The following is a 57,671-nucleotide window of genomic DNA, read 5'->3' as shown; positions in this document are numbered from 1 at the left end:
ATTTCCATAGGTTCGTCAAGTCCTTCGGCCAATACAACTTTGGTGAAGCGGTTCCAATCTGGTGGAGTGGGTTTATCGGCTAAAAAGCCAAACCATGCCAAAACACTTAAAAATAAAGTAGAGAAAATCTTAATCATAAGAAAAAGGTTGATTGAGTTTGAAAAAACCAAAAATAACAACATTTTCTCAAAATGAGACAATTATTAGATATATACCCCTATTTCTTAGATGATTGGTGAATTTTGTGGGATTTGGGCAGGAGGGAAATAAGATGTACGACCTTTTAAAAAATATCCAATCCCCTAATTTTCAAAGCCAAATGACACGCACAGTTTCCTTTTTATCAGCCTTTAAGACTTCCAAAATATGAGTACCGGGTTTTCCAATAAGTTGTACTGGAATTTCCGTCTGACCGCTTCCCATTTGAATATTTTGAAAAACAGCGTATTTTCTTCCCAAAGAATCAACCTGATTTACAGTAAGTGTTTCTCGTGGTTCTAAATGTGTCTTTAATAAAATTCTTCCATCAACAGTCGGATTGGGGTAAATCAAAGATTGGATTGGTTTCTCGTTTGACAATAAAATGGAAGACCGTTTTACTAAAATACCTCCCTCAATGCTTTCAAACCTCTTCCCCAAAATCTGATTGGTAGTATTTCCATCGCTTCCAAGCCATTTTGAGAGAACTTCATCATAAACAGATCGGTAGTCATATTGATAAACGAAATCCTTGTTTTTGTCTAAATTATTGAAATCAAGTGCTTTGCCATAAACCTTTCCGTTTACGTCTTCGCCAAACATAAACATCACTCCAGCCGCTCCGTGGTCGGTGCCGTTGCTGTCATTTTGATTGGGCCTTCTTCCAAACTCTGAGACCGTCATACCTAAAACGTTTTTTGAAAGGTTTTGGGTTTTCAAATCTGCCATAAAGTACGAAACTGCATTACTGATTTCTGACAGCAAACCAGCGTGTTTTCCGTCGGTAGTGCCCTGACCAGCGTGGGTATCAAATCCATCAATGCTCAATAAATAAACTTTGGTTTTCAAGCCGCCTGAAATAAGCCTTGAAACCAATTTCAGTTCATCGGATAGCTTACCTTTTGCATATTCGGTGGTGTTTTTGCCAGAATCAAAAGCATTTTTTACGACTTTCGAGTATTTGTTGGATTGGATACTTAGATCCAAAAGAAAGTTTCGTTCATCCACATAAGCCCCACTTCCCGTTAAAAAGCCCTCACCAGACAGCAAGTCTTTCCCTCGTTCGTAAAAATCATTGGGATTTTCAACAGAAATACCTACATCTGCGGTGCCAGTAGAAAAAAGTAACGACGAAGAACTTCCGATGTTCATGCAGTCTGGATGTTCCGAAACCTCATTTACCTTGTCAAAATATCTTCCGAGCCAACCCGATTCCAGTCTCTCAGAGTCATTGGCAGGAGTAATTCCGCTCAACCAAATATCCGTAGATCGGAAATGTGAAAGGTTAGGATTTGGATATCCAACACCCTGAATTACAGCTAAATTTCCATTTTTAAACAAACCAAACATCCCATCATTCTTACCATTTTTTAAAGCTGGATTGAGGTACGAATTTGTATTACTCAGCTTTAATGCTTTTGATTTTGGAATATTAAGTGTTTTTCGAAATTTTGAATAGTACAAGTCGTTGTCGGCCGGAATCACGGTATTCAAAGCATCATTTCCACCAAACATTTGTATAATAACCAACACATTATCGTCAGGATGGTCAAGGTCTAATGTTTTTGCCCAAACCGGTATTTTACCCAGATTGAAACCTGCAGAAAATGCCGCTGTTGCCGACGAATATTTTATGAATTTTCTTCTGTTCATGGTTATTAACACAAGTGAAAGTCTGGAGATTTGACCAAGGAAATCATTAAAAGTTTTAACCTAAATCCACCAACTTCGCTATTTTTAAACATGTTTGGCCATTCATAGTCTGGGTTACCACCTAGTAGCTCCTTTTTGTATTTTTCTTTTTGAGCAACCGTAGGACTTTTTGCGAAAAACAGCTGAAGAATCTGTTCAATTAGCCTACCAGAGTTTTCTTTTTCGTCAAACTGGCCTGCCCAAGTTATCATTTGGGGATTGGACTGATTCCAGATAAAATAACCCATTTGTTGAACTGCAAAAGGGAACGTTCGGGTATCGGCCCATTTTCGATAGCCTGGCCAGCCAGCTACATTTGGAGGATTCAGCAACTCTTGGCCCATGGTCACCATTACCCATTCTTTCCAGTCGCCTTTGACGTCAAAATGCTTGGTGATACCTACAATGGTTTCAGCGGGAGTTTTGATTTGGACACCTCTGACGGCATCGCTAAAAAACAAATCTGATTTAAGTAATTGACTGACAACGGGTTTTATTTCCCAATTATTATCTCTAAAAGTTTTGGCCAAAATTTTTATTAATGCCTCGTCTTCAGCTTGAGGTTTGCTGTATACAAAAAACCTAAATAGTTTTTCACAAATAAATTCAGATACCACCACTGACTTTTTTAGAAGTATGGTATTTATGAGTGTCTTGATTTCTTGAAGAGCTAGAGTCTCTGTTTTGCTCGAAGCGTCGCCTGATATTATTTGCCCTAGATAGGCTTTAGAATTAAAATCATGTTCATCAGAATTTAGGAAAGGCTGAAAAATAGGATATTGCTTCCATTCATCTGTAAAAATATTGACTTTCCAGCCTGTGAAAACTCGAGCACCCTCTTTCACATCGTCTTCGGTATAATGTCCGATTCCAGTTGTATAAAGCTCTAGCAATTCTCTGGAGAAATTCTCGTTTGGTGCATTTTTAGTGCTGTCTTTTCCGTTCAAAAAGAAGAGCATAGCCCCATCAATACAAATTTTTTCTAACAATTCTCTGAAATTTCCGAGGCATAGATTTCTAAAAAGGGTATTTTGGCGGTACATCAAAGCGGCGTGCATGGGGTCGTCAATGGCAAATTTGGTGGTGAAGTGTCCATGCCAAAAAAGTGTCATTTTTTCTCTGATACTTAAATTGTCTTTGGTCATTTCTTCCATCCACCAGCGTTTGAGCTCATAGTTTTCTTCATAAACTCTTTTATAAACCTCGTCTACCACTTTTTGCTGATCGGCTGCTGGGAGTTTCCACCAAGTTTTGAAGCCTGCATTTACCCAAGTCGGAGGTACTGGTTTGGGATTGGCCGTTGCATTCATCAACAATATATCCACTACCGTATCCGAGTTTTTTCCAACAAAAGCTTTGGTATGGGTCCACGAAAAGGCATGGGTAGTTCTTCTTAGAAGATGTATGGCATCTGCCAAACCGAGCGTACGGGCAATAGGTCTTAGCATATTTCTAAAGAACAGGGAAATTTTATACTAAGAAACGAAAAAAAGCTTTCAAAATTGAAAGTTTCACGCTTAGGTCTCAAAACTTACATAGTCTTATTCAGTTTAGATTTTTTCCAAGCCGCATCTGTCGCAAAAAGTGGATATTCTGTAAAAATATTTGCCACAATATTTTTAAAATAGCTCTTTTTGTGTGAGTTGTCGTTGAATATTCCATTAGCATAGCCTCTCCACACTATTTCTGAAGTCGTTCCTTCAATGAGTGAAATCATTAAAGTACCCTGTTTAAGATTATACCTTATGGCCTTGTATGAGTCGTTATCGCTGTTATTATTAAGCCAAAAATTAATATTGGGCTGGTCGTAACCCGTATATTTTATAGCATCATAATAAACGAAAAAGTTGACGAATAAGTCAGGTTTTTCATAAGAAAATACGTAACCTCTGGCAGCCATTTGCTGTTTTATAGCCTGCTGAACATCCTCACAGATATAATTGGTATCTCTTTGGCACTCAACAAAGCTGTAAGTTTTGTAGTCTGTAAAACCCAATGAATATTTATAGTCATGTTCTATAAACACTCTATTCCTGAGGCAACTTGTAGAAATCGCCGAAATAAGCAATAATAAAAATAACTTGTTCATGATTACATCTCAGTAATCTTTCGAGGCTTTTCTCCTGCGGCAAACAGTGGATATTGGTCAAAAATACTTCTAACCACAGAGCGGTAGTAATTTACCGGCTTATTGACTTGTTTATTGAAAACCCCAGAAGCATAACCCCTCCAAATCAAACGACTGCTTTCAGCATCGAGAAGAGATACCAAAATCATTCCGCCACCGAAGTTATAGGTTTGCACCTTGTAAGTTTCATCGTTTTCATAACGGTTTACCCAACGCTCCATGGAAGGCTGAAAATATCCTTTGTAACCCACTCGGTCTTTGATTATGCTGTAGCTCACCAAAAGCCCTGGTTTTTCGTCCGTCATTTTATAGCCTCGGGCTTTCATCTGTCGGCGAATAGCGTCTTGGATTTCTGAACAAATGTCTGAGGTGTCAATTTCGCAATTAAGGAAATTGTAACTGGTGTATGTAGTAAAGTCGGTGTCGTAACTGTAGTCATTGTCAACCATCAGCTTTAAAGAATTGCAACCAGTAAGACCTACAAACACAAAAAAAGTCAGAATAAAGATTTTTTTCATTCGGGTAATATGTTTAGAATTCCAATACATACGTAAAACCAACAATATCAGTTGTTTGTTTAAACAAATTTTGCTAAAAGAATTCCAAAATGCAAGTCAAAGCCCGAAAAGGTTTTTAATACCCTGAATAATAATTTAAGGCTTTTAGCATTTCTGACTTATTAATAGCCACATCATATTTACATGAACCAATGCCATCGAGAAGAGAAGCTTTAACAACCTTGCCAATATTCTTTTTGTCTTGGAGCGTAAGTTTTACTATAGCCTCCATATCTTCTTTCCTGATTTTTACGCTCCCGTAAACTGCAAAAATAAACTCTTCAATCTGCATCAGAGTGGACTCATCGATAAGTTTTTTGGTGAAAGAAATATATGCCTCAGCTATCATTCCTGCTGCTATAGCCTCACCATGGAGTAGTCTTTCATTGCCTTTGTCGAGGAAAAAAGTCTCTATGGCATGCCCAAGTGTATGACCAAAATTTAATATTTTTCGCAGACCTTTTTCTGTAGGATCTTCCTCAACTACCTGTTGTTTTATTTCCACCGAATGTTGAATCAATTCCGCTAAATTCTGATTTTCGAGGTCAATTGTTTTTATTTCATTCCACTTGCTCTTATCTCTTATCAAGCAGTGTTTTACGATTTCTGCAAAACCTGATCGAATTTCATTTTGTGGAAGGGTTTTCAAGAAGACATCGTCTATCAGTACTGTTTTGGGAAGTGTAAATACGCCAATGTGATTTTTAAAACCCTGGAAATCAATGCCTAATTTGCCACCAACGCTGGCATCAACCTGGGAGAGTAGAGTGGTAGGTATCTGTATGAAATCAATGCCTCTTTTGTAGGTAGAGGCACAAAAACCGCCCATGTCGCCTATCACTCCGCCACCAAGGTTAATCAAAAGTGCATGTCTGTCCAATTCATTCTTGGTCATTTCTTCCCATATTTGCTGGCAGGTGTCTAGGTTTTTAAAGTGTTCTCCAGCTTTGATAGTTATGACTTTGTGGGCTGGGAGGAAATTTTTCACAAGAGGATAACAGTGTTTTTTTGTATGAATATCCACCAAAACCATCACTTTAGAATAGTTTTTTTGTGCAAAAAACTGAGTGAGACTGTCGGATATTGGGCTTATTGTTACTGACATGTTGTTATATTTTGATGCAAAATTAAAGCTATTTTTGTTATTAAAAACGCCTTTTTCTAAATCCTGAACTAGCGAAATAGTTTTTTATGAATTGGTGATATTTGGTTGTTAAAATATTAATTGGAAAAAGCTTCAAAAAAACCTTCTCTAATTTTCAAAATCTAGGTTATTACTTTTATTTATCTTTGTAAAAAAAATACACTTTTGGATAGCTTAGATATTATTTTAAAATATTTCCCGAACCTCACAAACGCTCAAAAGGAGCAATTTGGACGCTTGGGTGAACTTTACGAGCTTTGGAATGGCCAGATCAACGTCATTTCGAGGAAGGACATGGAGCATCTTTACGAAAAGCACGTTTTGCACTCTTTGGGCATAGCCAAAGTTTGCAGTTTTGTTGACGACACAGATATTTTGGATGTGGGCACAGGAGGCGGTTTTCCGGGTATTCCGCTGGCCATTATGTTTCCAAACTGCAACTTTCATTTGGTAGATTCCATAGGCAAAAAGATAAAAGTGGTGACCGAAGTGGCCAACGCCTTGGGTTTGAAAAACGTAAAAGCAGAACACCAAAGGGCTGAAAATATCCAAGGAACCTATGATTTCGTTGTGAGTCGAGCGGTTACAAGAATGGCTCCGTTTGTAGATTGGATAAAACACAAAATTAATAAAAACCACTTCAATCCGCTTGATAATGGCATACTTTATCTGAAAGGTGGAGATTTGGCGGAAGAATTGGCCGAGGCAAAACGAAAATATACAATGTATGATTTGCCAAGTTTTTATGAGGAAGAGTTTTTCGAAACCAAAAAAGTAGTTTATCTACCTTTCTGATTATGTCGGCCTTAGCTATAATAAATTCTGAAAGTGAACAAATAAGTATTGAGGCCGAATTGGTCTTTTACGGTAAATATGCGACAGCCGATTTAGCTCAAAAAATTGTTTTGGAAATTAATCAAATGTGGAATGAGCCAAATGCAAAACTACAGCTTGGCTCGAGACTTTTTGATATAGTTTTTGATATAAAATACTCATTTTTAGATAATTACGAAGCCTTATTAAAGATTTCGAATAACACGAATTATTCAGTCAATTTTGTCAGAATAGAAGATAAGAATATCGCTGAACGCTCTATGATGGGTTTTGGACTCGGAGAAAACTCCGGACACTGGCTCATTACCGACCAACTTGGCGAAAGTACCACAGCCGCTCACGAATTTGGCCATGCTTTGGGCTTGCCTCATCCAGATCTACTCGATTTTAGATTTTCTGGAAATCCACCCATTATGGCTCCGAGAGGTACGATAGTAGATGCTGATTTTCAATGGAATCCATTAGCTGAACCAGGTGCATTGGGTGGCACCATGCGGCCAATTTTTAGACGTGTTAGAGCCAGTGAAGTTTTGCAAGTTTTAAAGAATTTAAACCCCGAAAACCTAGAAGCTCTTGAAATTGGTAAACTTACCAATCAGATTTTTGATGAAATGGGTAGGCCTGTTGCTCTAAACCAAGACTTAACATTTGAATAACAAACCTTTGGTATTTACCATTGTCTAAAAACAAAAACTTAGCCCATGAAAAATATACTATTCTTGCTTCTCTTCTTACTTACTAGCTCATGCATAAGTACAGCCCCAAGTAGCAGTACCAGTACGCAAAGCAGTGTAAGCCCAGAGACACAAGCTCGTAAAAGAACTGCCGAAATGAAAAGCGTCCTTGGCTTAGACACCACTCAAGAAGAGAGGGTGTTGATAATAAACGTGGTAAATTTCAGCCTTTTAAAGAAATTAAGAGAAAGCAATCAAACAAGCCAAATACCTCAGACCAAAGAAAAATATAGAGCTGAAATAAAAGAAGTTCTAAATTCAGACCAATACGCTACTTTTCTTCAACAATTCGGAGATTTATAAATCGGTTTTTGTATTATTGATAAAAAATAAATTTACATGAAAAATCTTATTGCTTTTATACTGATAAACTTAACGCTCCTTTCGTGTGCTCCAGGAACAACACCGACTAACAGTACGCCAAAAGTAGCTGAAACTAGCCCCGAAGCCGAGGCTAGAACGCTCACTACCAAAATGAAGACCAAGCTAGAATTAGATGCCACTCAGGAAGATAAAATACTGATTATAAATGTAGTAAATAACAAAATATTAAAGAGGCTTAGAGAAAATAACGAAACTGATAAGCTATCAAGCACCAAAGAGAAATTTCATACTGAATTGAAAGCTGTACTTACTGAAAGTCAGTTTAGTAAGTTTTTGGTCGAATTTCCTGATTTATAATTTTTCAAAACAAGAATCCAAGATTTATGGAATATGAAAAAATTGTAAAAACATGTAGTAAAAGACTCCTTAACGGAGAAACTTATCGAGAAATTCGAGAGGAATTGTTTGATAGGTATTACCCTGGGGATGCCTTAGAAATAGCAACAGAAAGTTATAGAGTATTCAGAAAGGAAAGGATGAAGTCATCTATCAAAAGTCTCTCCATTGGTATTTTACTTTTAAGCACAACCTACATTATTGCACCCCCAAACCATGCCTACAAACCAAAAATCACAATAGCCTTGTGGTCATTTTTAATTATAAAAACAGCTTACGACTGGTATCAAATCAGAAAATCTGAAAAGGAGTATATGGAAACTGAGCCTCAGAAATGAATTAAAGCCTACTTTTTTCCACCAGTGCACCGTAAATCTGTTTTTTATTAGAAATCATGGGCGTTTGAACAAACGCAACTTTCTCTAAGTCTTTGGTTTCTGACTTTTGTGTTAAAGTAGGATATTTTACCACCAGTCTAACATTTTGGCTTTTTTGTGTAGAAGAATATGTAATTTTTTGGGCTTGAGAAAGATTTGCTAGACAAGCTATAAAAATTAAAGTGAATGATACGTATTTCATCATGGTGTTTGATTTATGTTCACAGTTCATAACGAGACAGTTTGAACTTTATTTTACAGTCTGATACCTCTATCAATGGTTTTCAAACATAGCTTAATCGTATCGATAATTCAATTGCTAATATATTCAGCAATATTTTGGTGAATTAATTAGCATATTTGTTTCCGAATTTAATGAAAGATATTAAAGTTCAAAATGTCATTATTTGAACCAAAAAAGGTACTTTTGTTAAATTTTGCCAAAAAAATTAGCAAAAGTGGTAAATCTCATAAAAATAATCGGTTTCATTCCCAAGGAAAACACAGCTGGAATCTTCAGTAAGGTTTATTCCAATCACAACAATTATGAAATTTTGGTCGATTTTTCGAAAGAAAAAATCAACTATGGTTCTCTTATAAAATCTGATAATTCTTCAACTCAAAATTTCTCTCAACCTGAGAATTGGGTTGTGTTTGAATGCGTAAATCGCTTGTTAGAAAAAGGTTACAAGCCCGAAAATATCGTTTTAGAAAAAACTTGGGGTGCTGGTCATGGAAGCTCTGGTAGATTAGACATTTGTGTAACTCGCGAGGATGGTTCCGAATATTTGTTAATCGAATGCAAAACTTACGGAAAAGAATTCGAGAAAGAATTTACTCGAATGAAAAAAGACGGTGGGCAGTTATTTACTTACTTTAAGTTTAGCAACAAAGCCGACCTCGTAATGCTTTACGCTTCCGAACTTAAAGGAAATGAACCGACAGTAAGAAATGAAATAGTAAAAATAGAAGATGATTATCGTTTAGGTGATGTCAAAGATTTTTATGAAAAATGGAATAAACTCACCAAAGATAATGGCGTTTTTGACTCTTGGGTAAAACCTTATAACTTTGAAAGCAAAGCACTTACTATTAAGGACTTAGAAGAAATTAAACAAGACGATAGTAGTTTTATATTCAACCGTTTTCTTGAAATCCTTCGCCATAATGTGGTTTCTGACAAAGGAAATGCCTTTAACAGAATTTTTACATTGTTTTTATGCAAGATTTATGACGAAAAAGTAAATGAAGGAACCGACAATGAACTCGGTTTTCAGTGGTTAGAAGGAATTGACGACCACAGAAGTTTTCAGATAAGGCTTACTGACCTTTATAAAAACGGTATGCATGAGTTCCTAGAAAAAGTGGTTACTGACTTTTCAGAAACGGAATTTAATAACAAGTTTAAGCATTTAGAAGAAAACCTTAGAAATGACATTCTCGCTCAGTTTCATAAAATTAGGCTGGAAAAGAATAATGAGTTTGCCATAAAAGATGTTTATGATGAACAGTCTTTTAATGAAAATGCGGTTGTAGTAAAAGAAATTGTAGAGCTTCTTCAAGGTTTTAAGCTGAGATATACCAAAAAACAACAATATCTTTCTGATTTCTTCGAGTTGTTACTTACTACTGGCCTTAAACAAGAGTCTGGGCAATTTTTTACGCCCGTTCCAGTAGCTCAGTTCGTCATAAAATCGCTTCCAATTGATACCATTCTTGAAGAAAAATTATCAGGGGCAAAGATAGACAACGATACACTTTTGCCTTATGTGATGGATTATGCGGCAGGAAGTGGTCACTTCGTGACTGAAACCATGCATGAAATCCAACGCTTGATAAAAAACAAGATCGACAAAAATTATCATCCAAGCGTGGCCAAGAAAATCAGAAATTGGCAAGACGACCATTTTGCTTGGGCTATTCAATACATTTATGGCATCGAAAAAGATTACCGCCTTGTAAAAGTTGGCAAAGTGGGTTGTTATCTACATGGCGACGGCTTGGCCAATGTAATTCATTCTGATGGACTGGCGAATTTTTCGCATCCAGATTACAAAGGTAAACTACTGATTCGTGACAAGGATTTTCCGCAGGAAAACAAACAGTTTGATATCATTACATCGAATCCGCCGTATTCGGTTTCGGCTTTTAAAAATTCTGCGAGGCCATTTTATAAAGAAAACGATTTTGAACTCTACAACAGACTTACCGACAATAGTTCAGAGATTGAATGTTTGTTTATAGAACGTACCAAACAATTACTTAAAGATGGAGGTGTAGCTGGAATAATTCTCCCAAGTTCTATTCTAAGCAATACGGGTATTTACACCAAAAGCCGAGAGATTATCTTACAATATTTTGACATTGTGGGTATAGCCGAACTTGGCTCTAACACCTTTATGGCCACTGGAACCAACACCGTCACGCTGTTTTTAAGACGGAAAAACAACTACATCAGTATAAACACCCGAAAAGCTGTTGAGATATTTTTTAATACCCAGCTTGATGTTACCATCAATGGTATAGAAAAGCCAGTTGACAAATATCTGAATCATGTTTGGGAAGGAGTTGGGTTTGATGATTACCTCAGTTTAATAAGAAAACAACCCAACGAAAAGGTTGTTCAACACGAGATATACACTGAATACCAAAAAAAATTAAAAGCCAAAAACGAGGCCGAATTTTGGAAAATGGTTTTGGAAAAGGAAGCTGAAAAGCTCCTTTATTTTGTTTTGGCTTATCCGCAAAAGGTGATATTGATAAAAAGCGGTGAGAAAGATGCCGAAAAACGCTTCTTAGGTTATGAATTCTCTAATAGAAGAGGAAGTGAAGGTATTCATGCTATACAAAGGGATAAAAACATAGAAGAATGCACCCAAATGTTTGACCCTGAAGTATTTGATAACCCTACCAAAGCAAGCACTTATATTTACAAGGCTTTTGGTGGAGATTATGATTTTCCTATTGACGAAACCATGCAAAACAATGTTTCTCGACACCACTTGATAGATATGCTGACTTTTGACCGAGTGGAATTTGAAAAGAATATCTCGCTTTCTGTTAAAAAAAAAGTAAAAATTGAGAGTAAGTGGACAAAATTTGAGCTAAAATCTATTTGCACGATTAACCCCTCAAAATCTGAAATTCAAAAATTTTCCGATAGTATTTATGTTTCATTTATCGAGATGGCTTCAGTAAGTAATTATGGAAAAATCGAAACCAAAATTGATAGAAAACTAGGTGAGTTGAAGAAGGGGAGTTATAAGTTTTTTAAAAATAGTGACATCTTAATTGCCAAAATCACCCCTTGCATGGAGAATGGTAAGTGTGCAATTGCTGAAAATTTGACTAACGGTATTGGTATGGGTAGTTCTGAATTTCATGTATTGAGAACCCACGAAAATTTATTACCTAATTATGTGTTTGAACTATTAAATAGAAAAGAAATTAGGGAGGTAGCTGAATCGCAAATGACAGGTGCAAGCGGACACAGACGAGTACCTCAAGAATTTTACGAATCATTATCAATACCCGTCCCACCACTCAACATTCAACAAAAAATTGTTTCTGAAATAGAAGTTTTAGAAGAAAAAGAAGAGGAGACGAAAGAGGAAGTGGAGATTTTGAAAAAAAGTATTAATACGATTTTTAATAGCAATAAAGGTAATAGTTTAAAAAGATTTGATGAAGTCTGTGAGTTGAAAGCGGGAGATTTTGTTAAAGTTGGTGACATAAGCAAAACTAAAATGGAAAACTTATATCCATGCTTCGGAGGAAATGGTTTAAGAGGTTATGTTAAAACTTTTACTCATGATGGTAAATTCTCTTTAGTCGGTAGGCAAGGAGCATTGTGCGGAAATGTTCATCTGGTTGAAGGTAAATTTCACGCCACAGAACACGCATTAGTGGCAAATCTAAATTCAGACATTGATACGGATTGGTTTTATTACAAATTAGTTTCAATGGAACTTAATCAATATGCTACTGGTACAGCTCAACCCGGACTCTCTGTAATGAATTTAAAACCCATTGAGATATTTATCCCTTCAATTACAGAGCAACAAAAAATAGTCGCCGAAATCAAAAAAATAGAAGCACAAATAGCTGATTTAGAGGAAATTACTGCTCGAATTCCAGAAGAAAAGGAGGTTATTTTAAAGAGATATCTCTGATTTCCTAAAACGGCAAACCGACTGCAAAATTCCAGATGACATTGTCTTTTCTCCAAGTTTTATCAAAAGGCTTGATGTCTTTTAGCACCCATTTGTCACCAACGGGTAACCAAGGCTTTACTACTGGCGTAGCCACATCAATCCGGAAAATGATAAACGAAAAGTCAAATCTGAAACCAACACCAGTACCTACGGCCAATTCCTTGTAGAAATTTTTGCTAAAAAGCGAGCCTTCGTCATAAATGTATTCGTCTTTGTACATCCATACATTACCAGCATCTACAAACAGTGCAGTGTTTAGAAAACTATTGAATTTAAACCTAAGCTCGGTATTGAGTTCCAATTTCACCTCGCCTGTATTGTTGCCCAAGAATTCTTCCGCTGCATTGCCCTTTTTCTCGTAAGTACCTGGTCCAACTCCTCTCGCTCTAAAGGCTCGTAAAGAGTTATTGCCACCCACAAAAAATTGACTTACAAATGGTAATTGAAGTGAGTTACCGTAAGGAACACCCAAGCCTACAATTGCACGATTGGCCCACGAAATGGTAGGATTCAGGTCATACTTGTAACGTATGTCGTTTTCTAAGCGGACAAATTGAGAAAAATATTCACCGAAAACTCTTCCAGTTTTCTCCGGATTATTTCTGATTTTATCGTACAAACCAAAAACATTTCCGGCAAAATCAAATTTACCTCGGTATGAAAAATTCGATTTGTTATATTGTTTTGGATTTACCGAAATCTCATACGAGCCGCCCACTATAAATTGATTTTCGAGAATTATCAAAAGTCTTGGATCAGCAAAAATTTCCTCAATAAACACCGTACTAATGTTGGAAGATTTTACTAGATTAATACCGATTGGGCTGAGTGTGTGCTCAATTCCTCGGCCACGTGTCCATACGTAGTTTATCGATCCACCAGCGGAATTAAGATTATATAAACCCGTTTTTATAAAACTCTCATAGCTGAGTTTTATTTGGGTTTTTGGCAAAACTTTGCTTTGCTCGGGGTCTATTTTGATAAAAGGAGCCACAAAACGTGGAATATTAAACTGAGCATCGGCACCCAAACGGTAGTTGTCGCGGTATTCACTGGCTTTGTTGCCACCTACTTGTACCTCAAAGTTGCCATTGACGGATAGTTTGAAAAACTCACCTCTTTTAAATGCATTAATATTTTTCCAGTTAATACTCAGCTGCGAACCCGCCAAGCCGCTGGAACGAGTGATCGCATTGGCCTCAACTCTCAGCGACTTTTTCTTGTTGGTTTGGAGGTTGTAATATACATCCAACAAGGTGGAATCTAGGCGATTAACGACCTCAAAATGACTTTGGATAAATTTAAAATTCGACAAACCTATCAAGCGATTGTTGGTAATGGACTGCAGGTCAGAGTTAAAAAACGTACCTGGACGGAAGGCAATGGCATCCGAAAAAATATCCTCTTTATACTTTTTGGCTGGGTCATCGAGTATTACACCTCTAAAAAAATCTAAGGAGTTGGGGTCGATATTCGAAAGAATTTCTGTTTTGGTATCTATGTTTACAAAAATATCATTGATCTGATACTGCCTTTTGGCTTGATCAGAAATGTCGGGTTTAGGGCCAACCTTGAGTACTACCATTTGGGGTTTTATGGTTGTATCAGCCTCAATACCAATAAAATCGGGTTTGAAATAAAAATAGCCCTCGTTTCTTAAAGCTTTGTCTATGTCTATTCGTGACTGTTTCAGTGCACCTAAATCAAAGTATTCGCCAGGTTTAAACGTTGCCGACGCTTTTTCAAAATCTTTTTCAAATTGGCTCTCACCGCTAACAAAAAGAATAGTATCAATTCTAAACCGTCGATTGAGCGTCGCAGTATATTCTGCGGCTCCCAAGGTTTTTTTCTCCACTAGCTTCCAATCTACTTTGGCATCAAAATACCCCTTCGATTTAAGAATAGATTGGAGATTTTCGGCATTTTTTTCAACCAAAACCCGATTGATAAATACAGGTTCTTCGGTTAACTTTTTCTCCAGCCATTCCTTAAAATTGTACCAAAGTTTTACTTTCTTTTTGCTTTCTGTAGTACCAAAAAAATAGTAAAAACCTACTTTATAGGGATATTTGCTCAAAAAAGGTAATGGGAGAGTGGTATTGGCCAATGGACGTGTATACGACAGCAACTGTTCTTTTAGCTCAGGTAGTTTCTCTGAATCTAGGCTATCGTTTTTAATAATCTTTACAGTGGCACCCGCATATAATTTCTCACCCACAGGCAGTTTTGAGGCCACTTTGCAAGAACTCCCTACAATGCCCAATAGACCGAAAAGCGATATGTATCTTAAAAATCTCATTTTCGTTTCATTAATTCCTTCCAAGTGTCGTAATCTATGGCGAAAATAAAACCGACCCCTGTTTCTACCACTGAGCCTTCTATGACCATCTGGGTTAGGTTTTTACGGAATACCTTCACTCGATATCGGCCGTCTTTAGTCACCTGCCAGTTGGCTTCAATATTATCAAAAATCTCATCGGATTTAAGGTCTTTGTTCTCGAGTTCAAAGTTTTTACCTACCGAAATAGAGATACGGTCGTTTGCAAGTTTCTTACTTACACCGAGGTTGAGATTGGTATTTCGTTCTTCGTTAGTGGCATCATAGCCCGACTCCAAGCCCAAGTCGAGATCGATGCCCTTTATAAGTCCAGAAGCATATCTGTCTAACTGGCTAGAAATCATGTCGCTGACTTTTTGCCTGGCGATGTTTTCTATGTTGGTTAAATTCTCTCCAATTTGGCTGGCATTAAAACCATTACCCACCAAAAGCATGATGGCATTGGCGTTTATGTTTTCCTGGTATTTTTTAAAATCAGCATCGTTTGTGGACTTTACCCCATTGCTTTCAACTGTCCTAATACCTTGGTTTTGCAAAGGCATTTTTAGGTCCCCAACATCGTTTGTCTGGGTAACAATTTCAAACTTAATATCCGGAGCTGATAAAAAACCGGCAACTCTTAAATCCACACGAAACGGCACCAACAACCTTGAATTTGTAAGTCGTTCATGTCCTTCAGCGGTGGGAGCGGTTGGATAGGAAGAAATGGCTCTTTTTCCGGCATTATATTCTGCTGTAATGTCCAACTTGGCGGACATTGGGTCTCCAGAAAATTCAATGTAACTTTTGCTCGATGGTTTAATGGCAAAAGACTTTCGCAAGGCTTGATAAGTGATATCGTACTGACCTTTTTCTATCTCATATCTTCCTACAATAAACAAATCTCCGCTGTTATCAAAACCTACGTTGAGGTTTCCTTGTCCATTAACACGCATTAAATCTCCAGTTATGGGGTCCATCAGAATTTTTAATGTTGCTTTGGCGGGTACATCGATTTTGATATTGACGGCGTTGGCAAAGTTTAGCCCGCTTTTCTGAACCACCGTTTTTAAGGTGTCTATTTTACTAAAATCCACAAATTTTACCACGTTTTCGAGTTCTGTATTGGCATTTGTTTCGTCAGTGAGCAATAGCGTAATGTCGGTTTTATCTTTCACATCCACATCGCCTGTTAGTCTAAAATCCAGATTTCGACCTTTCAGAAGCATATTTCCGCCCAAATATCCCACTCCATAGAAGAGCTCGTTTTGCCCTTTTTTTGCGTTAATAAGTTTAAAATCTTCCGTTTTTATGGCTAAATCATAGCTATAGTCAGGTAAGTAAGCAAGGTTAATCTTACCATCCACATCCATTTTTTGGTCATTTTCGTCTTCTAAGCTTATATGATTTAAAACGGCTTTTTCGTTTTCAAATAATATTTTTTGCTTGTTGAGCTTGAGTTTTGCTCCTGTTTCCACCAGTACAAAATCAAACTTACCAAAAGTAACATCTCCGACAATTTTTGGTTTGCTGGTGGAGCCTTTAACCGTAAAATTCCCCATGAGGTTACCATTTACATTGCTTATTATGTCTTTGACAAACACCTGAATAGCCACTAAGTCTATATTCCGAATATCTGCTGTAAAATCCAACGATTCTTCGCGTTTAGGATAATAATAACCTTTTATCGACATGTCTGTTACCTCGCCTTTTAAGGTAGCTGTAAGCCTAATCTGCTCCAGAGAATTACTCTCAGCCTTGCCTTCTAGTGTGCCGAGTTTTGTTTTATTCATTTCGAATTCTGTCACCAGCACATCGCCCGTAAATGACGGCGTACCTTCCATGTAGTTCAGTATTTCGAGATCTAAGTCGGCGTAACCGGCCACAAAAGTGGAGTCTTGTAAAAATGCTTGAGCAAGAAAATTGAGGTCGATATTCTGCGAAAAAACATGCAAGGGGCCATTAGGTTGATCGTTAAGGCTACTTAACCTCAAAATCTGATTTTTTGAAGTAAATATAACGTCATTGATAAGCACACCCGCCGATGAATAAGTTATGCTACCGAATGGATTTCCCGCCCAGGGCTCGTAATAAAGCATACTTCCGTCTTCGTCAAAACTGATTTGTAGTTGGTTGTTTACGCTCTGAACCAAACCCGTAAGGGAGTGTATATCTTGGTCTAAAGAGTCTTTGACAGACAAATCAAAACTACCTATGTTGTTTTCGAGTTTTCCAACCAAACTGGCGTTTCTAACTCTGAGATTATTGTTGGTTATCTGCTTTGTAAGTATTTGATATTTAAGTGTTTTTCGGTCTCCAGTGTAATCAAAAGTTGTGTTGTAAACTTTTACAGAGTCGTATTGAAGATATGGAATTTGCACACTTCCTTCTATCGGTGTATCGCCTTCGCTTTGTAAAGTGGCATGAACCACCACATCTGAGAAAGATTTTAGATTAGGTAAAAATGCACTGAAAACAGGATTGTAGCTAACTTTTCCATCTAAACGGAAATTGTAAGAATCCTGCACCAATGCAGGTTTAAAATTCAGTAATTTGAAATAATTATTAACCTCATTCAGCATAATATTTTGTAGCTGATTATAATCGAAATCACCTGATAGTGAAACATTTATAAATGAGGTGGTGGCTTCAAGTTTGTTATTACCATCGCTGGTGGAAGTAATCACTTTTACATCGCCAATCGGAAAAAGCATATCGTCTTTATAAACATTTATGTTTTTGCCTTGGAAATCAATAGCGGGAGATTTGGCATCCAAAACAATGTTGTTCAGCTCAATGTCCCCTTTTATAATGATGTTTTCTTTGCTTATTCCGAGTTTCTGAAGATTCACAAAGTCAAGTTTGGTTTTACCTTCCAGTTCTATGATAGGTTTTGAAATATCCACTTTTCCTTCCCAAGTAAAACTCGCACTGGGGTCGTTTACCGCCAATTTTGTGTCAAATATTTGGTTTTTTAAATCTCCAGAGAAAACAATATTTTGATATTTTTTGCCTTCATAAAAAGCCTCCGAAACATTACCTGAAAGCACCAAGTTGGCAGTTTTAAGACTTGTGCCCATGCCTTTAAATTCTATGTTGGAGCTTATCGAACCAATGGTTGGATTGTTTATTAAATCTCCAACTTTATAGGCTTGCGTATTGAGCTTTCCAGAGTAAGCCAGTCCGGCTTTATTATTTATGATGCGGCTGTTTAACTGAGCTACACCTTGTTCGGAGCTTATGGTCAAATCAGAGTTAAAGTCCAAAATTTTACCCTTAACAGTGCCCTTAAGTACAAAATCCTTGGGAATATTGATATTTTCTGGCAATACATCCGTTGGTACTATTCGCAAAATATCTGCCTTGGAGGAGGTCAGATTTGCAATATTTAGATCAAAAACGGGGTCATTTAGATTTTTTAAAGTTCCTGAAAAGTTTAGACTTGAATTTTGGATGCCTTTCAAATTCACTTTCTCGAATTTCAAACTTGATAATTCGCCATAGACGATTCCATTTAATGAAATTTCATCTTTCGAAAGGTTCTTGAAATAAGTATTGTTCGAAAGGTCAGGGTTGAAAAACAAGGCGTCTGATGCCGATAAACTACTCGATATCAAATGATAAGAAAATACACTTTTTGATATATCGGTTGGATTCAATACTATTTCCGCAGTAGATTTTAACTCCGAAGCGTTGGTTTTTAGATTTAAGTTGGTCAGGACTAATTTTTTGTCTTTTAATACAGACTTGGTGGTTAGTTCTTTGATTTCAAATCCAGACTTTTCTTTTACGGATAATTTCAAAATTTCCCCCTCGATTTTTTCTTTATCATAAGCTAGTTTTTGTGTTTTTAGTACAAAATCACTCAGGCCCAAATCTTGAAAATTGAGCTGACCTCCCAAGTTTTTTGCCGCTTTTGCTCCAGAATAAGTGATATTGTCAGCATTTGCGACAAGTTTATTGAGGGAAATTGTTTCTTTGGGTAAATCGATTTTTTCAATTTCGAAATCCAGATTTATTCCTTTTCCGGTGGTTTTGGTATCTCCAAGTGCTAGGTTCCAGTTAAAATTCTTCGCCGCAAATTCCTGAATCTGAATATCTGGTAGGTTAGAATTGCTTTTTGCCCCTGAACTATCCGCGACAGTTTTACCAAAGGTAGCCGTCAGATAGCTGTTATTTAGCGAAGTGTTTTTAAGGAAAAACTTATTTTTTCCAACATCAATTTTAGAAAAACCAGTTTGTAAATCTCCAAACTTGGCTTGAAGTTTTTGTTTTGACGATGGGTCTGAGTACCTCACTGTAAGGTCTTTGGCCAAAATACTTTGCAGCTCATAACTCAGAGGAACGGTGATGGCATCCTTGGGTTTTGTTGATGAAAATGCAGCTATTGCATAAGAATAATTAAAAACAGCATCCTTTTTGTAAATATTGAGTAACGAACCTTCTAGTTCTAATTTATTGATTTTAAGTATATTATCAAGATAAGCCAACATGTCTATATCGATGTAGGCTCGTTTCGCCGAAATCAAGGTGTCAGATTGTTGGTCTCGAATGAGGAGCTTTTCAATTTTTACCCAGTCAGGAAAACCGTACGAAATATTGCCTGTAACTGGTGTTTTGAGCTTTTCGGAGAGTGTTTTTAGCACAAAATCACTCAGGCGTTTTTGCCCATTGGGAGATTTCAAATACAGTATTGAGCCCATAGCAGCCACCAACAATAAAATAATAATTATTGCTAGTGTTTTTAAAATACGTCTAAAAACCACTTGAGCCATATATGGATTAACGATACCAAATACAAAAATAAGCTTTAATACCTACTTGTTAACGTAAAAGGCTGTGATTTAAGTAAATTTAAAAACATAGATTCTTTCAAATTTCTCTCAAAAATTGACAGTAATAAAATCTGAATAAATTTCAGAATTATTTTGAAGTTTAAAAACGTAAAATAATGTACCTTTTGAGAGCGTGTTTAAGTTCTTGAAATAAATATTTATTGTGCCTTTTTCTGGGTTTTGTTCCCATTCTATTGCTTTTTCAACTCCATTTTTATCAAATACCTGAAACTTCTCCAAACGGTCATTTGGGTTATAAAATTGCAAACCTAAGTGTTCATTTATTCCATCATTGTTTGGAGATAACCCCTTGGTTATTGCGTATTTTTCATGATTAAACGTTTCCTTTACTTCATCCAAATCTTCATCCTTAGTTTCGAAAATAGCCACAATTATGGTGTCCGAAACGATTTTGATTTCCATTTCGGTTTCAAAATACGGTTTCCCGCCAATTATCCAATGCGAAAATATTTTATTCTCAGCCTTAAGTGGCCTAATCTTCAGTACATTGTCAGTTTCTATGTATTTACTGTGTGTTTTTTTCTCAACTTTATTATTCAGTACTATTTCAGCAGACATCGGATTTATTATTTGTATCTTGTTCAGATCTAATCCAAGCTGTTCGCCAAGCTGCTTTTTTACTACTTCGGGTCTTAATTTCAGATAGTTCAGCACTTCTTCACAATTTCGCTCCCATTGGGCTTTTGATGGTATGATATTCCATCTTTTTACATGGGTTTCTATCTCGGGTTCGTATATTTTTTTTATTTCAAGGTACAATTTCGAGCTATTTTCAAACTTAAAATTACTGTCGAGTAGCTCTCTGAATCTGGCCACAAATTGAGTTTTAAAAGTTTGATTTTGAAGCAATTTGTTGAAAATGAAGTTTTCTGGCCTGTTTATGGCATCTGACAAATTGTTATGCGAAACATTCACAGTTTCTCCCAAAGATCTATCGGCATCAAAAAACACCCAACGCCATTTCCCGTCTTTGGGAGCTTGGTTACTTTCAGTAGTTTTTACTCGCCAAAGTCTTACATTATTTTGAGGCCAATCGATGTTTCCGACGAAAATATGGGCTATCTGATAGTCGATAAAGTTAACGATGTCCATCAAAGACTTGGCTTTTTCAAAAGTTTCGTCAGAAGAAAAGCTATTGCTTTTAAAAAAAGTTTTGAGCTCATTGTATGCTTTATCATCACCATATTCTATCTCCTCTGGGCCATCAAAAACTATTTTTATCATGTCAACATTGTTTTTGTCAACATCATAAACTTTGCCCAAATAATCGTTATCTACTCTATCACGCAGGTTGTGAATTCCCCAATATTCGCCATTGATATACACTATACTTGGCCTAAATTCTTGAATCGGTATATTCAGAGGTTTCATCAACTGATGAATAAATACATCCTTAAAAAGTGTCATGTTGTAATCATTGCCGCTGTTGCGGAGCACTACACTGGCTTGAGTTCTTGTTTTTTCTTTCCTGATAAGATCATATCTGTCAAAATTGTCTTCAGAGAAAAGCTTGAAGGATTTGTATGGAAACGAACGACTGCAACCACCATGAATACGGGCCGTTATAGCTTGGCAAATCTTTTGACTTGAGTTTTCAAAAAACTCAAAACTCGCATCTTTTTCCCAAAAGGAGCTTCGATTAGAATAGTTTCCTACAGTACAAAGTCCTGTGGTTTCAAAGGAGCTTCTTCTAAACGCATCGAATGTGTTTCCTGCCACATACATTCCCTTTTCATAATCAAAAAGGTCTCCAGGATTAAACGCCAATGACACTATCGGAAACGTGTAGGGGCTTTTTTTGTTGGTCTCAAGAAAGTACGTATTGCTTACTATTTCACTTGGTAGTTTTCCTTTTTTTACCGCTATTGCCCTTACTATTTGTGCTTTGGGAATGTCTGTTTTTGGCAAATATGTGGCGGATTTGGCAAATGTTGTAGGAATCAAACTATACATATTACCGCCCAAATTGGTATCTGCGATGGCTATTTTTCTTTTATATAAATAGCTTTTTTTAGAACCAAAAAAATTCTGATTAACGACCGGATCTCCCGGATTTTCTTGGTAATTTTTTTTGTATTCATATTTTCCAAGCATTGTGTCTTGTGGCATAGGTTCTGACCCGTCGAGGCTATAATAGATGTCTGCACTGCTCAGAAATCTCGATATTTTGAGTTGAAAAGAGGAATAAAAACCACCTTTTTTTGAGAACTTGGGAGCTTTAGCTATTTTCTTTACTGCAACCTGTTCATTATTAGCAGTTTCTGGACTTGGCTCAGCAAAATATCGCAGCCGAGTGGCACCGTCAAATTTCCTCCCATAGGCAACGTCTTTTCTAAGTGCAGGATATTCAAACCTATCCACCACTTTACCCGAAGCTGAAAACAACTTAAGTGTTTCTCCATCATCATTTAGGCTGAAGCTTAAATGTCTATTTCCAATGGAAACATCGCCAGAAGCTATCAATACCAAATAACCTTTGCCAGCAATTTTCAATCCGCTCTTTGAAAAAATATGCTTAATAGAATCGTTGTCAGATATTCCCATACCGCCGATGTCTATTTCATCATCACTTGAATTATACAGTTCTATCCAATCCTCCATCTGAATTGCGGAGTTTTTAAGAGCACCTTGATTATTGGCTAAAATTTCGTTTATCTTAATTTGCCCATAACCTGAGAGCATAGTTAAGAATACAAACAAAATAGTCTGGAGTATTTTTTTTATCCCGATCATTGTAAATAATTTTTCGAATTTTTTGTAAACTATTAATTACGAAATCTATTTCAAGATGGTTTTATAAGGTTCTATAGCAGAATTACATTGTAAAGGTAAAAACAAGCTTCAAATAAAATAGAGTAATTTATAAAATTTTATTTTTATACAATTGTAATAGAAAACTCAAATACATATAAACAAAAAAACAGCCAGCCCAATTGAGCTGACTGCTTACATTATAAGCTGAATAAACAATTAAAAACGCTTATATGTACTGATTAATAATCATTTCCATCAGTTCTTGCTTGCCCGATATTTGAGCAGGTTCACCTACTTCTTTGGCTATTTTGGCCAAGTCTTCTAGGCTTAGTTCGCCTTTTTCAAACTTTGCCCCATTGCCAGTGTTAAAAGAAGCGTAGCGGTCGTCACGCAACTTTTTGTAAGGTGATTTGGTCAAAATGTCATTGGCTACGAGCAGTGCTCTCGCGAATACATCCATACCTCCTACATGAGCAATAAATATATCTTCAAGATCAGTTGAATTTCTTCTTGTTTTAGCGTCAAAATTGATGCCTCCATGCTTAAAGCCTTCAGTTTCTAAAATTACCAACATAGCCTCTGTCAACTCAAACACATCTACCGGAAACTGATCGGTATCCCATCCATTTTGGTAGTCACCACGGTTGGCGTCTATTGATGACAACATGCCAGCGTCAGCCGCCATTTGCAGCTCATGAGCAAAGGTGTGGCCAGCTAAAGTAGCGTGGTTAACTTCTATATTCAAACCAAAATCTTTATCCAAACCTTGAGCTCTTAAGAAACCAATAACTGTCTGAGCATCAAAATCGTATTGGTGCTTAGAAGGCTCTGCGGGTTTAGGTTCAATGTAGAAAGTACCAGTAAAGCCATTTTTACGACCATAATCTCTAGCAGTTCTTAAAAACTGCCCTAAATGATCCAATTCTTGCTTGGTTTTGGTATTCAAAAGCGACATATAGCCTTCTCTGCCTCCCCAAAAAGTATAACCCATACCGCCCAAAGCTATGGTTGCGTCTATACAGTTTTTAACCTGAAAACCTGCATGTGCTACCACATCAAAGTTAGGATTGGTTGATGCACCATTCATATACCTTGGATTTGAGAACAAATTGGCTGTCCCCCAAAGTAACTGTGTCCCTGATCCCGCCTGTTTTGCTTTTGCATAGTCCACAATTTTTGACAAATTACTTTCATACTCTGCCAAAGAGTTTCCTTCTGGCGACATATCTACGTCGTGAAAACACCAAAACTCAGTACCCAATTTTGTAAAAAACTCAAACGCTGCGTCCATTTTATCATGAGCAGCTTGTAGTGCATTTCCGTTAGCATCCCACGGAAACACTTTTGTTCCTGGACCAAACGGATCACCACCTGTTCCACAGAAAGTGTGCCAGTAAGAAACCGCAAAACGCAAATGCTCACGCATGGTTTTACCTGCTACTACTCTGTTTTCATCATAAAATTTGAATGCAAGTGGATTATCCGACTCTCTTCCCTCAAATTTTATCGGTTCTTTTATGAACGGAAAATATTCCTTTTCGCCCAAAGTGACTGTTAATTTTGACATAGGTTTTATTGCTTTTTGAAGTAAAAATATAAATTTTTCTTATTAAGTGTCAAAAATACAATTAAAAATATTTTTTTCAAAACTTTATGCATTTATTTTTTTCGAAAAATATTTAGCTAAAATATTTAGCCACCTGAAATTTCAGAAAAAAATTAAATAGTTCTACTTTTGAATGAATATATTTAATCGTTCCAAATAATGAATCGACTCGACCGTCTCACTGCCATCTTGATTCAGCTTCAGTCCAAAAGGATTGTGAAAGCTCAGGAAATAGCGGAGCGGTTTGAAATAAGCCTCCGAACTGTCTACCGAGACATTCGCAGCCTAGAACTGGCCGGTGTGCCTATCACGAGCGAAGCCGGCATTGGCTATGCTTTGATGAAAGAATACAGACTGCCGCCGGTCCAATTTACTAAAGAAGAGGCCGTTGCATTTTTTACTGCAGACAAAATACTAGCCAAACTAGGAACTATCCAAACCAGAAAGGATTTTGAATCTGGACTTTATAAAATAAAGTCAGTACTGGGTTATCAAGAAAAAGAACTATTAGATGATGCCAACCAATATATTAGTATTGTGGAAAATCAATATATTGAGGATACTTCGACCATAAAGGTCAGCGAAGTGTTACAAGCTATCATTGACAAAAACATACTAAAAATACGGTATTTCAGTGCACAGCATTATGAAGAAAACTCAAGAAACATAGAACCCATTGGGTTATATAACCAGTCGCAATATTGGTATTTGATAGCTTGGTGTCAAATGCGAAAAGATTATCGAAACTTCAGACTGGATAGAATCCGGGAAATGGAAAAACTCAGTAAGAGGTTTGACCAAAAACACCCAACGTTTTCTTCGTTTTTAAAACAAACGGCCAAAGAACACTTACTTACCAAGATTGTAATCAGGATAGACAAAAACGCCTATAGGTATCTTGGAAATCAACATTTTTATATGGGATTTGTATCTGAAAGTCAAGTTGACAATCAAATAGAAATGACCTTTCTGTCTTCTAATCTACAAGGGTTTTCACACTGGTTTATGCTCATTGGTAAAGATGCCGACATTCTAGAGCCAGTATTTTTAAAAGAAATGGTACTCGAAAAATTAGAAAATGCAAAAGCAAGGTTACATGGATAAACCGATTATCAATAAAAAAGTAAAAGTGCAGAAATACCCCGGTAAAGGCGGCTGGACTTACGTAATCTTGGAATATAACTCCACGGAAAAGAGAAATTCGCTCTGGGTGAAGGTAAAAGGAACGGTAAATGGTGCTGAAATTGAACAATATAAGCTGGCTTCGATGAAAAACGGCATATATATGTTGCCTTTGAAAGCCGAGATAAGAAAAAAGTACAATATCAAAGAAGGCGATGTGGTGGATGTTTGTCTTTATTTGGACAAAAGCGACCTAATAGTGCCAGAAGAAATTCTAGAATGCTTGGAGGACTTTCCAAAGGCCCTTGCGTTTTTCAATAAAATGACAGAAAGCAATAAGAAATTCTACATAGACTGGGTAACCGAAGCCAAAAACATCGATACTAAAGTAAACAGAATCAATAAAATGATAGATAGGTTGCTTGAAGGGAAGAGGATGTATGATATTTGATTATAAGTTCTTAGTGCCGAGTTGTGAGTGCCGAGACTTTTCTTGAAAACTTCTTTTCTTATAACAGGCTTAACACTGCTGACATAGGGTTGTCATTTCATAAAATTACTTTTGCTTCATAAGAAATTCAAATCAAAAATCGATAGTAAATCGATCCAATCAAAAATCGAATTAATCGTAAATCAAACCAATCAAATCATGATCTCATTTATTGAAGCTTTTAAAAAAGAACTGGAGGCGGAAGCCATCCAAACACGTAGAATGCTGGAAATAGTACCAACCGACAAAATGGACTGGAGACCAAATCCAAAAAGCATGAATATCAAAACTTTGGCAACACACTTGGCCGAGATTCCGCTCATGATAGTGATGGGGCTAAAGCACGACAAGTGGGATTTTGGAAACTCTCCTTTCGAGGCGGCAGATTGTAATACCACAGATGATCTTTTAGTATGTTTTGACAATTGTATAGCAGAAGCCAGAATTGCCCTGGACGAATCTACCGACGACATTTTACAAGATCCGTGGACCATGGGCATGGGCGACCAAGTTTGGCTCCAAATCGAGAAATGGGAGACCTTCCGACATGCCATGGGTCAAAATGCACATCACCGTGCTCAGTTGCAAGTATGTTTACGCTTGCTAGACATTCCTGTACCAGGCCCTTATGGCCCAAGTGCTGACGAAATGTAGAACCTATAGGTAACGAACCTCTTCCCAAAGCAGGCTTAAATTAGGCGAAATCTAAAATTCAAGCCTGTTTTTTTTATAATCTAAAAATTAGGTGTGTTTTTTTTTGATTTCACAATTCACAAGTTTAGTCATTAAAGTTTCAACACTTGATAATGGACAAAAAAAAGTAAGATTTCCGAAGTCATTCCTTGGATGATATCCCAACAATATCTGTAAAGTTTTAGACAATGAAAACTATACACATTTTTTGACCACACAAAAATTTTGTAAATTTTACTTGCTATTAAGTAAAGTATATTTTACATTTGGTAAATTATTCCTTACAATATTAAAATTACAAAAAAATGAAATCAAGATTTTTGTTTCCGCATCGGTTTAAATATCTGGCACTTCTACTTTTTATACCTTTTCTAATACTTGGAATTCTTTGTCTGTTTGCGGATTTTCAATTTAAATTCTTATGCATAAAAATACCACCTTATTTAAGATTCGAATATTTTTTACAGTTCCAAGAAAACACTATCGAATACACTCAAAACTATGTAAATATCACCAACGATATAGCAATAGTCGGATTAACAATTACACTAATAGTAATCGCATTTTCTAAACTTAAAGTGGAGGACGAATTTATTTCAAAAGTAAGGTTAGAAAGCCTTCAGTGGGCTATATACATCAACTTCCTACTTCTAATAATAGCTTCAATTTTCATACATGGGTTTAGCTACTTTTATGTCCCAATAGTCAACATTTATACCCCACTTATCATTTTTATTATTAGATTTCATTATTTGATTTTCGTAAACAATAAAAATGGATTATGAAAAACAGAATAAGAATAGAACGAGCCATAATGGATATTACTCAAGCAGATTTGGCAGAGAAAATTGGCGTAAGCCGACAAACCATAAATGCCATGGAAAGCAACAAATATGTTCCCTCCACAGTATTGGCCCTAAAAATCTCAAGACTTTTTGGCAAACCGGTAGAGGAAATATTTGAACTAGAAGAAGAAGATTAAATCTCGGCTAAAAGTATTTTGCGGTACTGAATGCTCATGTTGTTACCAGGGTGCAGTTGTATTCCTACAGGTCCGCTGGAGGGTATTTTCTCAGAAACATAAGTCATTACTTCTTGGCCATTTAACCAAACTGTATAGGTTTTATCCACCACTTTTATTTTCAGTGTATTCCAGTCGCCCACTTTTAGTATGCCGTCTGTCTTAGCTTCCGAAGGGTATCTAAGACCAGGAATATAAGGAGAGGCAGTAAGGTCTCTTTTAAGCGAACCAGAAATCCCGATCTGAATCTGGTCGTTTTCACCTCTCAAAAAAACACCCGAATCCACCACCCCGCTTAAGTCTTTATATTCTACTTCAACTATAAAATCTTTGTAAGTTTTCTCTGTCCAAAGTATGCTTCCTTTACGGTCATCACTGCTTTTTACCAAAAGCATTTTGTCTTTAACGGTCCAATTGTCGTTATTTGGCTGAGGAACAACCCAACCACTTAGGTTTTTTCCGTTAAATATTTTTTTTAGCTTTTGACCAGAAACTACTACTGAAAAACCCAAAATCAAGAAACAAAGAATTACTTTTTTCATGTGAAAAAATTTAAATTTTTAAAACAAAAAAGTACCTAAAACCGCCCCCAAAATAGGGCCAACAACAGGTATCCACGCATATCCCCAGTCGCTTGTGCCCTTGCCAGCTATCGGAAGCAAGGCATGCACAATTCTAGGTCCCAAGTCTCTGGCCGGATTGATGGCATAGCCCGTAGTTCCTCCCAAAGCGTTGCCTATCACAAAAACCAGCATACCAACCAAGTAAGGAGAAAGTCCTGAGCCATCGGAAGCATAAATAGAGGATACGCCAACAAATAATACAAATGTGCCCGCCAACTCTCCAAACAAATTGGATGGGGTATGTCTTATAGCCGGACCAGTAGAGAAGACCGCAAGTTTGGCACCTTTATCTTCTGTAATTGCCCAGTGCGGATAATAAAACAACCAGGTGCATACCGCACCCAGAAAAGCCCCAATCATTTGAGCGGAAATAAATGGCAAAACATTAGACCAATCCCCTGATTTAAAAGCAAATGCAATAGTGAGAGCTGGATTGAGGTGAGCGTCTGGACTACCAAATTTTTGAGAAACAAAAACGCCCATCATAACGGCCAAGCCCCATGCAGTGGTTATCATTATTAATCCTGAGTCGTGGCCTTTGGTGCCTTTGAGCAAAACATTGGCCACAACGCTTTCTCCAAGAAAAATTAAAACAAAAGTACCGAGCAGTTCGCCCAAAAAAGGTGACGGTGTCATAAATCTATAAGAGTTTTAAGGTTGATTGTGGCAGCAATTTAGTAATTTTGTGGTTTATTAAATATAATATGCAATTAAATTCTTTAAGTGCCATTTCGCCTATAGATGGTAGGTATCGCAGACAAGTGGAAGATTTGGCCGACTATTTCTCCGAATTTGGCCTCATAAAATACAGAGTGAGGATAGAAATCGAGTATTTCATAGAACTTTGTGAACTTCCGCTACCACAACTATCTGATTTTCCTAAAAATCTGTATGCCGAACTGAGAAATATTTACTTGAATTTTTCAGAAGAAAATGCCCTTGAAATTAAAGAAATAGAGAAAACGACCAATCACGATGTGAAGGCTGTTGAATATTTTATAAAAAAACGTTTCGAAAACTTCGGAATCGAAAAATACTCGGAGTTTATACATTTTGGATTGACTTCACAAGACATCAACAACACCTCCATTCCACTATCACTGAAAGAAGCTCATGACACAGTGTTTTTCCCCAACTTGATGGCAGTAGTGGAGCAAATTCAAGAATTGGCCGAAGCTTGGAAGACGATTCCAATGTTGGCTAAAACCCACGGTCAACCAGCCTCCCCTACTCGACTGGGCAAAGAAATGAAGGTATTTGTAGAAAGATTGGTGAACCAAATTGGCCTTTTGGCAGCTATTCCATATTCCGCAAAATTTGGTGGTGCCACTGGAAATTTCAACGCCCATTTTGTGGCTTATCCAGAAACCAACTGGGTGGATTTTGGGAATAAATTCGTAAATACTACGCTAGGACTTAGCCGTAGCCAAACCACAACACAGATAGAGCACTATGACAATCTTGGGGCTTATTGTGACAACCTAAAACGTATCAATACCATACTTTTGGATTTTTCACGTGATGTATGGCAATATGTTTCGATGAATTATTTCAAACAGAAAATCAAGGCTGGAGAAATTGGCTCTTCGGCTATGCCACATAAAGTAAATCCGATAGACTTTGAAAACGCTGAGGGGAATTTAGGTATCGCAAATGCACTTTTCGAGCATTTTTCGGCCAAATTGCCAATTTCGAGACTCCAGAGAGACTTGACAGATTCAACAGTTTTAAGAAACCTAGGTGTACCTTTGGCTCATACTTTAATTGCCTTAAAATCACTACTTAAGGGCATAGGAAAATTGGAATTGAACCAGGCCGCAATTGACGCTGACTTGGAAGAAAACTGGGCTGTAGTGGCAGAAGCGATACAAACGGTGTTGCGTAGAGAGGGCTTCCCGAAACCGTATGAGGCCTTGAAAGACTTGACACGTAAAAACGAAAAAATCACAGAAAGAGCCATTAAAGAGTTCATAGAGACCTTGGATATTTCTGAAAAAACAAAGTATGAGTTAAAACAAATAACTCCCTTTACTTTTACAGGAGTGTAAATAAATAAGCTTTTGATAATGAACAAACTAAACAAGCTTTCTATTGCATTTTTTGTATGCTTTATGGCTCTCAGTTTGTTCATTCTTACAGATATTTTTGTAAACTACCCTATTCTAGACGATTTTGGTGCCATCGTGAATTTTATTGTGGACTATCTAAAAACTACTGGTTTTAGGGAAACCATAAAACTACTTTTTTCTCAAAACAACGACTTCCGATTGGTAGTTTTGAAGCTCATCACGCTTTTTGATTATTACATATTTGGGCAAGTCAACTTTGAGCATTTAAGAATCATCGGCTTCTCTTTTTTCCTCAGTACGCTGTTCTTTTTTTTCAGGTTAGGCAGATTTCAAACTTCAAAATTCTTTTACTTTTTACCCGTCCCTTTACTCTTGATTTCTTTCGCTTATGCCGAAATCAATAGTTTGGCCATGGAATCACTCTCACATTTTGTGGTGATTTTCTTTGTGGTTTCTTGTCTTTATTATCTTTTTGAAACTAAGAAAATTGTTCTACCTATCCTACTTTTGATTTTAGGAATATATTCAAATGGAAATGGCTTATTGTTGGTCCCGATAGGTATTTTGGGGCTTCTAATAACTAAAGATTACAAAAGACTTGGCATTTGGAGCCTTTTCTCTGCTTTGGCTATTTTTGTTTTCTTTCTAGACTACGAAAAAGGAAATACCCCTTTAGATGCATCTGTCTTTAAACGAATAGCCTACGTTTTCCCTATATATTTGGGAGGAATCGGTGGAATGGAATCCATAAAAATCAACATGATATTTGGCATTTTGGGAATCATTCTAGCCATTTACTTTCTAATTATAAAAAAATCTTACCAGAACAACACCGCTCTGTCAGCATTAATGCTTTTCTTTCTGGGCACTTACCTGCTCATATCATCTAAAAGGCAATATACAGATTCCACGGCACTACTCAGAGGTGCTTACCTGATAAACAGTCTTTGTATTTTTGTTACGTTTTATATTCTTTTTTATAAAATCAATTTATCCAAATGGATCGAATCCAAAAACACTAAACTTGCAAATTGGTCTTTTATTGCAATATTTATTATCTGTTTGGTTTACCAAGCAAGAAATTACACAAAGTGGATTCAAGTTTTTGGATATCAAAAAAGGGCAATTCAGTCCGTGTTGGTAATGATTTCAGGAAACACCAAACAACTCTATACGGACGAAGGAACAATTCATAATATTCCGTTAAACATGCGTCCCGGACTTGACACCTTGATCAAAAGAGGTGTTTTTGACAATTCAGATGCCTTGGAATCATTAATTGTCAAGCCTTTAAGTTTAAATTCAAGTGAAATTTCGGGAGAACTCAAAAACAAAATAGACATCCTGAGTATAGATGGAACACAAATAGTTGAAAATCCGTACATAACTGTCTCTGCAAAAATCAAAGACTATTTGAAAAATCCTTTAAATAGCTTAGGAATAGTTTGTAATCAAAATGGCGTAAAAAACTATTACGAAATTCCACTCAAAAACGACAAGCTGTTTCTCTTAAAACCTGTAAAGGGCAGAGATTTTTATTTTGAGTTTATGATTCCAAAGAAAATACTAAAAAGTGGCAGTTTTGAGTTGACTTTCTTGAAGTTTGAAAACAAAAGAATATTTCAATCGAGAGAAACACTGAAAATAAATTGGAATGGCCAGACAAATTCAAATTTGGCTTTATCAAAATTCATTAATTTGGATATAAAGAACTCCTCAACAGACTCCCTCAGTAAACCTGAGTTCTATGAAGCATATTACAATGGCCAAAAGCATGAAATTTTCGTAGAATTAGACGCTACACAGAAAGAAAACACCAACTATTTGCAGTTCACGGATACCGAAAGCATAAGGAATTTTCAAATAGAGCTTACTGCTAATAAAGACCTTAGTGAAAAAAATCCAGCAAACGTTATTTTTAGCCAAAGCGAAGCCAAATCTTTTTTAAAAAACAGAAGCGGCCTTTTCAAATTATCTCTGATTAGTAAAAAAGGAGAAGAAAACTATAAAACCTATCCTTTGAAATCGCTATACTATTTCAGATTCTATTAAATAAAAAAAGAGTCTTTTCAGACTCTTTTCATACTCTAAGCTATATTTTTCGATTATACACCCGCTGTTTCTACCTCAGGTGAAATCTTCTTCACTAAACCTTGTAATACTTTACCGGGTCCACATTCTACAAATTTTGTGGCACCGTCAGCCACCATGTGTTGCACACTCTGGGTCCAACGTACGGGTGCAGTCAATTGGTGAATAAGATTCATTTTGATGTGTTCAACCTCAGTAAATGGCTTGGCACTTACGTTTTGGTAAATCGGACAAATAGGAGTTTTAAATTCTGTACTTTTAATCGCCTCAGCCAATTCTTCACGAGCTGGCTCCATCAAAGGTGAGTGAAAAGCACCGCCTACTTGAAGAACCAAAGCACGCTTGGCACCTGCTTCTTTCATTTTCTCACATGCTATGTTTATTCCTTCAATACTGCCCGAAATCACCAATTGACCTGGGCAATTGTAATTTGCAGCAACGACTACTTCCTTGGTTTCGGCATGCACTGTTGCACAAACTTCTTCTACTTTTTCGTCTGAAAGATTCAAAACTGCAGCCATTGTTGATGGATTTAATTCACAAGCTTTTTGCATCGCATCGGCACGTTTTGCTACTAATCTAAGTCCATCTTCAAAAGACAATGCACCAGCGGCCACCAAAGCCGAAAACTCGCCTAAAGAGTGTCCTGCAACCATATCGGGCTTGAAATCCTCGATGGTAGTAGCCAAAATAACCGAATGTAAAAATACTGCTGGCTGTGTCACATTGGTTTGTTTGAGCTCTTCGTCAGTGCCTTCAAACATTATTTTTGTAATATCAAATCCTAAAATCTCATTGGCTTTGTCAAAAAGAGCCTTGGCCTTTTCGTTGGTTTCGTAAAGTTCCTTTCCCATGCCACTAAACTGTGCACCTTGTCCTGGAAATACGTATGCTGTCATCTTATCAGAGGTTTTGTTTATGGTGCAAAATTAGTTAAAAAGTCTGTAAGTTGGTATGTTAGTAAGTTGGGAAGTTAGAAAGTTGGCAAGAGGGAGCATTGCGTATTTCAATAATTACGATCTGCCTTCGTTCTTGTCCTCACAAACGAACAGTATTGTTATAAACCAAAAAATCCCCGAACTGCTTCGAGGATTTTTGAATATCGAAAGAAAATATTTCTTAGCTGTTTTCTGGTCTAAGGCTTCTTACAGTCTTGCCAGCTCTCCACATTTCTGATTCACGAAGTTCTGCCAACTCCACTTCCAATTTCTCACGGTAGTCTGGCTGAGAGTTACGCTCAATAGAAATAGAGGCTTCGTTTTGAGTAACAACAGAGTTGTATAATTTCTCAAAAACAGGTTTTGTAGCATCACGGAAAGGTTTCCACCAGTCCAAAGCACCTCTTTGAGCAGTTGTAGAACAGTTGGCGTACATCCAATCCATTCCGTTTTCTGCTACCAATGGCATCAACGATTGTGTCAATTCTTCAACAGTTTCATTGAAAGCTTCTGAAGGTGAGTGACCATTTGCACGCAATACTTCGTATTGAGCAGCAAAAATACCTTGGATAGCACCCATCAAAGTTCCTCTTTCCCCTGTAAGGTCAGAAGAAACTTCTTTGTAGAAATCTGTCTCGAACAAATAGCCTGAACCTACACCGATAGCCATAGCGATACATTTCTCACGAGCTTTGCCAGTAGCGTCTTGGTAAACTGCGAACGATGAGTTCAAGCCTTTACCTTCTACAAACAAACGACGTAGTGAAGTACCCGATCCTTTTGGAGCAGCCAAAAATACGTCTACATCCGCTGGAGGAACGATACCCGTTTTTTCTTTGTAAGTGATACCAAAACCGTGCGAGAAATACAGAGATTTTCCTGGAGTAAGGTATTTTTTAACAGTTGGCCAAAGCTCAATTTGAGCGGCATCTGAAAGCAAATAACAAATGATTGTTCCTTTTTCAAGAGCTTCTTCGATTTCGAAAAGTGTTTCACCTGGTACAAATCCATCAGCGATAGCTTTGTCGTAAGTTTTACCTTTACGTTGTCCAACTATTACCGGAAGACCGTTGTCACGCATGTTCATAGCTTGACCAGGACCTTGCACACCATATCCAATCACAGCGATAACCTCGTTGCTTAATACTTCTCTTGCTTTTTCAAGGGGAAATTCTTCTCTTGTTACTACTTCCTCCTCAACACCACCAAAATTTAACTTTGCCATTTATATACTATTTTGTTTTAGAAAATCGAACAATATGTTCTACGTTATATTTAAAAAAATCTCAAAAACGCTGCAAATTTCCGAATAAATTCGGCGAAATTCAAATTATCACAGATAATATTCCCATTCTTGGTCTTCAGGAAGATATTCCACCAACCCTTGTGGTGTTTTACCAACTGCTACACGGCCTGAACGAACAAACTCAATGATACCATGAGGTTTAAGGTATCTAAAAAAGTCAAAAATCTCTTCCTCAGTACCTGTTTTTTGTATAGTCACATAATCTAACTCCCAGTAGACCACCCAAGCTTTATAAATACGATTAATGGTGTCTATATCTAAGGCTTTGCCTCCCATTGGAGTGGATATTTTGAAAAGTGCAATCTCGTTATAAACGATTTCATCATTCAAATACCCAAATACTGCCAAAACTTCCACAATTTTCCTGATTTGGCGAACCAACTTTTCTACTTCTTCACGTTTCTCGTGTTTGATCACAATAGTGAAACGCGAAACGCCCTTTCTTACTGTTTCAGAAACTGTAAGGCTTTCTATATTTATTCTTCTACGCGTAAATATTACCGTGATTTTGTTCAAAATCCCGATGCTGTTTTCGGTAAATACACAGATCGTATATTGCGTCATAATTTTTCTCTTTTGCTGTAAATGTTGCTTTAAACTTCGATTTAAGTAAGTCTGATTTCACTTACACTACGACCTGCAGGTACCATAGGAAATACGTTCTCTTCTTTTTCAACCACCACTTCCAATACGTATCCACCATCATGTGCTAACATTTTGTCTATTGCTTCACTTAATTGATCCCTCTCCGTGATTTTTTCTCCTTCAAGTCCGAATCCTTTAGAAATCATAATGAAATCTGGATTTTGAAGCTCCACAAATGAATATCTTTTTTCAAAAAACAACTGCTGCCATTGACGCACCATTCCAAGATAATTATTATTCAAAATAATCAACTTCACTGGCAATTTACTTTGAGCTATCGTACCCAACTCCTGGATTGTCATTTGGAAGCAACCATCGCCTATGAATGCAATAACTTCTCTGTCTGGGGCTCCCATTTTAGCACCCAAAGCTGCTGGAATGGCAAATCCCATGGTTCCTAATCCACCAGAAGCTATGTAAGAATTATGTCTTTTAAACTCAAAATACCTTGCCGTAACCATCTGATGTTGACCCACATCCACTACTACACAAGCCTCACCTTTGGTTTTATCTGACACCATTTTCACCACCTCGGCCATTTTTATTTGACCTTCAAACTTCAAGTCTCTGTCTGTTACAGCCTCTTTTTCTTTCGGTTCAAGTTTTCTGAATTCGTTTTTCCAGCCTGTATAATCGCCTTTTTTAACCAAAGGGGTAAGGAGATTCAGAACCTCTTTTACGTCACCAATTACTGGGGCTTCCGTTTTTTTTATTTTTTCTATTTCGGCTGGATCTATCTCGATATGAACAATCTTTGCTTGTTTGGCAAAAAGTGAAGCATCACCCGTTACTCTATCATCAAAACGCATACCGATGGCTATCAAAACATCACATTGATCGGTCATGACATTTGGAGCGTACATGCCGTGCATACCCAACCAACCCATGTAGTTAGGGTGATCTATTGATATTCCTGATAAGCCCAAAAGGGTACTGGCACAAGGAATGTCTGTTTTCTCCACAAACTCCCTGAACTCCTCCATAGCTTCTGAAATCAAAACACCATGTCCAAAAAGTATATAAGGTCTTTTTGCTTTATTTATCAGCTCCGCTGCCTTTTCCACTTGATCCATCTTCGGAACTCTACGTGGATGGTATCCAAGAAGCCCTTCCACCGGTTTATATTCAAAAGGCTTAGTCATACTTTTGACTTGAGCATCTTTAGTGATGTCGATCAAAACAGGGCCTGGCTTTCCTGCTCTGGCAATAAAGAATGCTTTGGCTAATATTCCTGGAATTTCGTCGGGATCTGTTACTTGATAATTCCATTTGCAAATAGGAGTGGTGATGCCAATCACATCCGTTTCTTGAAAAGCATCAGTACCTAGCAAATTAGAGGCTACTTGTCCTGTGATGGCTACCATGGGTGTACAGTCTATTATTGCGTCAGCAATTCCAGTCACCAAATTGGTTGCACCTGGGCCAGATGTAGCCATACATACGCCTACTCTACCGCTTGATCGGGCATAGCCTTCGGCGGCGTGAGAAGCACCTTGTTCATGTCTTACAAGTATATGATTTATACGGTCGGTATAGTCATAAAGGGCATCGTAAATAGGCATAATGGCTCCGCCAGGATACCCAAAGATGGTATCTACGCCTTCAGCTACAAAGCATTCCATCAGTGCCTGACCTCCAGACAAAAACTTCACTTCTTCTATTTTAATTTCTTCTTCCATGAAAGCTATTTCTTTACTCATGGTATTATTGGTTTTGTTTGTTTTCTCTTGAAATCAATCTTTTTAGAATTCAGGTTTGTTTCTGAAAATCACAAATCTGTAACACAGCCTTTGCTGGCTGAGCTTACGTTTTTGATGTATTTTCTCAAAACTCCTTTTGTAAACGGCGACGGGATTTGCTTCCATTGTGCTCTTCTTACGGCCAGTTCTTCATCTGATACATGCAAATTCAATTGGTTATTTTCTGCATCTATTGTAATCATATCACCGTCTTTTACCAATGCTATGTTTCCTCCGTCAAAGGCTTCTGGAGTAACATGACCCACAACAAATCCGTGCGTACCACCTGAAAAACGTCCGTCAGTAATCATCGCCACCGAGTTTCCAAGACCAGCTCCCATCACTGCCGAAGTTGGTTTTAGCATTTCAGGCATACCTGGTCCGCCTTTTGGTCCCTCGTTTCTGATAACTACTACATGGCCGGGCTTTATTTCACCTTTCGATAAAAACTCAATCACTTCTTCTTCTGACTCACAAACTTTGGCTGCACCTTCAAACTTTAAGCCTTCTTTGCCAGTGATTTTGGCCACTGCCCCTTCTGTAGCCAAGTTGCCATAAAGAATTTGTAAATGCCCACTTGGTTTAATAGGTTTAGAAAGCGGGTGAATGATTTTTTGGTTTTCAAACTCCAACTCGACCACATCTGCAAGATTCTGTGCAATTGTTTTGCCAGTAATGGTCATACAGTCGCCGTGTAATAAGTTATTATTCAACAAATACTTCATCAAAGCAGGCAAGCCGCCTATCGCGAGCATATCTTCCATATAATATTTGCCAGATGGCTTCAAGTCTGCCAAGAAAGGTACTCTATCTGAAATCGCCTGAACGTCTTTCAATGTAAAATCTACATCAGCCGCATGAGCAATCGCCAAGTAATGCAAAACGGCATTGGTAGAACCTCCAAGAGCCATTACTACGGTCATAGCATTTTCAAATGCCTTACGAGTCATGATATCCTTTGGAAGAATATTGAGTTCCAACATGTTTTTCATGGCAGCACCTATAGCAATACACTCTGCTACTTTTCCTTCATGCGTAGCTGGATAGCTCGACGAGTTTGGTAGGGTCAAGCCCATTGCTTCCATAGAAGATGCCATGGTATTGGCCGTATACATACCTCCACAAGCACCTGCACCTGGGATAGCATTCTTTATAACTCCTTCATAATCTTCATCTGAGATATTTCCTGCGAATTTCTTCCCAAGTGCCTCAAATGCCGAAACGATATCCAATTTTTGTCCTTTGTATTCGCCCGAGCGGATAGTTCCACCGTAAACCAACATAGCAGGGCGGTTTAATCTAGCAATGGCTATCATGGCTCCGGGCATGTTTTTGTCGCAACCGACCACCGCAATTACGCCGTCGTACCATTGTGCAGCCACTACGTCCTCAATAGAATCGGCGATCAAATCACGACTTGGTAATGAATAACTCATACCGTTGTTGCCGTTTGTCATACCGTCTGATACACCTATCGTATGAAAAATAAGACCTACCATGTCGTTGGCCTGAATCCCTTTCTTTACATGAACAGAAAGTCCATTTAAGTGCATATTACATGTATTGCCCTCATAACCAGTACTTGCAATACCGATTTGTGGCTTTTGCATGTCATCTGAAGAAAGACCGATACCGTAAAGCATGGCTTTGGCAGCCGGATTCGTGATTTCTTGCGTTAGGGTTCTACTGAACTTATTGAGGTTTTGCGACATTTTAATTTTAAAGTAAATTGTTAATTAGCGAAATTTCGCTAAAATACTTATTTCAACTTTACAAATAAAAAAACATAAAATAATAATTACAAATAAAACTTGTAAAAATCGGCAGCAATAGGCCTCCTTGTTGAATTAGTGAAATATCACACTTAAAAAAGTACAATTATTTAGAGTCCATTCCCTCCACATTGAACATATCGAAGCCCTCGTTTTTCTTTTTTTGGCCGAAATTGTAGCGAATATTGATGCCAAAACGACGAGAATCGCAGCTAGAGCACCAAAATCATCATTAGAATTCCAGGAATGTTGAAACGGAAAATATATGAATCACCTGCATTTTGGATACATCTAAAATTTAGTAAATGAAATTAGAAATGAAATCACAAAAAAAACACGCCTTTTAGATTTAATCCAATATTATAATATTCACAGCTCGGTTAATGAGAACTCGTTAATAACCGAATAATAAATTTCAAAAAATCCAATTGGAATTAAATGATTTTAATCTTAGCTTGCGGTCAACAGAACGATACGATATGTCAAAATTTTTACTTACAATATCAACCTTATTTATCTTACTCGGTTGTGAAAAAGCAAATGAAATAGAAAGCCAAACCCCTAAACAAACTTTACCACCCACAGTGACTAATGTAGTGGCAACACTTAACCCTAATGGAAAACATGTGACAGTAAGTTGGGATTTGTCCACTGTTCCAGAGAATGGAATATTGAGTTACTACATCTATGCCCCAGATAAGATTAAAATAGAGCCTATTAAAGAAAAAAACGGACAATTGTCATATACAATAACCGATTTACCATTAAATTATGAACTAAATGGTAAGTTAGAAATTTGCGACTCTAAAGATAGATGTAGTACCTCAACATTTAGCGTCAAAACATCTTCGGAAATAAAAATCGCAGATGTAGAATTTGAAAAATACTTGATATACCGTAAATATGATTCTGAGGGATTATTAGATGGAAAAATACAAGAAATAGATAGGAATAAAATAACTGAAATGTTAATTTATTCCAATGATAAAGCAGAGTTTGATATTACTAAAATTAAAGATTTAAGTGGAATTGAACTTTTTACAAATCTGGAATCCCTCGGCCTTCTAAATTCGGAAGTTGAATTTTTGGATTTTTCCAATAACCCAAAAATTAAAACAATAATCCTAAAAGGCAAATTCAAAACCCTCAACTTAAAGAAAAACGTTAATCTTGAAATTTTAGGAGTTGATTCACCGACATTAGACAATTTAGACGTTAGGGAAAACATCAATCTAAAAACCCTTTCTTTCAATACAAATTTTTCATCAATAGACTTATCTAAAAATTCAAAAATCGAAGTATTAGAGGTTTCTCCTAAAATCGAATTTGTCGACCTATCTAAACTACTCAACTTGACTACCTTTGGATCAGGCGGATACACAAAAATAGAAGGCAAAAATGTAAGTCTCGGGACTTACTCGTACAGTGAAAATAAACTTACTTCAATAGATCTAAGTCAAAACAAGAAATTAAAATCATTCTATATGAGACATGCTCTTATTTCCGAATATAATTTTAATAACAATCTAGAATTAGAAAATATTAATGTTTTCAATTTTGTTATTAATTCTTTAAGTGCGGGTGTAATAACAAAAAGCTACAAGGTTAAAATACCTTATATCAGTCTAGAAAAAAATCAAAAAATCAAAAACTTAACGCTAAATGGATTAGGATTAGAGGAAATAACCCTACCAAAAAAAATTTCTATTCTGGACCTAACAGAAAATGATTTATCAACACTGAATATTAGTCATTTAGAAAATTTGGAAAAAATTTATGTAAGAAAAAATAAATTAACGGAGCTTGTGTTTCCTCCGAATAGTAATAATTGGGTTTCAATTCAGGCTGATTTTAACAATCTTTCTAAAATAGATATTACAAAAATTAAATACCTCTCTTCACTGGCCATTACATATAACAGCCTTTCCGAATTGGATCTTAGGAATATTTATAACGTGGACAAAAGTCAAATTGTAATATCCTCTAACCCACTAAAAAAAATTTGCGTTCCTGATGTTGTTAAGGCTCGAAACAGCATATTATCAAAAATTTGGTTAGTTGATAATATAAATGTTGTTCAAAACTGTAATTAGTTATTTTTAGTATTTTATTCATAAAAAGATATGGCTAATTTTCAGCTTAACTTTCTAAATTTTTTTTTCAGTATTTAAAGTTTACAAAAGAAGAGTGGCTTGAGTTAATCAAGTCCAAGAATATTCAGAAATCCCAAAAATCTCAACCATTGAAACCTAGAGTAAGCCGATCTCAAAGAAATGTTTTTGCGAGAGAACAAAAAAATAGCCTCACAATAAATAAACCGAAAAATACATTGCAAGGCAATCTTAATTCTACTCAAAAAAAATATCGAAAAAAAGTACAATTATTTAGAGTCCATTCCCTCCACATTGAACATATCGAAGCCCTCGTTTTTCTTTTTTTGGCCGAAATTGTAGCGAATGTTGATGCCGAAACGACGAGAATCATTTCTGCGGAAGCCTGTGGCATTGATGTTTCCTTGGTTCAGTGTAAAGGAATAGTTATTAGAATAAAACAAATCTCGCATCTGGGCAGTAACCACCAATTTCTTATTAAAAAACTGCCTATTGATACTCAAATCTAGGTTGCCAAAATTGCTGAGTTCATAAAATTGTTGTTGTCCATTGGTCCTGAAAAAACCATTGAGATAAACTGACGAATTAGCGTCGATTTTCAACTGATGAAAGGTAAAGAAAGACCAAGTTCCTTTAGAGAAAGTGATGGGTTTACTATCCACTTGCCCTTCATAATCGTTAAACATAAACATAGTACCCACCACAAAAAAGTACTTTTTGCCAGGGGGAACAGCACCCAAAAGCCTGAAATACGTTTCTGTATTCTTACCCAAATTCTGATAAGTTCTGTACGAAACTCGAGCATCTGACTTGTCCTGAAGCACCACAGAAGTGAAAATATCCTTCACGTAATTGCGGCCAATGGCGAAAATCGGCCTTTCATCAAAACTGATATTGGCTTCAATATTGTTGGTAAACTGTGGTCTAAGCGATGGATTTCCGGCCTCGTAAATGTATTGATCCACAAAGCGTGGAAATGGATTCAGGTATTCATAAACTGGCCTACTAATGGTTCTGCGTGCTATCAAATATCCACGAAGGTCATAAGAAGCGATTTTGAAAAGTTTGCGACTGAAGAAAACATAAGGAAAAAGGTCAGTTCTGTTGATACTAAAAGTGGTATCCGAGGGAATCGTCTGTTGGCCTTTCATTACGGTATTTTCTAACCTAGCTCCGGTCTTCAACACATACTTTCCGAAGGATTTTGACATTTGGACATAAGCCGCATTGATGTTTTCAAAATAATCAAAGGCGTTAGTTCTAAAAGCATCTTTTGCCGTGATACTATTTCTGGTTATGGTATATTCGGTTTTAGAATCAAAATTCTGAATTGAGGTTTTCAAACCCGATTCAAGCGTCAATTTCTTTGGAAAAAGATATTTGAAATCCAAAGTAGAAGCAAACAATGTACGAGAATTGAGCCAGTCGCCCGTTCCACCGAAACTGCTTGGTGTCGGCATCACAAAGGTGGTGTTATAATCCTGGCCTCCATTGGTCTCAAAATAATCTAAAGACGCATCAAGCTTTAATTCAGAGCCCTTCTCATCGAATTTATATTTGGCATTCACGCCTTGGTTAATGTTGTAGTTTTGAGTATTATTCTCTACCAAATTTGTGTTTTGAGAAAACTTCTCCGTAAAGCTGGCAGAATTCACAACCTCACTATTGTTTTCGATTCGGCTTTGATTGTCGTTAAAACTTAGTCTTCCATCATACCCAATTTCTAGTTTTTTAGAAAGGTCAAAATTTGCCCCAAAACCAGAGAAAATACTGTAAGCTGGGAAAATTGAATAGCTTTCTGTATTCAGATTTCGATTTTCTGTTCCCAAAACACGCTCAAAAACCGATTCGTCAAACGATTTGCGGTGGTTGAAGTTCAGATTGAGATACGAGCTTCGGGTTTCTAAACTTCGGTTGAGATTTATACCTACAAACTGATTCCCGAATCTACCTTGATTGAAACCTGCGTTTATAGTACCCGTTCTTCCCAATTTTACGCCTTTTTTCAGAACCACATTCACTGCTCCACCGGAACTCGAGGCATCCATACTGGCCGATGGGGTTCTGATAATCTCTATTTTTTCGATACTATTCGGCGGCAAACTTTTGAGAATAGAAGCAATATCAGAAGGCCCCAGTTTTTGTTCGCGTCCATTGATATAAATTCTAGCCGGACTTGAGCTATTGAGATAAACATTGCCGTCTTGATCCACAAAAAGCCCGGGCGTTTTTTCTATCAATTCAAAGGCATTGGTACTCATACCAGCCAGAGGCTCAGGATCTACTATGGTTTTGTCGTCCTCTTGTGTCATAAGCGGCTTTTTGGCCGTTACGGTAACCGAACTAAGCGTCTGAGAATCATCCTGCAGAGTAAAAATATAGGCTTTACCCTTTTCAGAAGTATTTATAATTGAGGTAAAAGGTTTGTACCCCACCGAACTAGCTTTCAAAAGATAAATAGAATTGGATTTAAGATTAAACTCCGCCCTTCCAGAAGTATCCGTGAAATTATTTAACTGAAAAGATTTATTCAAAGAATCTCTTAAGTTCACGGTAACGCCAAATAGTGGTGACGAAAACTTATCGACAAACTTTAATTGTATTTTTTGTGAAAAAGCTTGAAGACCGGTGAATAAATAAATAAAAATGAGGATTAGTTTTTTCATCAAAATAGAAGGTAATTTCCAAGCCTAAAAATCAAAATTAACAGTTTAAAATTAATTTACATAAGATAATTTGACGAGTGGCTTTCAGAAATAATTTTCTCTAATCTATATTTTCTGACCAAACCCAATTAGGGCTATTTTTTGATACTTTTGTTTTCGACGAAAGTCAAACGGAATTTAATTTTGATATCCACAGGCTAAAGCCTGTGGCAATTTAATAGACCCTCAATAAAATAATATTAAATTGCTCATTTATGAATTGACAGCAATAATGACACATACAACTTTGACTTTAGCCAGAACTTCCATTTCTCAATATTTCGAATATTATCATATTGAGATTCAATTCTAATCCCAATAGTTGAAAATTTTTCGCAATTAAAACTAGGCATCAAAGAGTGATATTCCATGGCCTCCTGCTTTAGCTGGAGGCTAAAAATGAACAAGAAGAAATTTGGCTTTAGCCAAACCTTTAAATCCAAAACCTTTAATACCTTGACAAAGTTTTCACGAGGAATTCGGAATATTATTCAATGTTTTTTTGTAAAATATTTCGCGTTAAATTCAAAATCCACAGCAAAGAATACGAACCGCGAAAAATGAGTCCTAAGTCTATTCACAAAAAAAGCCGATTCCCCAAAGAAACCGGCCTTTTCAAATATCCTAAAACACTAAATTTCACTTCTTCTCCGCCAATTCCTGAATTTTTTGATGAATCATCACTTGGTTGGAGGCTATTTTTGAGAAACCTCTTACGTCGTCACCTGACCAAGCGTTGTTCATTTCTCCGTAACTACCAAATACTGGTGACATCAGGTCATAGTCTGATTTGATACCCAAAATCTGGAAATTATAAGGAGCCAACTGTACCCTTACCACGCCCGAAACATTGCTTTGGCTATTATCAAAATAAGCTTCAATGTCACGCAAAACTGGCTCATTAAACTGACCTTCGTGTAGTAACATCCCGTACCATTCGGCCAGGTTTTGTTTCCAGTATTGTTGCCATTTAGTCAGTACATGTTTCTCTAGCAAATGGTGTGATTTTATGATAATCAATGGTGCAGCAGCTTCGAAACCCACACGACCCTTGATACCGATAATGGTGTCGCCCACGTGTGTATCACGGCCAATGGCATACGGAGAGGCCAATTCATGCACTCTTCTGATGGCTTCTACTGGATTTTTAAATCTGCGATTGTTTACAGCTTTAAGCTCACCTTTAACAAATTCTAAGGTTATTTCACTCGGCTTTTTCTTGGTCAATTGTGTCGGCCAAGCACTTTCAGGCAGATTATCCCAAGAGTTCAGGGTTTCTTTTCCACCTACCGAAGTTCCCCAAAGGCCTTGGTTGATAGAATACGTCGATTTGTGCCATTCACGCACCACACCTTTTGCTTTTAAAAACTCTATTTCCTCTTCTCTCGATAGTTTCAAATCTCTGATGGGCGTGATAATTTCTGCTTCTGGAACTATAATTCTGAAGGCCATATCAAAACGCACTTGGTCATTACCAGCACCTGTTGAACCATGGGCTATGGCAGTTGCTCCAATAGATTTGGCATATTCTGCCACGGCGATGGCTTGAAAAATACGCTCAGCACTTACCGAAAGCGGATAAGTGTTGTTCTTGAGGATATTTCCAAAAACCAGATATTTGATACACTCTTTGTAGTATTTGTCTGCCACTCTGGCGGTATAGTGAGATTTTACGCCTAATTCATAGGCTTTTTTCTCGATGTCAGCTACTTCAGCGTCTGTAAAGCCACCCGTATCAACCAACACAGAGTGCACTTCCATGCCTTTTTCTTCGCCCAAATATTTCACACAAAAAGATGTGTCTAAACCACCACTGTAAGCCAAAACTACTTTTTTCATCTATCTGATTTTAAATGCCCCAAAAATTTCCGCAAAATTAGGACTTTAAGTGTTTAGTTGGAAGTAATATTAAGTATAGTTTATCCCTGAAGCCAAAAAAGTCTCGTTGACCCTGGCCAACGAGACTTCAACAATTCCTGAAAGATAGCTCAACGCATTTCCTTTTTATATTTTTCGATGTGTTCTTTAATTCTACCAATTCGGTTGTCGGGACTGGGATGCGAACTCATAAATTCGTCTCTACTCCTACCGCCTGAGGCCTCGGCCAGAATCTCCATCACCTCTATCATAGACTCTGCATTATAGCCAGCTTTGAGCATATATTTTACGCCAAATTCATCTGATTCCAACTCATCGTCTCTACCAAATTTCATGAGCTTCATTTGAGCCACATAGTTAGCTATTTGCGAAGCTCCCATGTCGCCTGCAGCGGCTGTAGCAGCTCCAGCCAAACCTTGATAAAACTCCGATTTAGCCATTTGTTCTGACGAATGTCGGTAGACGACATGGGCAATTTCGTGACCTAGAACACCCGCAATTTGATCCTTAGACTTAAGCCTACTTAACAAGCCTACTGTAATAAATACCTGTCCGCCAGGAAGTGCAAAAGCATTAACCGTTTGTGGATCACGCAAAACATGAAAATCAAATTGGTAAGGATTACCGTGCCCAAAAGACTCCACCTCGTTGTTGAAAGTTTGCACTAACTCTCTCCCAATAGCCTTAATTTCCTGTTGCACTTTGTCGTCAGGATATAGTCCGCCGTACTCTTGAGCCATCTGAGGAGCAGACTGCAAACCCATGGCCACCTCCTCCATTGGAGACAAGCTAACTTGCTGTTTTTCACCAGTTAATGGATTTTCTTGCGTTTTTCCATAATAACTCAACAGAGCCATTCCGGCCATCACCAAGCCTATTACCAATCTTAATTTTAAGCCGTTACTATTCATATTTATGAAATTATTTTCAACATTCTAAACCTAAAATTAGGATAAATTGCAAACAAAAAAAACGGTTTAGAGTTAATAAAATGATAGAACGGAAAAAAGGCAAAAAAATATTTTTGTTACTGATTTTTTGATGTAATTTTGAAATACTGAATGAAAAAAAATATACTACTCTTAAATAATGACAGACGCAGACCTAAAACTCACCGAACCTTTACTCATTGAAGACCCAAACAGATTCGTAATTTTCCCCATAAAGCACTCAGATATTTGGGAATTTTATAAAAACGCCGAAGCTTCATTTTGGACAGCCGAAGAATTGGATTTATCGCAAGATACCAAAGACTGGGAAGCCATGAATGATGGCGAGCGTCATTTTATTTCGCACGTTTTGGCATTTTTTGCAGCATCAGATGGTATTGTAAACGAAAACCTCGCTGTTGGTTTCCTTTCAAACGTACAATTTCCTGAAGCCAAATGTTTTTATGGTTTTCAGATAATGATAGAGAATATCCATGCAGAAGTATACTCGCTTTTGATAGACACTTACATCAAAGACCAAAAAGAAAGAGACAGATTGCTGCATGCTATTGATCATATCCCTTGTGTGGCAAAAAAGGCAGCTTGGGCGATGCGTTGGATTGAAAACGGAAATTTTATTGAGCGTTTGATTGCCTTTGCAGCTGTTGAGGGTATATTTTTCTCCGGATCATTCTGTTCGATTTTCTGGCTTAAAAAACGCGGTTTGATGCCAGGTTTAACGTTTTCAAACGAGTTGATTTCGAGAGATGAAGGCTTGCACAGGGATTTTGCTTGTATGCTGTACACAGAGTATATAAAAAACAAAATGAATCCTGAAGATGTAACGAAAATAATTACTGACGCAGTAGAAATAGAAAAAGAATTTGTTTCGGATTCATTGCCGGTTTCACTAATTGGTATGAACGCACCACAAATGTGCCAATATATAGAATTCGTTGCAGATCACCTTTTGGAGCAATTGCAATTGCCTAAAGTTTACAACGCCACCAATCCATTTGATTTCATGGACTTAATCTCCCTTCAGGGCAAAACCAATTTCTTTGAAAAAAGAGTTGGAGAATATCAAAAAGCTGGTGTAACATCTGACAGAGAAAAAATGTCATTCTCATTGGACGAAGACTTTTGATTTGAACTTAGTTTTTTAGAAATAACAATAAAAGCCTCACTCAGAAAGTGGGGCTTTTGACATTTACCATTAACCTAAACTACCTTAATTCTATCTAAATCATGTCCGCAATAACCAGCGGACACACCTTACAAGCCCTTGTGCCGTCTTGGGCAAACCAGCGGCAATCATTCATGATTGGGCAATTCTGAGCTTTAACTTCCTGCACCTGCGATTCCAAAGTCAGAACTTTGTCAACAACTCCGCATTTTTCACCCGTCCATTGCCTACAGCCTCTTTCGGCACATGTATTGGTATATCTAAATCTTGCTTCGGGATTTCCACGGTTGTTACCAGCCTTAATAAGCTCAGCGTCCAAAGGCACCACATGAGGAAGAAATTTCACGAAACCATCGTTACCCACAATACCGAAAAGCGATGCCCCTTCGCTGTTGGTAGCGGAAGGGCATGCGTACTTTTGTTTTTCCATTGTTCAAAAAGGCTTGAAAGTCTTGGCTTTGTTGAGCAAGGTTTCGTTTTTGAATTTTTTAAGCCAAATACCCAACCACTCAGGATTGATACGAAGCTTGGTACCGATTGACTTACTGATTTGGGAATTTACCAAATGCCTGGCCACCAATCCGTTAACTTCTTTCTCAAGCCCTTTCAGTTGACTATCAGACAAGTCAAATCCTTCAAGAACGATTTCTAATTTTTGATTTCTCATGGCTATAAATTTTAACAGTTTTCATGATGTAAAGCTACACCAATCAACTAAGCCATTTTAGCGTAGAATGTCGTAATTTTAAGTAAGGTAGAAATACTTTGTGAGCAAGTAAAAAAGACCAAAATGTCTATTTTTTGAGGATATTTTGCAAAAAAGCCGTCAAGATTTTAAGTCCGTTTTCAAAATGTTTGTTGTTGTTAATGATGATGTCTGCGTCTTGTTTGGTAGGTTTTATGAATTTTTCATAAGTTGGAGCTACGTGGTTTTCCCACCTATAAAGTACAGAATCAAGGTCGTAACCACGTTCATTGTTGTCTCTGATAATTCTTCGGCGGATTTTGATATGCTCCAAGGCATCTATAAACACCTTAAGATTAAGTAGTGCAGAAATGTAAGGATCGTGAAAAACAAAAATACCTTCAACCACTATTATAGGAGCAGGTTTGAAAACAAGAATATTGGGTTCTTTGTCAAAAATATCGAAGGTATATTCTGGCATTCTTACCTCTTTTCCGTTTTTGAGGTCGTTGATATGTTGCGAAAACAACTCAAAATCGATAGACTCGGGCAAGTCGAAATTCTCGACTTTGTTATTGTCTTTTGGTACCAAATCACGGGTTTTGTAATAATTATCTTGCGAAATAAGACAAACCTCGTCTTTAGTAAAATGGCTCAGTAAACTATGAAGAAAATACGTTTTACCCGAAGCACTACCTCCCGTAATACCGATTATGTAAGGCTTAGCCATTTAAATTACCAAAATTGTTAAAAAATTAAAATTTCGGATACAAAACTAATAAATCTCGCTGTGGAATTGGCCATTTTTGGACAGAAAACATTTTTTCCAAACCATTATATTTCAAATTTCGTTGTGAAATAACTATGAATACAATATCAATTTTAGGCAGCGGTTGGCTAGGAAAACCCTTAGCATTGGCTTTTTTGACAAAAAACATGGAAGTAAAAGGCAGCACAACAAGCCCAGAAAAAATAGAAGCTTTGAAAAATAGCGGGATCAATGCCTACCAAATAGCTTTTCAACCAGAATTTATTGGTAAAACTTCTTTCTTTGACTCCGAAATATTGATTATAAATATCCCCCCCAAAGCGAAGGCATTAGGAGAAGAATTTCACCTTAGACAAATAGAAAATATTCTGTCCGAATGCAAAAAGTCTGAAAAGCTTAAGAAGATATTATTTGTAAGCTCCACCTCGGTGTATCCCAACATCGAAAAAGAAATGATAGAAGAAGATGCTAACCCGTCGCATTTTCTATTTATGGCGGAAAATCTTGTGATTGACTTTTGTAAAAATTTCAGAAAACAATATTTAGTAGTACGATTTGGCGGACTGATGGGCTATGACAGAAATCCCTGTAAATATTTTTCAGCACAAACTTCCGCCGATTTTTCGAGGGTAAACTATATCCATCAAGATGACGCCGTGGGGGCCATAGCGAGTTTGGTAGAAGAAAATATTTGGGACGAAACTTTTAATATTGTAAGTCCAGAGCATCCAACAAGGGCGGAGATTTGGGCCACTTGTAGCAAAAACACCAAACCTAAGAGTGATAAAAACAGAGATTCTTCAAAAAAAACGATATCAGCCGAAAAGTTTTCCCAAAAAAGCAATTATCAGTTCCTATTTCCTGACCCTTTGGCATTCAAGTATTTATAAGATTTTGACAAACCATAAAGCCTTCAAAAGGTAGTATGCTCAAAAATAGTTTCAAAGATTTTTCGAAAACTACTTGGAAGAATTAGACACTTGGCTTAATTTTGCACCCACATTACAGGATTGGCTTATGGTGTAATGGTAACACAGCGGTTTTTGGTGCCGTTATTCCAGGTTCGAGCCCTGGTAAGCCAACAAAAAAAGTCGCTTTCGAGCGACTTTTTTGTTTTTTATCCCCTTCTAGCTTCATTTTCCTTTTGAATACTTGCTTATCCTAAAACTTTTTGCCTAATTGAATTCCAAATAATATTCAATTCTTTACCCATGAGTTTTACCGAAAAAGACCTTAAACAAATAGCCGATCGTGGCAGCGATTTAAAGACAATTGAGCAACAAATAGATAACTTCAAGGAGGGTTTTCCGTTTATGACCGCCAAAAGAGCCGCCACAATAGGTGACGGAATGATAAAGCTTGAAGAAAAAGAACTCAATGAATATCTGGAGCTTTTTAATCAGGAAGCGGCTAAAAAGAAACTTTTGAAGTTTGTACCAGCCTCAGGAGCGGCCAGTAGGATGTTTAAGTCGCTTTATGCAGCCAAAGACGAGGGCAAGTCAGACAAGTCAGTGGAACAATACCATGAGCAAATCAAATCTTTTGCTTTCTACAAGAGCCTATCCAATTTCTTAAAAACCAACGAAAAACAAGAACAATTGGAGGCCCTTTTAGGCTCAAATGGACTTGACTACGGCAACTTACCGAAAGGATTATTGGAGTTTCACGCATACGGCGATTCTACCCGAACTGCTTTAGAAGAACACCTGGTTGAAGGTGCTCAATATGCCAACAACAAAGGTAAAGTAAGACTACATTTCACGGTTTCGCCTGAGCACAGAAAAAAGTTCAAAGACCTCATAAGCAAGGTTTTGAAAAGCTATGAAGCTGAATACAGTGTAAAATTTGATATATCGTTTTCAGAACAAAAAGCCTCCACTGACACTATTGCGGTAGGCATGGACAACGAACCGTTTTTAGATGGAAAAGGCAATTTGCTTTTCAGACCAGCCGGACATGGAGCTTTACTCGAAAACCTAAACGATGTAGATGCCGATATAATTTTCATTAAAAATGTAGACAATGTGGTGCCGGATCATTTAAAAAGTGAAACTATACTCTACAAAAAAGCATTAGCAGGTTTGCTGTTAAGTTTTCAAAAACAGATTTTCTATTTCCTGAAAAGACTCGAAAAACCCGAGCCCTCGGTTTATATGGTAAATAAGGCCATCAGATTTATCAAGGAAAATCTAAGTGTAGAAACTCCCAAAGGATTTAGAAATTGGTCGCCAGAGGAGAAATACAAGTTTGCGATTTCGAAACTCGATCGCCCGCTCAGAATCTGCGGTATGGTAAAAAACGTGGGAGAGCCAGGTGGTGGACCATTTTGGGCTAAAAACAGTGACGAATCTATCTCACTACAGATTGTGGAATCGGCTCAGTTTGACATGAAAAACAAAAAGCAGAAAGAGATTTTTGAGAAAGCTACACACTTCAATCCCGTGGATTTGATTTGTGCCACTAAAAATCATAAAAAAGAAAAATACGATTTATTAAAATTCCGAGACCCAAAGACAGGATTCATAACAGAGAAATCGCAAAGTGGAAAAACCCTGAAAGCCCAAGAATTGCCAGGGCTATGGAACGGAGCCATGTCTGACTGGAATACATTGTTTGTGGAAGTGCCTTTGATTACTTTTAATCCTGTAAAAACCGTGAACGATTTACTCCGAAAAGAGCACCAACCCGCTTAATATTAGTGGCTTAATATTTTGGTGTTTCGGAAATTGGTTGTATATTCATATAATTTAAACCCTAAATAAATATAATATGAACACGAACAAATTGATTTTTGGAACTCTACTTGGCTTTGTAGGCTACTTTATGGGCGGCTTTTTGATGTACACCATTGTTTTCAAAGACTTATTGGCCAGCACAAACCCTGGCATGTCTGGCGTGCAAGCCGAACCAAACTTGATAGTACTTGTAGTTGGGAATCTGGCAGCAAGTTTTCTTTTAACTTACATTTTTGAGAAATGGGCAGGTATCAGAACATGGATGTCAGGTGCAATATCGGGAGCTTTGATTGGTGCCTTAATTGCTTTTAGCTATGACTGCATGTTGCTAGGTACATCTACGCTTATGACTTGGTCTGGAGTGTTTGTTGACACTTTAGTTTACGCCATCATTTCGGCAATTGCTGGGGCTTTGTCTGGGTGGATGTTAGGATTTAAAAGAGCATAGCAAATAAACTGAAAGGAGTGGCCCAGGCTACTCCTTTTAATATACTTTCTCACCTTTGTTTACCCACACTCCCCATTTTTTGTTGTAGGCATGTATTTTTTGTGTAGGTTTATTTTGCATATCTACCACTTCGTTACCTTGATTTATCCACTCAAAAATACTTCCGTAGCAATTTTTTACGTTGGTGTAGCCCGCTGCAATCAGTTTTTCGCCTATTTTTTCGCTTCTCACACCTATCGAACAATACACCACAATCGGAGCGGTTTTGGGAATATCTTTTATGCTTTCCAAAGAAAAACTATTAAAACCTACGTGTCGAGCATTTTTTAGGTGACTTACTTCAAACTCATTCAGTTCTCTGGCATCCAACAAAACTACTTCAGTATTTTTTGCCTTGAGTTCTTGCACTTTGATAATAGGAACAGTTTTTTTTATTAAACCTCTTAGAAGTACATCAAATGATTTGGATTGAGCAGACACAGCTAAAGATTGAAAAATGGACAAAAGAATAAAAATAATTTTCCTCATCAATGGAATTATTGGTCTCAATAAAACAAAATAAAATCAATAAAATTTCATAAATTTCGAAAAAAACCAAATATACAAACTATGAGATTCATCAAGCACTTTTGGAGCTATCTGGTCATGGTTGGCCTGATATATCTACTCCACAAACCTTTAGGTATGCTTCCTCCTTTGGGAAGATTATTTAGTCCTTTCGAAGGTTTTTTACAGAATTCTACGAACAAAAACGCTCTTTCAGATGAAACTCTAGACCTCAAAGGTATAAAAGAAGAAGTAAAAGTAATTTATGACAACAACCAAGTACCACACATTTTTGCCAACAACGAAGATGACCTATATTTTGCTCAAGGCTATGTGATGGCCAAAGACAGAATTTGGCAGATGGAGTTCTACACCATGGTGGCGGCAGGGCGACTGACCGAAATAGTGGGTGAAAGAGCTTTAGAATATGACAGATACAACAGAAGATTGGGCATGGCCAGAGCAGCAGCCAAAATTGCCGAAAACCTCAAAAGCGACCCTATTTCGTCAAAAATACTAAATTCCTACACCGATGGCGTAAATAGTTTTATTGCTCAGATAGAATATAAAAACTTACCGGTTGAATACAAAATATTGGGCTATAAACCGACCCAATGGACACCCTACAAAACCATTTTGATGCTCATGAATATGAGAAGTACACTTAATGGTGGTAGCGATGACTTCAGAATAAGCAATGTAGCCAATGAATACGGTTTAGATACTATTAAAGACCTTTTCACAAACTATCCTGCCGAAGAATCTCCGATTATACCTGTTGGCACACCTTGGAACTTCAGTCCAATTCCTGTAAAAACTCCTACCAAAATTATGGCTGTTGGTGACGATAATAAAATTATAGCCAAAATACCAAGCCCAGCTCCAGAAATTGGCTCAAACAACTGGGCAGTGGGTGGAGCAAAATCAGCAACTGGACTGCCAATACTATCTAACGACCCACATTTGGGACTTACGCTGCCGTCTATTTGGTACCAAATGCAGTTAAGTTGTCCAACGGTGAATGTATACGGCGTGGCTTTGCCTGGTTGTCCAGGAATAGTGATAGGTTATAATAAAGACATTGCATGGGGTGTTACCAACGTAGGTAGCGACGTAATGGATTTTTACAAAATAAAATTCAGCAATACAGAAAAAACCCACTACATGTACAACAATAAGTGGACGCCAACCACCAAATATGTAGAGGAATTCAGGCTAAAATCTGGCTTAACAGTTAAAGACACGCTGATTTATACGCATCATGGCCCGGTGGTTTACAATGAAGCCAAAGAGAGTAATTTCAATAAAAACGCACCGGCTGGGCACGCCATGCGTTGGGTTGCATTAGAAACTTCTGGTTCAGATCTGATGATTTTTTATTACCTCAACAGAGCTAAAAACTACGACGATTATAGAAAAGCATTGACTTTTTATACGGCTCCTGCCCAGAATTTTATCTTTGCGAGCAATCAAAACGACATAGCCATTACACCGAACGGCAAGCTCCCACTAAAATGGAAAGAACAAGGCAAATACATATTAGATGGCTCTATGCCTGAACACGACTGGCAGGGATGGATACCAGCTGAGCAAAACCCAACAGTTAAGAATCCACCGAGAGGATTCGTGAGTTCGGCCAATCAGTTTTCTACTGACCCAACTTATCCATATTATTTGGGTTGGCGATTTGCAGCTCCAAACCGTGCTGTGAGAATAAATGAGAGACTTGCGGCTATGAAAAATGCAAATGCGGATAGTTTGAGGTCGATTTTGAACGACAACTACAATGTGGCGGCAAGGAGAATTTTACCAACCTTACTTCCCATTTTAGAGACTTCAAAAGACGCAAGCATAGCTCCAGCGAGAGAAATCATGAAGAAATGGAATTTGATGAACGATGCTGATGCAGTGGCAGCAACAATATACGAAAGATGGACAAAAGAGCTTTCTAACTGGATTTGGGAAGATGATTTTCCTTTGGAGCAGTCTATGCTTTATCCTACCGAAGACCGCACTTTTGAGATGTTAAAAAAACAAGCCACAGCAAAATGGTTTGATAACAAGAAAACGAAAGACAAAATAGAAACCATGAACGATATAGTCTTAGGAAGTTTTAAGGCCACCATAGACAGTCTAACACTCCATAATGGCCCTATGACGCCAGAAACTTGGGCTTGGGCTAAGGTAAAAAATACAAGCATCGGGCATTTAGGCAAAATTCCAGGATTTTCTAGAACTGGCATCATAAACGGCGGCGGCCGCGGCATCGTAAACGCCACATCAGAAACACATGGACCCTCTTGGCGAATGGTAATAGAACTGGATAAAGAATGGCCACGTGGTTATGGACTTTACCCAGGCGGACAGTCTGGCAATGTGGGTAGTAAATACTACGACAACATGGTGGACAAATGGGCTGCAGGTAAACTCGATACTTTGGTTTTTATGAAAAACAAAGACGAGAAATCTTCAAAACTGACCAGAACAATAACAATTAACCCTAAAAAATAAAAAACTAGACTATGTTATACTTATTGATATTGATAATTGGGGGCATCGCCTCATACTTTGGCCCTTGGTGGATTATTGCCCCAGTGGCCTTGGCTCTTTGTTGGTGGAAAGCCAAAACACCCAAAGAAGCCTATTTGGTTTCAGCAGCTGCTACCGTGAGTTTATGGATTGGCTATGCCACTTTCTTAAACGCCACAGCCGATGTGAGTTTGGTGGACAAAATAGCCGAGATGTTTACAGGAGGTGTGGGTTTTTTATCCAAAATCCCTAAGATTGGTTTTGTGTTTACTATTATGACAATCATAGCCACGGCCATCGGAGGCTTTGCTGGCATGTCTGGTGTGCAGATGAGAAAATATTTTAAGTAAGGAACGAGCTTGAAAAATCGATTAAACGGTTTTTCAAGCGGTTCTTTCTTGTTTTAATTTACTTTACATTTTCTGCGGGCGAAACTGGCTTTAAACACCTTCAAAGGCAATAGCCTTTTTAGAGTTGAGGATTAAAAATCCTTCTTATCTAGCTTCGGGATTGTCCTACAGAAAATCTCGGAGAGCTATAATTTATTTTTCTCTATCCAAATTACTGTTTTCAATTTTTATATTCTCCAGTTTATTACCTTTAATTGCACCATCAATTATTATTGCTTTACTGTTACTATTATTGGTGTAGTAATTAATTCTATATGAAAAACCTGTAACTTTTTTTTTGTTATAAATAATTGGAACCAGAATTTTAGAAGAGATGGAAGAATTAGGAATTACAATTATTTTTTTTGTGTTGAAGCTTGAAACTGGCCCTACATATCCTTCATCTTTGGATACTTCTGTAATCAATCTTTCACCATAAAAATATTCTTCATTATTGATGCTAAATGTAATATCTCGTTTTGTATGATTCCAAACAGTTACGTCTGCATATTCTATTTTATTTCCCAAATAAATCGAATAATTCATTTTTGAAGTAGGTGAAACATCCTTACAAACAGTATCTATATATACTTTTATAGTTTCAGTTTCAGAAGTGTAAATATTATATTCCTTGGTTGTACTGTTCTGAGTCCAAAAATACATTATAAGATATAGTAACCAATTCATATTATTTGTATTTATCTGAGATAGTTATTATGATATTCTAAAATTTTCCATGCTGTGTGAAGGTCCTGACCTTCGCACGAGTGTATTTCGGTCTTTGACCGAAGTAAAGCATTTTAAGTTTTACCACTCAATAATTTTAATTATGAGATGAGTTCAATTGGTGAATGCAACATTTGATAAAATTATTCTACCAAAAAACAGTCCAAAATCTTTTCGATTTGACTAATTTCCCTATTTATAAATATTTAGACATCCCAAAATCTCCATAATTTTCAATAAATAATTATATTTGCACCCTTATTCAGAAAAAAAACATTTAAATGAAAAAAATAAGCTTACTATTTTTAGGTCTTTCGATGGCCATTTTGGGTTGCGACAAAGCAGCTGGCGACTCAAAATCTGGCGGTCAACCTTCGGGCAGAATTGTATATGTAAACACAGATACATTATTGAACAATTACGAATATTATAAAGACGTAGTGAAAGAATTTGACAGCAAAAGATTTGCTTTGGAGAACGACCTAGCTAAAAGAACGCAGTCCTTCCAAAACGAAGTGGCTTTGTTTCAAAGACGTGCACAAGCTGGTGGAATGTCTGAAGAGCAAGGAAAAAGCACACAGATGGCTTTGCAACAAAAAGAGCAAGACATTATGCAGTTTAGAGACAACGCAGCAGGGAATTTACAACAAGAGCAGGCCAAAAAAACTGATGAATTGTTGACTAACATTCAGACTTATTTGAAAAAATACAACTCTGGAAATAAGTTTGATATGGTAATCGGTTACTCAAAAGGCGGTGGTGTATTGTATGCCAAAGAAGACTTGGACATTACGCAGGAGGTTTTGAAAGGACTGAACGAAGAATACAAAAGCTCGGATAAAAAACCAGTAGCTGACACTACAGCTAAAAAATAAACTTCTTCTGAAAGATATTTTAAAAGGCGAGACTAAAAATCTCGTCTTTTTTTATGCTTAAAACTTACGTTTCAATTCGAAATTCATACCCAAATACACTTTTCTAACCAACTCGTCAGCAGACAATTCTTCTGCAGTGCCTTGTCTTAATATCTTTCCTTCAAAAAGCAAATATGCTCTGTCGGTAATGGAAAGTGTTTCGTTTACGTTGTGGTCGGTTATCAAAATTCCGATGTTTCTGTGCTTTAGTTTTGCTACTATAGTTTGAATTTCTTCCACAGCTATTGGATCAACGCCGGCAAAGGGCTCATCTAGCAAGATAAATTTCGGATCAACGGCCAAAGCTCTGGCTATCTCGGTTCTACGTCTTTCCCCTCCTGAGAGTACAATACCTTTGTTTTTACGCACATGCGTGAGGCTAAATTCTTCCAAAAGAGACTCGGTTTTTTCTTTTCGCTCCAGATTGGTCATTTTGGGTAATGCCAGCTCCATTACACCCAATATATTTTCTTCTACTGTT

General features: G+C 37.2%; 48 protein-coding genes and 1 tRNA gene (2 of these 49 running past the window's edge). 22 read left to right on the top strand and 27 right to left on the bottom strand.

Annotated elements, in window-relative coordinates; translation table 11 throughout:
• From EGI26_RS10930 to aroB, 6 genes are all read right to left on the bottom strand, one after another.
• Positions 1-137 carry the 5' end (the start) of a PQQ-dependent sugar dehydrogenase gene (locus EGI26_RS10930; protein WP_255078294.1) on the bottom strand. The gene continues 2,626 nt to the left of window position 1, outside the view, so 137 of the gene's 2,763 nt are visible here — the first part of the coding sequence; it begins with the start codon at positions 135-137; the stop codon falls past the left edge of the window.
• 172 nt (positions 138-309) lie between these two features.
• Positions 310-1,851, bottom strand: a complete 1,542-nt coding sequence (locus EGI26_RS10925) for a DUF1501 domain-containing protein (RefSeq protein WP_255078293.1) — start codon at positions 1,849-1,851, stop codon at positions 310-312.
• 5 nt (positions 1,852-1,856) lie between these two features.
• Positions 1,857-3,338 (bottom strand): DUF1800 family protein, encoded by a 1,482-nt coding sequence (locus tag EGI26_RS10920; protein WP_255078292.1) that lies wholly within the window; start codon positions 3,336-3,338, stop codon positions 1,857-1,859.
• Positions 3,339-3,421: 83 nt separating this feature from the next.
• The gene (locus tag EGI26_RS10915; protein WP_255078290.1) at positions 3,422-3,979 is read right to left on the bottom strand and encodes a DUF4136 domain-containing protein; all 558 of its coding nucleotides are present in this window, start codon (positions 3,977-3,979) and stop codon (positions 3,422-3,424) included.
• A gap of 2 nt (positions 3,980-3,981) precedes the next feature.
• Positions 3,982-4,536, bottom strand: a complete 555-nt coding sequence (locus EGI26_RS10910) for a DUF4136 domain-containing protein (RefSeq protein WP_255078288.1) — start codon at positions 4,534-4,536, stop codon at positions 3,982-3,984.
• 115 nt (positions 4,537-4,651) lie between these two features.
• Entirely contained in the window at positions 4,652-5,680 is a 1,029-nt protein-coding gene (gene aroB / locus EGI26_RS10905; protein WP_255078286.1) for a 3-dehydroquinate synthase, read from the bottom strand.
• Between the two features lie 204 nt (positions 5,681-5,884).
• Here aroB and rsmG point away from each other — a divergent pair, with 204 nt between their 5' ends.
• Genes rsmG through EGI26_RS10880 form a run of 5 tightly spaced genes read left to right on the top strand, consistent with a single transcriptional unit; the run spans position 5,885 to position 8,345 of the window.
• Positions 5,885-6,514 (top strand): 16S rRNA (guanine(527)-N(7))-methyltransferase RsmG, encoded by a 630-nt coding sequence (rsmG, locus tag EGI26_RS10900; protein ID WP_255078285.1) that lies wholly within the window; start codon positions 5,885-5,887, stop codon positions 6,512-6,514.
• A gap of 2 nt (positions 6,515-6,516) precedes the next feature.
• The gene (locus EGI26_RS10895) at positions 6,517-7,209 is read left to right on the top strand and encodes a hypothetical protein (protein WP_255078284.1); all 693 of its coding nucleotides are present in this window, start codon (positions 6,517-6,519) and stop codon (positions 7,207-7,209) included.
• Positions 7,210-7,254: 45 nt separating this feature from the next.
• Positions 7,255-7,590, top strand: a complete 336-nt coding sequence (locus EGI26_RS10890) for a hypothetical protein (protein WP_255078282.1) — start codon at positions 7,255-7,257, stop codon at positions 7,588-7,590.
• A 36-nt stretch (positions 7,591-7,626) separates the two neighbouring features.
• Positions 7,627-7,968, top strand: coding sequence for a hypothetical protein (locus EGI26_RS10885; protein WP_255078280.1), 342 nt, complete (start codon positions 7,627-7,629; stop codon positions 7,966-7,968).
• 26 nt (positions 7,969-7,994) lie between these two features.
• The gene (locus EGI26_RS10880; protein ID WP_255078278.1) at positions 7,995-8,345 is read left to right on the top strand and encodes a hypothetical protein; all 351 of its coding nucleotides are present in this window, start codon (positions 7,995-7,997) and stop codon (positions 8,343-8,345) included.
• A 1-nt stretch (position 8,346) separates the two neighbouring features.
• Here the strand turns inward: EGI26_RS10880 and EGI26_RS10875 are convergent, their stop codons facing one another.
• On the bottom strand, positions 8,347-8,589 hold the full coding sequence (locus tag EGI26_RS10875) for a hypothetical protein (protein WP_255078276.1): 243 nt from the start codon (positions 8,587-8,589) through the stop codon (positions 8,347-8,349).
• Positions 8,590-8,821: 232 nt separating this feature from the next.
• Here EGI26_RS10875 and EGI26_RS10870 point away from each other — a divergent pair, with 232 nt between their 5' ends.
• The gene (locus tag EGI26_RS10870) at positions 8,822-12,556 is read left to right on the top strand and encodes a restriction endonuclease subunit S (RefSeq protein WP_255078275.1); all 3,735 of its coding nucleotides are present in this window, start codon (positions 8,822-8,824) and stop codon (positions 12,554-12,556) included.
• 4 nt (positions 12,557-12,560) lie between these two features.
• Here the strand turns inward: EGI26_RS10870 and EGI26_RS10865 are convergent, their stop codons facing one another.
• From EGI26_RS10865 to xylA, 4 genes are all read right to left on the bottom strand, one after another.
• Positions 12,561-14,897 (bottom strand): BamA/TamA family outer membrane protein, encoded by a 2,337-nt coding sequence (locus EGI26_RS10865; protein ID WP_255078274.1) that lies wholly within the window; start codon positions 14,895-14,897, stop codon positions 12,561-12,563.
• Entirely contained in the window at positions 14,894-19,690 is a 4,797-nt protein-coding gene (locus tag EGI26_RS10860; RefSeq protein ID WP_255078273.1) for a translocation/assembly module TamB domain-containing protein, read from the bottom strand. The genes EGI26_RS10865 and EGI26_RS10860 overlap by 4 nt, the downstream gene beginning before the upstream one ends.
• A 108-nt stretch (positions 19,691-19,798) precedes the next feature.
• Positions 19,799-22,504, bottom strand: a complete 2,706-nt coding sequence (locus tag EGI26_RS10855; protein ID WP_255078272.1) for a CotH kinase family protein — start codon at positions 22,502-22,504, stop codon at positions 19,799-19,801.
• Between the two features lie 247 nt (positions 22,505-22,751).
• Positions 22,752-24,092, bottom strand: coding sequence for a xylose isomerase (gene xylA, locus EGI26_RS10850; protein WP_255078271.1), 1,341 nt, complete (start codon positions 24,090-24,092; stop codon positions 22,752-22,754).
• A 198-nt stretch (positions 24,093-24,290) separates the two neighbouring features.
• Between xylA and EGI26_RS10845 the strand changes: the two genes are divergently transcribed.
• From EGI26_RS10845 to EGI26_RS10825, 5 genes are all read left to right on the top strand, one after another.
• Positions 24,291-25,235, top strand: coding sequence for a YafY family protein (locus tag EGI26_RS10845; RefSeq protein ID WP_255078270.1), 945 nt, complete (start codon positions 24,291-24,293; stop codon positions 25,233-25,235).
• On the top strand, positions 25,210-25,704 hold the full coding sequence (locus EGI26_RS10840) for a YdeI/OmpD-associated family protein (protein WP_255078269.1): 495 nt from the start codon (positions 25,210-25,212) through the stop codon (positions 25,702-25,704). The genes EGI26_RS10845 and EGI26_RS10840 overlap by 26 nt, the downstream gene beginning before the upstream one ends.
• Positions 25,705-25,902: 198 nt before the next feature.
• Positions 25,903-26,397, top strand: coding sequence for a DinB family protein (locus EGI26_RS10835; RefSeq protein WP_255078268.1), 495 nt, complete (start codon positions 25,903-25,905; stop codon positions 26,395-26,397).
• A 344-nt stretch (positions 26,398-26,741) separates the two neighbouring features.
• On the top strand, positions 26,742-27,221 hold the full coding sequence (locus EGI26_RS10830; RefSeq protein ID WP_255078266.1) for a hypothetical protein: 480 nt from the start codon (positions 26,742-26,744) through the stop codon (positions 27,219-27,221).
• The gene (locus EGI26_RS10825) at positions 27,218-27,418 is read left to right on the top strand and encodes a helix-turn-helix transcriptional regulator (RefSeq protein WP_255078264.1); all 201 of its coding nucleotides are present in this window, start codon (positions 27,218-27,220) and stop codon (positions 27,416-27,418) included. Before EGI26_RS10830 ends, EGI26_RS10825 begins: the two co-directional genes overlap by 4 nt.
• On the opposite strand, the gene EGI26_RS10820 is transcribed toward EGI26_RS10825, so the two are convergent.
• Both EGI26_RS10820 and EGI26_RS10815 read right to left on the bottom strand, forming a co-directional pair.
• Positions 27,415-27,999 (bottom strand): DUF1080 domain-containing protein, encoded by a 585-nt coding sequence (locus EGI26_RS10820; RefSeq protein WP_255078262.1) that lies wholly within the window; start codon positions 27,997-27,999, stop codon positions 27,415-27,417. The genes EGI26_RS10825 and EGI26_RS10820 overlap by 4 nt on opposite strands.
• Before the next feature lie 18 nt (positions 28,000-28,017).
• Complete coding sequence (locus EGI26_RS10815) at positions 28,018-28,716, bottom strand: MIP/aquaporin family protein (protein WP_255078260.1); 699 nt, start codon at positions 28,714-28,716, stop codon at positions 28,018-28,020.
• Positions 28,717-28,784: 68 nt separating this feature from the next.
• On the opposite strand from EGI26_RS10815, the gene purB reads away from it, so the two are divergent.
• Positions 28,785-30,128, top strand: coding sequence for an adenylosuccinate lyase (gene purB, locus EGI26_RS10810; RefSeq protein ID WP_255078259.1), 1,344 nt, complete (start codon positions 28,785-28,787; stop codon positions 30,126-30,128).
• Positions 30,129-30,146: 18 nt separating this feature from the next.
• Complete coding sequence (locus tag EGI26_RS10805; RefSeq protein WP_255078258.1) at positions 30,147-32,201, top strand: hypothetical protein; 2,055 nt, start codon at positions 30,147-30,149, stop codon at positions 32,199-32,201.
• Between the two features lie 53 nt (positions 32,202-32,254).
• Here the strand turns inward: EGI26_RS10805 and fabD are convergent, their stop codons facing one another.
• The 5 genes from fabD to ilvD all read right to left on the bottom strand — a co-directional run bounded on the left by fabD (position 32,255) and on the right by ilvD (position 38,580).
• Positions 32,255-33,139, bottom strand: a complete 885-nt coding sequence (fabD, locus tag EGI26_RS10800; protein ID WP_255078257.1) for an ACP S-malonyltransferase — start codon at positions 33,137-33,139, stop codon at positions 32,255-32,257.
• Between the two features lie 220 nt (positions 33,140-33,359).
• Positions 33,360-34,403, bottom strand: a complete 1,044-nt coding sequence (gene ilvC / locus EGI26_RS10795) for a ketol-acid reductoisomerase (protein WP_255078254.1) — start codon at positions 34,401-34,403, stop codon at positions 33,360-33,362.
• Positions 34,404-34,511: 108 nt separating this feature from the next.
• On the bottom strand, positions 34,512-35,048 hold the full coding sequence (gene ilvN / locus EGI26_RS10790; protein WP_255078253.1) for an acetolactate synthase small subunit: 537 nt from the start codon (positions 35,046-35,048) through the stop codon (positions 34,512-34,514).
• A gap of 41 nt (positions 35,049-35,089) precedes the next feature.
• Positions 35,090-36,829: a biosynthetic-type acetolactate synthase large subunit gene (ilvB, locus tag EGI26_RS10785; protein ID WP_255078252.1), complete on the bottom strand. Its 1,740-nt coding sequence runs from the start codon at positions 36,827-36,829 to the stop codon at positions 35,090-35,092.
• A 68-nt stretch (positions 36,830-36,897) separates the two neighbouring features.
• Positions 36,898-38,580, bottom strand: coding sequence for a dihydroxy-acid dehydratase (gene ilvD, locus EGI26_RS10780; protein ID WP_255078250.1), 1,683 nt, complete (start codon positions 38,578-38,580; stop codon positions 36,898-36,900).
• 539 nt (positions 38,581-39,119) lie between these two features.
• On the opposite strand from ilvD, the gene EGI26_RS10775 reads away from it, so the two are divergent.
• On the top strand, positions 39,120-40,733 hold the full coding sequence (locus tag EGI26_RS10775; protein WP_255078248.1) for a hypothetical protein: 1,614 nt from the start codon (positions 39,120-39,122) through the stop codon (positions 40,731-40,733).
• 287 nt (positions 40,734-41,020) lie between these two features.
• On the opposite strand, the gene EGI26_RS10770 is transcribed toward EGI26_RS10775, so the two are convergent.
• The 3 genes from EGI26_RS10770 to EGI26_RS10760 form a co-directional block, all read right to left on the bottom strand.
• The gene (locus EGI26_RS10770; RefSeq protein WP_255078247.1) at positions 41,021-43,417 is read right to left on the bottom strand and encodes an outer membrane beta-barrel protein; all 2,397 of its coding nucleotides are present in this window, start codon (positions 43,415-43,417) and stop codon (positions 41,021-41,023) included.
• A gap of 678 nt (positions 43,418-44,095) precedes the next feature.
• Complete coding sequence (locus tag EGI26_RS10765; protein ID WP_255078245.1) at positions 44,096-45,295, bottom strand: argininosuccinate synthase; 1,200 nt, start codon at positions 45,293-45,295, stop codon at positions 44,096-44,098.
• Between the two features lie 149 nt (positions 45,296-45,444).
• Entirely contained in the window at positions 45,445-46,245 is an 801-nt protein-coding gene (locus EGI26_RS10760; protein ID WP_255078243.1) for a M48 family metalloprotease, read from the bottom strand.
• A gap of 178 nt (positions 46,246-46,423) precedes the next feature.
• Here EGI26_RS10760 and EGI26_RS10755 point away from each other — a divergent pair, with 178 nt between their 5' ends.
• Positions 46,424-47,410, top strand: coding sequence for a ribonucleotide-diphosphate reductase subunit beta (locus tag EGI26_RS10755; protein ID WP_255078242.1), 987 nt, complete (start codon positions 46,424-46,426; stop codon positions 47,408-47,410).
• A 94-nt stretch (positions 47,411-47,504) separates the two neighbouring features.
• Here EGI26_RS10755 and EGI26_RS10750 read toward each other — a convergent pair whose 3' ends face one another.
• From EGI26_RS10750 to udk, 3 genes are all read right to left on the bottom strand, one after another.
• Positions 47,505-47,879 carry a hypothetical protein gene (locus tag EGI26_RS10750; protein WP_255078240.1) on the bottom strand — a complete coding sequence of 125 codons (375 nt, stop codon included), beginning with the start codon at positions 47,877-47,879 and terminating at the stop codon, positions 47,505-47,507.
• A gap of 3 nt (positions 47,880-47,882) precedes the next feature.
• Positions 47,883-48,116 (bottom strand): hypothetical protein, encoded by a 234-nt coding sequence (locus EGI26_RS10745; RefSeq protein ID WP_255078238.1) that lies wholly within the window; start codon positions 48,114-48,116, stop codon positions 47,883-47,885.
• Between the two features lie 127 nt (positions 48,117-48,243).
• Entirely contained in the window at positions 48,244-48,864 is a 621-nt protein-coding gene (gene udk / locus EGI26_RS10740) for a uridine kinase (protein ID WP_255078237.1), read from the bottom strand.
• Between the two features lie 134 nt (positions 48,865-48,998).
• Here udk and EGI26_RS10735 point away from each other — a divergent pair, with 134 nt between their 5' ends.
• The 4 genes from EGI26_RS10735 (at position 48,999) to EGI26_RS10720 (ending at position 52,086) form a co-directional block, all read left to right on the top strand.
• On the top strand, positions 48,999-49,793 hold the full coding sequence (locus EGI26_RS10735; protein ID WP_255078234.1) for an SDR family NAD(P)-dependent oxidoreductase: 795 nt from the start codon (positions 48,999-49,001) through the stop codon (positions 49,791-49,793).
• A 121-nt stretch (positions 49,794-49,914) separates the two neighbouring features.
• Positions 49,915-49,985 (top strand) — tRNA-Gln (locus EGI26_RS10730).
• 129 nt (positions 49,986-50,114) lie between these two features.
• Positions 50,115-51,596, top strand: a complete 1,482-nt coding sequence (locus tag EGI26_RS10725; RefSeq protein ID WP_255078231.1) for a DUF4301 family protein — start codon at positions 50,115-50,117, stop codon at positions 51,594-51,596.
• Positions 51,597-51,672: 76 nt separating this feature from the next.
• Entirely contained in the window at positions 51,673-52,086 is a 414-nt protein-coding gene (locus tag EGI26_RS10720; RefSeq protein WP_255078230.1) for a hypothetical protein, read from the top strand.
• A 36-nt stretch (positions 52,087-52,122) separates the two neighbouring features.
• Here EGI26_RS10720 and EGI26_RS10715 read toward each other — a convergent pair whose 3' ends face one another.
• Positions 52,123-52,614 (bottom strand): rhodanese-like domain-containing protein, encoded by a 492-nt coding sequence (locus tag EGI26_RS10715; protein ID WP_255078228.1) that lies wholly within the window; start codon positions 52,612-52,614, stop codon positions 52,123-52,125.
• Between the two features lie 81 nt (positions 52,615-52,695).
• On the opposite strand from EGI26_RS10715, the gene EGI26_RS10710 reads away from it, so the two are divergent.
• Together EGI26_RS10710 and EGI26_RS10705 are read left to right on the top strand one after the other, a co-directional pair.
• Positions 52,696-55,143, top strand: a complete 2,448-nt coding sequence (locus tag EGI26_RS10710; RefSeq protein WP_255078227.1) for a penicillin acylase family protein — start codon at positions 52,696-52,698, stop codon at positions 55,141-55,143.
• A gap of 11 nt (positions 55,144-55,154) precedes the next feature.
• Positions 55,155-55,511: a hypothetical protein gene (locus EGI26_RS10705; protein WP_255078226.1), complete on the top strand. Its 357-nt coding sequence runs from the start codon at positions 55,155-55,157 to the stop codon at positions 55,509-55,511.
• Between the two features lie 192 nt (positions 55,512-55,703).
• On the opposite strand, the gene EGI26_RS10700 is transcribed toward EGI26_RS10705, so the two are convergent.
• The gene (locus tag EGI26_RS10700) at positions 55,704-56,237 is read right to left on the bottom strand and encodes a hypothetical protein (RefSeq protein ID WP_255078225.1); all 534 of its coding nucleotides are present in this window, start codon (positions 56,235-56,237) and stop codon (positions 55,704-55,706) included.
• A 320-nt stretch (positions 56,238-56,557) separates the two neighbouring features.
• Here EGI26_RS10700 and EGI26_RS10695 point away from each other — a divergent pair, with 320 nt between their 5' ends.
• Positions 56,558-57,151, top strand: coding sequence for an OmpH family outer membrane protein (locus EGI26_RS10695; protein ID WP_255078223.1), 594 nt, complete (start codon positions 56,558-56,560; stop codon positions 57,149-57,151).
• 57 nt (positions 57,152-57,208) lie between these two features.
• Here the strand turns inward: EGI26_RS10695 and lptB are convergent, their stop codons facing one another.
• Positions 57,209-57,671 carry the 3' portion of an LPS export ABC transporter ATP-binding protein gene (gene lptB / locus EGI26_RS10690; protein WP_255078222.1) on the bottom strand. The gene runs 275 nt beyond the window's last position, so the window shows 463 of its 738 coding nt (coding positions 276-738); the start codon falls outside the window, past its right edge; the stop codon is at positions 57,209-57,211.

Origin of the sequence: Lacihabitans sp. CCS-44 (genome assembly GCF_024343735.1) — a bacterium.
Lineage (GTDB): Bacteria > Bacteroidota > Bacteroidia > Cytophagales > Spirosomataceae > Leadbetterella.
This window is presented reverse-complemented; position numbering and strand designations above follow the sequence as displayed.

Coding starts and splice junctions, on each gene's coding strand:
- EGI26_RS10925 (WP_255078293.1), bottom strand. CDS start 1,851: ATGAACAGAAGAAAATTCATAAAATATTCGTCGGCAACAGCGGCATTT.
- EGI26_RS10920 (WP_255078292.1), bottom strand. CDS start 3,338: ATGCTAAGACCTATTGCCCGTACGCTCGGTTTGGCAGATGCCATACAT.
- EGI26_RS10915 (WP_255078290.1), bottom strand. CDS start 3,979: ATGAACAAGTTATTTTTATTATTGCTTATTTCGGCGATTTCTACAAGT.
- EGI26_RS10910 (WP_255078288.1), bottom strand. CDS start 4,536: ATGAAAAAAATCTTTATTCTGACTTTTTTTGTGTTTGTAGGTCTTACT.
- aroB (WP_255078286.1), bottom strand. CDS start 5,680: ATGTCAGTAACAATAAGCCCAATATCCGACAGTCTCACTCAGTTTTTT.
- EGI26_RS10895 (WP_255078284.1), top strand. CDS start 6,517: ATGTCGGCCTTAGCTATAATAAATTCTGAAAGTGAACAAATAAGTATT.
- EGI26_RS10890 (WP_255078282.1), top strand. CDS start 7,255: ATGAAAAATATACTATTCTTGCTTCTCTTCTTACTTACTAGCTCATGC.
- EGI26_RS10885 (WP_255078280.1), top strand. CDS start 7,627: ATGAAAAATCTTATTGCTTTTATACTGATAAACTTAACGCTCCTTTCG.
- EGI26_RS10880 (WP_255078278.1), top strand. CDS start 7,995: ATGGAATATGAAAAAATTGTAAAAACATGTAGTAAAAGACTCCTTAAC.
- EGI26_RS10875 (WP_255078276.1), bottom strand. CDS start 8,589: ATGATGAAATACGTATCATTCACTTTAATTTTTATAGCTTGTCTAGCA.
- EGI26_RS10865 (WP_255078274.1), bottom strand. CDS start 14,897: ATGAGATTTTTAAGATACATATCGCTTTTCGGTCTATTGGGCATTGTA.
- EGI26_RS10860 (WP_255078273.1), bottom strand. CDS start 19,690: ATGGCTCAAGTGGTTTTTAGACGTATTTTAAAAACACTAGCAATAATT.
- EGI26_RS10855 (WP_255078272.1), bottom strand. CDS start 22,504: ATGATCGGGATAAAAAAAATACTCCAGACTATTTTGTTTGTATTCTTA.
- xylA (WP_255078271.1), bottom strand. CDS start 24,092: ATGTCAAAATTAACAGTCACTTTGGGCGAAAAGGAATATTTTCCGTTC.
- EGI26_RS10845 (WP_255078270.1), top strand. CDS start 24,291: ATGAATCGACTCGACCGTCTCACTGCCATCTTGATTCAGCTTCAGTCC.
- EGI26_RS10840 (WP_255078269.1), top strand. CDS start 25,210: ATGCAAAAGCAAGGTTACATGGATAAACCGATTATCAATAAAAAAGTA.
- EGI26_RS10835 (WP_255078268.1), top strand. CDS start 25,903: ATGATCTCATTTATTGAAGCTTTTAAAAAAGAACTGGAGGCGGAAGCC.
- EGI26_RS10830 (WP_255078266.1), top strand. CDS start 26,742: ATGAAATCAAGATTTTTGTTTCCGCATCGGTTTAAATATCTGGCACTT.
- EGI26_RS10825 (WP_255078264.1), top strand. CDS start 27,218: ATGAAAAACAGAATAAGAATAGAACGAGCCATAATGGATATTACTCAA.
- EGI26_RS10820 (WP_255078262.1), bottom strand. CDS start 27,999: ATGAAAAAAGTAATTCTTTGTTTCTTGATTTTGGGTTTTTCAGTAGTA.
- EGI26_RS10815 (WP_255078260.1), bottom strand. CDS start 28,716: ATGACACCGTCACCTTTTTTGGGCGAACTGCTCGGTACTTTTGTTTTA.
- purB (WP_255078259.1), top strand. CDS start 28,785: ATGCAATTAAATTCTTTAAGTGCCATTTCGCCTATAGATGGTAGGTAT.
- EGI26_RS10805 (WP_255078258.1), top strand. CDS start 30,147: ATGAACAAACTAAACAAGCTTTCTATTGCATTTTTTGTATGCTTTATG.
- fabD (WP_255078257.1), bottom strand. CDS start 33,139: ATGACAGCATACGTATTTCCAGGACAAGGTGCACAGTTTAGTGGCATG.
- ilvC (WP_255078254.1), bottom strand. CDS start 34,403: ATGGCAAAGTTAAATTTTGGTGGTGTTGAGGAGGAAGTAGTAACAAGA.
- ilvN (WP_255078253.1), bottom strand. CDS start 35,048: ATGACGCAATATACGATCTGTGTATTTACCGAAAACAGCATCGGGATT.
- ilvB (WP_255078252.1), bottom strand. CDS start 36,829: ATGAGTAAAGAAATAGCTTTCATGGAAGAAGAAATTAAAATAGAAGAA.
- ilvD (WP_255078250.1), bottom strand. CDS start 38,580: ATGTCGCAAAACCTCAATAAGTTCAGTAGAACCCTAACGCAAGAAATC.
- EGI26_RS10775 (WP_255078248.1), top strand. CDS start 39,120: ATGTCAAAATTTTTACTTACAATATCAACCTTATTTATCTTACTCGGT.
- EGI26_RS10770 (WP_255078247.1), bottom strand. CDS start 43,417: ATGAAAAAACTAATCCTCATTTTTATTTATTTATTCACCGGTCTTCAA.
- EGI26_RS10765 (WP_255078245.1), bottom strand. CDS start 45,295: ATGAAAAAAGTAGTTTTGGCTTACAGTGGTGGTTTAGACACATCTTTT.
- EGI26_RS10760 (WP_255078243.1), bottom strand. CDS start 46,245: ATGAATAGTAACGGCTTAAAATTAAGATTGGTAATAGGCTTGGTGATG.
- EGI26_RS10755 (WP_255078242.1), top strand. CDS start 46,424: ATGACAGACGCAGACCTAAAACTCACCGAACCTTTACTCATTGAAGAC.
- EGI26_RS10750 (WP_255078240.1), bottom strand. CDS start 47,879: ATGGAAAAACAAAAGTACGCATGCCCTTCCGCTACCAACAGCGAAGGG.
- EGI26_RS10745 (WP_255078238.1), bottom strand. CDS start 48,116: ATGAGAAATCAAAAATTAGAAATCGTTCTTGAAGGATTTGACTTGTCT.
- udk (WP_255078237.1), bottom strand. CDS start 48,864: ATGGCTAAGCCTTACATAATCGGTATTACGGGAGGTAGTGCTTCGGGT.
- EGI26_RS10735 (WP_255078234.1), top strand. CDS start 48,999: ATGAATACAATATCAATTTTAGGCAGCGGTTGGCTAGGAAAACCCTTA.
- EGI26_RS10725 (WP_255078231.1), top strand. CDS start 50,115: ATGAGTTTTACCGAAAAAGACCTTAAACAAATAGCCGATCGTGGCAGC.
- EGI26_RS10720 (WP_255078230.1), top strand. CDS start 51,673: ATGAACACGAACAAATTGATTTTTGGAACTCTACTTGGCTTTGTAGGC.
- EGI26_RS10715 (WP_255078228.1), bottom strand. CDS start 52,614: ATGAGGAAAATTATTTTTATTCTTTTGTCCATTTTTCAATCTTTAGCT.
- EGI26_RS10710 (WP_255078227.1), top strand. CDS start 52,696: ATGAGATTCATCAAGCACTTTTGGAGCTATCTGGTCATGGTTGGCCTG.
- EGI26_RS10705 (WP_255078226.1), top strand. CDS start 55,155: ATGTTATACTTATTGATATTGATAATTGGGGGCATCGCCTCATACTTT.
- EGI26_RS10700 (WP_255078225.1), bottom strand. CDS start 56,237: ATGAATTGGTTACTATATCTTATAATGTATTTTTGGACTCAGAACAGT.
- EGI26_RS10695 (WP_255078223.1), top strand. CDS start 56,558: ATGAAAAAAATAAGCTTACTATTTTTAGGTCTTTCGATGGCCATTTTG.